Consider the following 57,671-nt stretch of genomic DNA (forward strand, 5'->3'; position numbering starts at 1 on the left):
TTCGGCATGATGTTCTTGTGCGATCAACAAATACATTGCGGGCACGACAAAAAGGGTAAAGAGCGTGCCGATGGAGATGCCGGTTGCGATGACAAGACCAATGTTATAACGGCTCAGTGCGCCTGCGCCGCTTGCAGTAATGAGCGGGATGACGCCCAATACCATGGCAGCCGTTGTCATCAAAATAGGGCGCAAGCGAACCCGGGCGGCAATCTCCACAGCTTCACGCTTGCTTTTTCCTTCTTTTTGCAGGTCATTGGCAAACTGTACAATGAGGATACCGTGCTTACTGATAAGGCCAATCAATGTAACCAGACCTACTTCGGAATAAATATTCAGCGTTGCACCGCCAATGCCGAGGCTCACAAAAATCATCGCGCCGCAAATGGACATAGGGACACTGATGAGCACGATGAGCGGATCACGAAAACTTTCAAAAAGCGCGGCAAGTGACAGGAAAATGATAATCAGCGCAAAAAAGAAAGTGACAATTAACGCAGAGCCTTCCTGGATGAATTGACGCGATTGTGATGCGTAATCTGTGCTGTATCCTTCTGGTAATACCTCCTCTGCAATTTTCTGGAAGGCGCCCAATGCATCTCCCATGGTGACGCCTGGAAAAGCAACAGCAGAAATGGTAGTTGAATTAAGCTGCTGAAAGTGGTTGATGGCTTCCGGCACGATAACTTTTTTCAGGCTGGCAATTGTTGACAGAGGAACGGATGAACCATTCGCTGCGGTAACGTAATAGTTGAGCAGGTTATTGGGATTGAGTCGGTCTTTGCGGACCATCTGTGGAATGACTTGGTATGAGCGTCCCGCATAATTAAAATAATTAATATAACCCTCACTTAGCGCCGCGCCCAGTACATCACCTATATCTTGCATATTTAAACCGAGCTCGGACGCCTTGTCGCGGTCGAGAATAATATTAGTTTGCACTTGGTCAATTTTAAGATCAGGATCAATATAGGCGAAGATGCCGGTTGCATAAGCTTTATCAAGTACGTTCTGTAATACTTCATTCAATTTGTAAAAATCATCGGTCGTTGTGATGACAAACTGGATAGGCAAACCGCTGCCGCCGCCCGGAAGAGAGGGAAGCTGAAATGCAGCCGTTTTTGCGCCGGCGATTTTATCAAGCTGCTGCTGAATGATGGGTTGCAGCTGGTTGGATGTGCGTGTGCGTTCGTCCCACGGTTTTAATACCATTCCCACGATGCTGGTATTTAAACCATTTGCACCATCAATTTGAAAGATATGCGCGGTTTCAGGATATTGTTTAAAAATGTTATAGATCTGGTTGGAATAAAGCTGGGTTTGTTTTAGGGAGGCGTTTGCGGCGGCTGTGGCCTGTGCGATGATAATGCCCTGGTCTTCCTGCGGTGCCAATTCCGAATCGGAGCTGATGAAGAGAAAATAATTGCTCGCGAGAATAATAGCGGCAAACAGAATCGTCACTGGCAGAAAGCTCAATGAATGACGTAGTATGCTTTCGTAGCCATGTTCCACTTTTTCAAAGGTCTGATCGATCAGCAAAATAAATCCTTTCTTGCCCTCGTGCGACATTTTTAAAAATTTCGAACACATCATCGGCGAGAGTGTTAACGCAATCACTGCTGACACGGTGACTGCGCCTGCCAGGGTGAAAGCGAATTCAGTAAACAAGGCGCCGGTTAATCCGCCCATAAATCCAATGGGCGCGTAGACAGCAATTAATACGACAGTGATGGCAATAATAGGATTGGCAAGTTCTCTTGCGCCAATAATCGCCGCCTGAAGCGGCGGTTTGCCTTCCTCCATGTGACGTTGCACATTTTCAACAACAATAATCGCGTCATCGACCACAAGGCCGATCGCCAGTACCAGCGCGAGCAGACTTAACAAGTTGATGGAATAACCCAGAATCAGCATGATAAAAAAAGCGCCGATAATGGAAAGAGGAATGGCGATGAGGGGAATAGTGACGGAGCGTATGGAACCTAAAAACAGAAAGATGACAACGGTTACGATTAAAAAGGCTTCCATTAAGGATTTGATGACTTCCTTGATGGAGCTATTTACGTATTCACTGGCATCATAAACAATGCTCGCATTTAACCCTTGCGGTAACTGCTCTTGAATGCGGGGAAATATCTGTTTGATGTTATCAATGACTGTTAGCAAATTGGCGGCGGGCGCAACCTTGATGCCTACGTATACCGCGTCGCGTCCATCAAAACCAACGGCGGTATTATAATTCTGTGCACCCAAATCGACTTGGGCGACGTCTTGAAGACGGATGATGGCGCCATTCTGGAATTTCAGTACCATCTTTTTGAATTGTTCGACGTTCGTTAATCCTGTGTTCGCTGTGAGGTTTTGGATAAACATCTGACCATCTGTACGGCCAACGGCAGAAATAAAATCATTTTGGGCAAGCGCATTGGAGACATCCGCGGCGGAGATGCCATAGGCGGCCAGTTTTATGGGATCGAGCCAGGCGCGCAGCGCGAATTGACGGTTTCCCAGGATTTCAGCCAGTTGTACGCCGTTGACTGCCTGCAGTTTGGGCTGGACTACGCGGATCAAATAATCTGTGATTTTGTTATTGGTGAGTTCATCGCTATAGAATCCAATGTACATGGAATCAATCGTTTCACCCACCGCAACGGTGATGACCGGCAGCTGAGAGCTGGCCGGCAGCTGGTTCAGAACGGCGTTGACTTTGGTGCTAATGTCCGAAAGTGCTTTTAACGGATCATAATTTAATAGCAAATTGACGTTAATGGTGCTTGTGCCCGGCGTGCTGCTGGATGTCATGTAGTCAATGCCGCTTGCTTGTGCGATGGAATTTTCTAGCGGCGTGGTAATAAAGCCGGCTACTACATCAGGGTCTGCACCGGTATAAGTTGTTGTGACAGTCACAACGGCATTTTCTGTAAACGGATATTGCATGACAGGGAGCAAGGCGATAGAACGCAAGCCCATTGCCAGAATAAACAGGCTAATAACTGTGGCAAGTACAGGGCGTTTGATGAACAAGTCAGTAAATTTCATGCTTACTCTCTCTTACTGCCATTGCATGCGCGGAGTTAATCCGCAAGATGCGGCTATTCCAAGTTCTGCTGTGCGTAACCCAATCAGCTGGGCCATGAACAGGTTATCCATCGTGTTCATTGGATACTTTGGGCGACGGATTATTCGCAGGCTGCACACTGTTGTTGATAGCAATATAGCTGCCGTTTTTAAGTTTAAGCTGTCCGCTGGTTACAATAATATCGCCTTCCTTGATGCCCTTTAAAACCATGATCTGGTCGCCGCGGGATTCGCCAGTTGTGACAAACACTTGGTTTGCCGTCAGAACGGTTTTTCCGTCTTTATCCTTTTTTTCTTTTACCACATAGACGATATCGCCATAGGGATTAAAGCTGATCGCGGTTTGCGGAACGGTCAGATACGGTTTGGATTTGTCAGTAATGATTTCAACATTGCTAAACATGCCGGGCGCCAATTCCATTTTGGGATTGGCAATGGTGGCTTCGACTTCGACGTTGCGTGTATCGGTCTGGACAAGAGGATTAATGGTTGTAATTTTTCCGGTAAACGTCTTTTTGGGAAAGGCATCGACCGTGATATTTACTTTCTGCCCGACTTTAAGGCGGGCGAGCGCCTGTTGTGGCAGATAAAAATCAGCATAAATGGGATCAAGGCGTTGCAAGGTGACGACCGTATCGCCCGGATTGAGATACTGTCCTGGGTTAACTTTGGAAATACCGAGACGGCCGCCAAAGGGCGCTTTGATTGTTAACTGTTCGACAATAGCAGCCTGTTGAGCCACTTGCGCGCGCAAGCTTTTGAGGTTTTGCAGATCGGTGTCCAGCTGCTGTTTGCTGACGGCTTTTACCTTGTACTGTTTTTTATCACGTTCGTAGGTGATACGGGCGAGTTCGGCATTCGCTTCCAACGCATGAAGTTGTGCGATATTGGGATCCGCATTCTGCTGCACCAGCAGGGTTCCTTCGGTCACTGTTGCGCCGGGCGTAAAATAGATGGTTTGTATCATGCCGCCCAACTGGGCTGTGACATTGACGCCCAGTGTTGCGCGCATGCTACCTACCGCTTTTAACTTAGGTTCCCAGTTAGAATAGGCTACTTTTGCCGTTGAAACGGTGATGACTGGATTTTCCATGCTGGCAAAAAAACGCTTCATCAGCAGCGACATGACGCCTTTATAAAGAAAAATGCCGCCGAATAGAACGCCGAGGACTATTAGCATGATTAACATCGGTTTTTTCATTCTGCTGTCTAATCTAACCTTCATAAATTATCCTCATGTATCTCCGCTTAGGGGCATATCAATGAAGCCTGCGTGGGATTGACAGTGTCATGACATGCCGCTATCGGACGGTTCCACCAGCCGCCGCCTAGTGATTGGAACAGGGCGACTGTATCACTATAACGTGCTGCCTGCGCTTGGATGCGCGCTATAACGGTTTGCTGATATTGCTGCTGGGCAGTGAGTAGATTGAGGTAACTGACACCACCCAATCGATACTGATCTTGCGATAATTTCAAACTCTTGTAAGCGGCCATTTCAGCCTGCCGTTGTGCACGCAAGGTGCGCGCGTCGGTTTCGAGTGCCCGCAGCGAGTCAGCAACATTTTGAAATGCTTGTAGTACGGTCTGGCGATATTGCGCCGCTGCCTGATCATAGGCGGCAATCGCGGCTCGGCGTTGAGCGAGCAGGGCGCCGCCCTGAAAAAGCGGTTGCGTTAATTGACTTGCGATACTCCATTCCTTGCTCGCAGATTTAAACAGGGCGGAAGGTACGGTTGCTGTCCAGCCATAGCTGCCAGTCAAGGTAAACTGTGGAAATAAGTTTGCCGTTGCAACGCCAATCTGGGCACTTGCGGCGTGTAATAGTGCTTCGGAAGCCCGCACATCAGGGCGCTGCCGTACAAGAGCAGAAGGCAGACTGATGGGTAACTCCACAGGCAGTACCAATTTATCCAGATCAAACTTGGGCAGTTCCTGATTAGGAAATTCACCGATTAGCACGGAAAGCGCGTGTTTTGACTGCGATAAACTTTTTTCAAGTGGCGGCAATGTTGCGCGTGTTTGATCAAGCAGCGTTTGCTGCGTCAGTACATTGGATTCGGCAATTGCGCCTAAACGGAATTGATTGTTAATGATGGTGAGCTGGTTTTCCTGTTCTTTAATTAATTGACGCGTCGCTTTGATTTGTCCTTCCAGTGAAGCAATGGTAATGGCAGTGGTAGCGATATTGGAGGTCAGTGTCAGATAGGCAGCAATTAATTGGAATTGCTGATAATCAACCTGTGCCTGCAGGCTTTCTATTTCCCGGCGTGCCCCACCAAAGATATCCAGCGTATAGGAAACATTTACAGCTGCATTAAATAAATTAAAAACGTTCGAACCACCACTTGATCCGCCAGTAGGCCCCGTGCTGCTGGAGAGACCGGTAGCTCGCTGGCGTTGCCCGGCGAGCTGCGCATTAAAAGCAGGGTAAAGTGATGTGCCTATTTGTGCATTGAGGAGTTCCTGCGCCTGACGTAAAGCCGCTTGGGCTGCTGCCAGGTTAGGACTGTTAGTTAAACCGGTATGGATGAGTGCATCCAGTGCGGGCGAGCGAAATAGCGTCCACCATTCAGCCTGGATATCCTTGTTGGTGACATAATGTTGTGCTTTTCCGCTATTACCTGGCGTACGCACGCTGGCGGTTTTAGCCGGTAACGGGAATTCATTGTAAGAATGGACGGGAGGCGCATGAGGGGAATGGAAATTAGGGCCGACCATGCAGCCTGTCAGAGCATAGCTGGATAAAACAACAACGATTGAATATCGTAACGCCATCCAACGCGAATGCATTCAGCAATCCTGCTTCGTTATGTCCCTGCTTTGAGAGCGCTCAGTTATTTGGAACGCTCGAAAATATCAGGTTATCTTACTATAAAACCTGGTTTCAGAACATCTTCACATCAATCTTAATAGATCATTTACCAGTGCTTGAATGAGCACGAACAGGATCAGCGTAAACCCCATGTAATACAAAAAAATAATAATGCGTTCCGGTACTGTGCGTTGAATGAGAAACTCCACAGTCTGGATAACTAAATGACCGCCATCCAGTCCGGGGATGGGGAGGATATTAATGATACCAATCGTGATGCTTAAAAAAGCCAGAAATCCGAGAAATGAAAGCAAGCCATAATTTAAGGCAGTGCCGGCGGTTTCAAAAATCGTAATGGGCCCGCCAAGACTTTGTAGTGATAATTTCCCTGTGACCATTTTTCCAAATAACAGCAAGTTGAAATACGTAAAATCGATAATCTGTTGACCTGCGGCGCCCAAGGCTTGAATGGGTCCGTATTGAATTTTATGCATCATGTTTTCAGGCCAGGTAAAGTCAGGTCCAATGCCAAGATAACCGTATTTTTGAAAGAGCAGGTTTCGCTTATAACCGATGTTTACCGGAAAGGTTATTTGTTTGCCTTGCCTTTCCACTGTAAAGCGAATTGTTTCACCAGGATGATTGAGGGTGGCATTCAAGACCTGAGACCAGTCATTCACTTTCTTTTTATCGAGGGCAATAATGAGATCGCCCGTTTTTAAAGGCGATGCCGCAGCAGGAGAAGCTTCGGCAATCACACCGATGACCAGGGGAACGACAGGTTCGTAGGGCTTGATGCCAAGACTGTTCAGCGGGTCAGGCGATAATTCATCCATGTCCCAGGCGGTTAAATCCAGCAGGTGTGTTTGTGTTTTATTACTGGCTGGATCACGCGTTTCGACTTTTAGTTGATCCTGATTGCCAGCATGCGCAAGAATACGAAATAAAACGCTTGTCCAGTTGGATGTTTTTCTGTCATCAACGCGAATAATTTCCTGTTTCATTTTAAGCCCGCCGTTTGCCGCGATCGAGCCCGGCGCTACTTCGCCAATGATTGGACGGATATTGACAAAACCGATCATGAAAATGAGCCAATATAAAATGAAAGCGCAGAAAATATTGGCGGCGGGACCTGCTAGCACAATCAGAAATTTTTTGTAAAATGGCTGGCGATTAAAGGCAAGATGGACTTCTTCTGGGGCAACGTCGCCTTCACGCTCATCCAGCATCTTGACGTATCCGCCAAGCGGGATAAGTGCGAGCACATATTCTGTGCCTTTTTTGTCATACCAGCGCGCCAGTGATTTACCAAAACCGATCGAGAAGCGTAGTACTTTGACCTTTAATAAACGGGCTGTAATAAAATGCGCCGCTTCGTGGGTTCCAATGACAAAAAAAATGGTTAACAAGATCCCCAGAATGGAAAGTAATACTTGGAGCATAGGCGATTCCTGATGTTAGCTTTAGCATCACTGGTTGAGAGCATTTACCTGTGTTATCTCTGCAGGATGACAAATTAAGTGATGCCACTACTCAGACACCAAATCCGCAACAAAAGCGGGTGATATCATCCAGCAAGTTATCCGTCATTCGTCTTGTTAGGCTTAATACCCATACCCTTTAAACGATGCGTAATTTTATCTTCCATGGCAACATCTTTAATGGGGCCAACTTTGACACGATAAAATTTGCCGCTGGCGGAGGGGCTGGAAATTTTGACAGGTGCTTCCAGCAGGGCAATCAGGCGCTGCTTCAGTTTTTCTGCGCGCGATTTATTTCTAAATGCGCCTACTTGTAAGTACACTGATTGGGCGGATTTATTTTCGGGCAAAAGCGGGTCTTCTGTGAGAAGAAAATCGCGTTTATTATTCTCAGCAAACTGCTTTTTGTGTTTCGCCTGACGGGAAGCGACAAAGAATTGATCCCGCTCGTATGTGCGAGGATTAATGGCTTTTACTTTAACCAGTGCTGTGCCATGCCCGAGCATACCCAGTTTCTTGGCTGCAACATAAGAAAGATCAATCAAGCGGTTGCCTTCAAAAGGGCCGCGATCATTGACTTTGACAATGATTTTGCGCTTGTTTTTTAAATTGGTGACTTCAACATAAGTAGGAAGCGGCAAGGTTTTATGCGCGGCCGTCATGCCTAACATGTCGTACGGTTCACCGCTTGACGTGCGCCGGTCGTGGAACAGCGTTCCATACCAGGAAGCAGTGCCGACCGCTTCATAGTTTTTGCTGGATTTCAGTGTATAGTAGCGTTTACCAAAAACGCGGTAGGAAGTCATATTGCCGTATTTGGCTCGGGGTTCGGGTTTAGGTACGGCGTTAGGGATCTTGGTTTCATCCACATAAAAATTAGGCGGCCCGTCTTTCTTGCCTACGTGACTGCAGCTGCTCAGCAACAGCATCAAAAAAAGAACCAATAAGGCACCACGGGGGTGCCTGCTCATTGTTGACATCCTGGTCAATTTATCCATTATTCAGTCGTTCCCTCAAGTCAGAAATATAAATACTTAATTGATAAACAGCCATTGCGTACAAGTCGCTCGAATTATAGCGTTTAATCACGCCAAAATTGTGCAATCCCAGCCAATATTCTTTACTGTAACGGTTTTGCAACTCAATAATTTTCAGCTTCTGATTTTCCGGTACGATTTTGGTTTTCGGTATAATGCCATATTTAGCGAGATCTGCTGCAAGTAGCGGTTCTTTGATTTTATTATTGCGCGATAGATAATTATATCGATCGCCAATGGTAGCTGCCTGGATGGCGACGGGTTCATTGAGCTTCCAGCCATGTTTGCTATAGTAATTGGCAATGCTGCCAATGACATCGACTTCATCATTCATAAGATCGGTTTTGCCACTGCCGGAAAAGTTAACCGCATAATGGCGATAGCTGCTTGGCATAAATTGCGGTTGGCCAATGGCGCCAGCATAAGACCCCATGACCTTCAGTGGATCCAGTTTTTGCTCGCGAGCGAGCAATAAAAATTGCTCTAGCTCTCTGCGAAAGAAAGGTGCGCGGGAGGAATCACTAAACGCTAGATTGGTCAGCGAATCGATCACGCGATAATCACCCGTGCGTTGACCATATTTTGTTTCAATGCCAATGGTGGCAACGATAATACTAGCTGGTACTTTATACACCGCTTCTGCTTTGCGTAGTACAGTTTCATATTTATTCCAGAATTGTACACCATGTTGAATGCGCCATTCATTCACGAAGAGCATTTGATAAGTATACCAGGGCTTTTTTTCCAGCGGTTTTTTCACGTGAGTGACAACGATAGGGCGCAATTTGACTTTGCTGAAAAGTTCAACCAACTGCTCCTTGTTGAAACGATTTTTTTTCACCATGGTTTTAATGAATTCTTGGACATCCTTGCGTTCTACAAAATGCATATCGGCATAAACAGCTGGGCTTAAAAAGACGAGCGCGAACCCAAGCAGAATGGATGAGATAGACGTGACTATCCGGGTACAGAAGGCGTGTGAGCCTAAAAATCGCAGCATATTTTATCCTTAAGTAGTCACTAATTTTCTATGCGTTTGTATAGACATCAGCATACCGAAACTTATCATCATCGTCACCATGGATGATCCGCCATAACTAACCAGCGGCAAGGGAATGCCTACCACGGGCAGGATGCCGGTCACCATTCCCATGTTTATGAAAAAAGAAACAAAAAAAGTAAACGTAATACTGCCGGCCAAGAGACGCGTAAAGGTATCCTGCGCATTGATTGTAATATATAATCCGCGCAATACAACCAGCATATAAAGTACAATTAGAATCATATTACCTACAAAGCCGAACTCTTCTCCGCAAACGGCAAAAATAAAATCAGTCGAATGTTCGGGCAAAAAGTGCAAGTTCGACTGAGTACCATTTAACCAGCCTTTTCCAAACCATCCGCCTGAGCCAATGGCGATCTTAGATTGAATAATGTGGTAGCCTGCGCCTAAGGGATCCCGTTCTGGATTCAGAAACGTCAGCACACGCTGGCGTTGATAATCATGTAGTACATACCAGGCAAAGGGAACACAAACGATGAGTAGGGTGAGTGCTGAAGTAATGATTCGCCAGCTTAAACCGGCAAGAAATAAGACACTGCTGCCCGCAATGGCAAGCAAGATAGCAGTGCCCAGGTCGGGTTGTTTGGCAGTGAGAAAAGCGGGAATGAAAATGATAGGAATGGCAACGAGAACCGATCGGGTCGTTAGGGGAAGGTGGATACGGTGATAATACCACGCCAGTAAAAGCGGAATGGCAAGCTTCATTAATTCAGCCGGTTGAAAGTGTACAATCCCCAAGTCCAGCCAGCGCTGCGCGCCTTTGCCTATGCGGCCAATAACCAGCACCGTAATGAGCAGAGTAAGACCCAGCAGATAAAGCCATGGCGCTAATCGCTGTAAGGTGGCAGGCGAAATTTGCGCGACCACAAACATGATAAAGAAAGCTAGCATTAATCGTGCGATTTGCAATTCAATGGCGCGCGGATTTTGACTGCTGGCGCTAAAGAGGATGAAAAGTCCCGCAGCGGCGAGCAGCAGCAGGAAAGTGAGCAGCGTGATATCGATATGGATATATTGCCAGAATGTACGATAACGCGTGTCATGCTGGGGTTTTTTCAATTTTATTCGGAGAATGTCGAGTAACATTTTGTTGAGTTCCTAGGTAATAATCGAAAATAGCCCGCGCGGTTTCGGCTGCAACGTGACTGTGTTCGGTAATAATCGCGAGTGCAATTTTCGGTTTATCTGCTGGTGCAAATGCAATAAAAAGATTATGGTCGCGGAGCTTTTCAGGTAAATTTTCCTGTTTATCTTGCTCGTCCGGATTTCGGCGTCGCGAAACCTGCGCTGTCCCTGTTTTGGCTGCGATGGTATAAGTATAATTATGTGGCCCAAAGGCGCGATAGGCTGTGCCCCCGGGAGAAGCCACCACATCCTGCATGGCTTTAATCACGATGTCCCAATAAACGTCATCTTGTAATGTCACGGGATCGAGCGAGATGGGTTGCTGCGACACATAGGCTTTGCCGGGAAGCTGCTCGCCCAGTAAGAGGAAGGGCATGAAGCGCTGTCCCCGATTGGCGAGGGTGGCTGTGGCGGCAGCAAGTTGTAATGGCGTAGCCTGCATAAAGCCCTGGCCAATGGCTGAAATAATAGTGTCACCGTCATACCAGCGTTCACCTTTCATTCTTCGCTTCCATTCAGGGGAGGCGACAATACCCGGCAGTTCGTCATCCAGGTCAATGCCCGTGAGTGTGCCAAAACCAAACTGGTTTAATATGGCGCCCATGCGACGAATGCCCATTTTGTTGGCCAACTCATAAAAATAAATATCACAAGAAGTGATAATCGCCTTACTCAGATTGACTGTACCATGACCGCCGCGGCGGTGGTCATGGAAGCGGTGTGAGCTATTGGGCAATTGGAACCAGCCCGGATCCCAAATAGTATCCGTTGGCGTCACAACGCCGGTATCCAGCCCCTGCAAGGCATAAAAAGGTTTAATGGTAGAAGCAAACGGATAAAGACCGCGCAGGGCCCGGTTGTAAAGCGGGCGGTCTTCGGATCCCTGTAAAGCCTGATAATCTTTCTGGCTAATGCCAAGTACAAAGAGGTTAGGGTCATAACCGGGCTCACTTACCATGGCAAGAATTTGCCCCGTAGCAGGCTGAATGGCAACGACGGCACCGTTATGTCCGGAAAGTGCTTTTTCAGCAGCAAACTGCAGCCCGCTGTCGAGCGTGAGATAAATATTTTTACCCGGTGTTCCCTTGATTTCTTTTATCACCCGGATGGGTTTGCCATTCGCGTCATTTTCTACTTCTTCATAACCCACCTTGCCGTGCAGTTCTTCTTCGTAATACTTTTCAATGCCCAGTTTGCCAATATAATGGCTGGCGCTGTAATTTGTTTGGTCAATTTCGCTGAGTTCCTGGGCGTTTATGCGTCCTACATAGCCAAGTACATGGCTGAAGCTTTTACCGTAGGGATAATAGCGCATCAGGCGGGCCTTAATGAGGACACCGGGAAAGCGAAACTGATTTTCTGCAAAACGTGCCACTTCTTCCTCTGTTAAACGCAGTTTTAGCGGTATTTCATCAAAGCGCCGGTGCTGTCTCAGCTGCCTGCGGAATTGACTGATGTCATTGTCCGACAGAACAATTATTTTCTTGAGTGCCGCGATGGTTTTATTTAGCTCGGTGACTTGTACAGGAATGATATCCAAGCTGAACACGGGAATATTTTCAGTTAGGAGAACCCCATTACGGTCATAAATCAGCCCACGCGTCGGTTCGATGGGAACAAGATCCAGCCAGTTTTTGGTCGACAGGGTGCTATAAACATTGTGCTTGGTGATCTGCAAATAGGCGAGCCGTAGCACCAGCAGGGAGATTAAAAAACAGATAATGGCGAGAGCAAGCATGGTGCGCTTTGCAGTCAGCTGAATTTCCTGCTGATGGTTCTTGATGGGGATCCGTTTATACATGGTCAAGCCGTAAACTCAAATGGCGATATATTAACGTTAGTTCCATCTAAAAGTAACTATTTGCTCACTTCATCATGCCATGATTCTGCAAAAAAAGCTCGCGGAGGGATTAGTTGAATCGATATCCCACATCCAGCAACAGTGGAACGGTAATGCCTGAATTATGCGCAGACAGGCGAGCATTAGAGTAGTGCACGGCATGGACCCCGATGGACAGGCGTTCAGAAGCCCCGAAGAAAGCACCGATTCCTGCCCTGTCCTGAAAAGCGAAGTGAATGCCCAGATTGCGGTCGTCCAGCCGCGTGTGATTGAGATAAGACAGACCAATGCTGAGTTCAAGATAGGGCAAAACGGGCCCGCGCTTTTTAAAAGTATAGCGAACTACAGGTGCGATGGAATAAATATTCAGTGTGGTGTAGTAGGGTGTATTCGTTACCCAAAAGTGAGAAAAACCACCATCAAAATAAACGTTGAATTGCCGCCATTTAAAACGTTGCGGATCATAATTCAGCATGAGTTGATAGCCATGCAGCGAAGGAGGTTCCTTGGTGATAAGCGTGTAAGAAAAATTGGCGCCATAATAAGGTGCTGCCAAGGAAAGCGCTGGAAGCAGCGAGAGTAGCACTATGATGAAATAGAATTTTCGTCCTGTCATGTTGCTTGGTATTTTCCCTAATACCTATTTTTTGATACTAGCATGTAATTAATTGAGACAAAAGCATTAATAAGAACGGCTTGTCATTGATTTCAATTCCGTTGGTGAATACAATCTGTCGTTTCAAAAGCGCAATTAAAATTTATAACTAACGAGGATGTACTCATGAAAAAGGTATTTACTTTTGTCTCCCTGCTATCGCTTTCTTCGCTAACATTCATTCCTTCTGTAAGTCTGGCAGATCCGGTGGGTTTACGGGTAGAAATTAACTGTCCAACGAGGAATGAGTTAGCTAATTTTGGTGATTATGTGGCAGGGAATGGCTATGAAGTAATTCAAGATCGATTTAATACAATTTATTTTAAATCTTCTTCGCTGCCGACGCTTATGCCGGCAAAATTAGATACTTATCGTAGCGAATCCACTGAATACGATAGCACGAGCGGACGCGTTACCTGTTACTACAACAGTCTCGCTCAAGACCCGCGTTTTTCCGTGGCCTACACTCTTACAAATGGACGAGGCGGTTCAGTAATTTCACAGTCTGAGAGCAATATCGCGATCAGCCTGCCCTTTGGTTTGCGGGGATAAATCAGGAAATAATTGTTCCTGAGATTATGCCAGTTTCGCGAGGGTGTTTGTTTAATTGAGTCATCTCTGTCTACGCGGAGATGACAGGGTTTTGTAAATGTCCTCGCTGGCAAATGTTCTACGCTGATGTTTAACGCTTAAAGCCGGGAAAAAATGAGGGTGATGAGCATATCTATCTGGTTTTCATTTAATGCTGGAATATAACGTAGCGATTCACCGCCTGCCTCAAAGAACGTTTCCTTGCCGCGTATGGCGATTTCTTCCAGTGTCTCCAGACAGTCGATAGCAAAGCCAGGACAAATTACATCCACATGTTTGATGCCACGTTCGGGGAGTTCACCAAACAAAGTCTGGGTAGAAGGCTTGAGCCATTTGTCATAACCAAATTGGGACTGATAGCACAACGTCCACTCGTCTTTGGCTAACCCTACCGCTTCGGCGAGCAGATGCGCTGTTAATTCACACTGTCGCTGATAAGGATCTCCTGCTTTGACAAAACGTTCGGGAATACCATGAAAAGAAATAAGCAAGTGCTGTGGGCGGCCCTGTTTTTTCCAGGCAGTTTGCACGCTGGAAGCGAGTGCACATATGTATTCATGATTATCAGCATAATGATAAATCATTTGTAAATCGGGCAAGGCAGACCACTTTTTTAATCCGGCAATAACACGGTCAAAGGTGGAGGCGGTCGTGGTATTGGAATATTGTGGGAAAAGCGGCAGCACAATAATTTTATCTACATTTTTTTGCCGTAATTTTTTCAAACCCTGGCCAATGGAAGGATGTCCGTAATTCATGCCAATTTCCACTTCGATCTCGCCAGGCAGCGAACGTAGTTTGGTTTGCAGGCTGGATGCGACATATTGCATGGTGGCACGCATGGGAGAACCGTTTTCCTGCCATATTCGCTGATAAAGCCGGGCTGACCGGCGTGGCCGTAATGTCAGGACCAGTCCGTAGAGAATAGGCAGCCAGATCAGTCGTGGCAATTGTACAATACGTCTGTCGGATAAAAATTCTCTCAAGTAGCGCCGTACCGCGCGGGGGGTGGGGGCGTCAGGTGTACCTGTATTGGTAATTAAAACACCGGTCTTAGGCATAGATTATGTATGGATCATGAAATAGGGAGAGCAATTTTACTATATTTTCCGCTTAAACCCTAATGCCTCAAGCCGGGTTTCAAGGCTGGGATGCGTTGAAAAGAGGTCACTGGCCGAGGTGACGGATTTGATGCCCGCTTCAAAAGGATCGAAAATATACGCTTCTCGCCTTACATTTTCATGAGGGGTGCGCTGATAGGCTGCCCGGTACTGATCACGGTTTTGGATGTGGTCTTCCTGGATCTTGATAAGCGCGGAGGCAAGCGGTTGGTTAGTTCGCATCAGTTCTACACAACCCGCGTCTGCCATCAGCTCACGGGTACGACTAAGATACAGCAGAAGCAATACGCTAATGAGCGGCAGGGTATAGCGTAAAAGGATGATGATGGTTGCCAACGAATTTTTAGAACGGCTTCCGTTACGGCGGCCGCTAAAAATTGCGTTATAAAACAGTATATCCAATACCATAATTGTCAGGTTGGCAAGAAGGGATGCGGTTAAAGTCAGCTTGATATCAAGATGCCTGACATGACTTAATTCATGCGCCATCACTGCCTGCAATTCATCGCGATTTAATTTTTCCATGAGGCCGCGCGTGATTGCTACCATGGCTGATTTTTCGCTATAGCCGCTTGCGAACGCATTCATGTAATCTGCATCAATGATGAAAACCTTCGGCATATAACGTAGCCCGGATGCAATTTTCATCTCTTCTACTACATTATAAAGCTGGCGCTCCCGTGTATTTTGAGCGGTCTCTGGCGTAATTTCGTGGTAATCCGTGCCCAGTAACATGAGTCGGTCATATAAAGTATAGCTGACCAATAATGAAATCGCTGCGATACCCAGCATGATTAATGTTGCAATAGGAAAAAGCCTGAAAGTCACCAATGCCGTAAAAAGTGCTGGAATGGTAGCGTGGGGATAGGCGGAAGCATACAGATACATATCAACTAACAGCCCAATTCCACAATATATCAAGAAGAAAAGACTAATAATGATATAGGTGCGACGGTTATTTTGACGCAGTGCCTTTCGCCAATCGGCGGTGGACACTGCGTAATGATCAAGCTGGTTTGGCATGGGCTAAATTAGAGTTGCACAGTATAGGATTCTTGTTCAGCGACTTTTTGTGCAGTGAGTTGCCAGTAGGGAAAATCCTTATCCAGCTTGCTGCGAAAAGACGCAACGACAACCGAAGCAGGAAAGGATTTTTTATTGGCGTTATAAATTTCGATACTGTCATTATAGGATTGCTTTGCGTAAGCAAGTTTGTTTTCGGTGCTAACAATTTCTTCTTGAAGCTGCAGGCAATTCTGGTTGGCTTTTAAATCCGGATATTGCTCAAACACGACATTGAGGTGCGTCGCTATTTCAGAAATCTGGTTTTCTGCGGCGAATCGCTCTTTCTCATCGCCCCTGGCTTTGGCCTGCTGTGCCTGGTTTCGCAAAGCGACTACATCTTTCAAAGTAGTTTTTTCGTAATCCATATATTTTTTGACAACATTGATCAGGGACTCAAACACTTTGAACCGTCTGTCCAGCTGAACATCAATTTGTTTTTGGTTATTCTGTATTGTTTCAATCTGGGCAATGAGACGGTTATAAGTCAAAATCACATAGCCAATAATCAGCGCCAGAATAATTAATATGATAAGGGTCGCCATGGTTTATTCATCCTTACTAAAATGAAATAATACACACCTGCTGGCAGTATTATAACATTGAAGTCTTTGCTGTGGACAGGTGCTATGCAAGCGAAAAAGGAGCTCGCCATGTCTGATGTAACAATTAATTTAACCCCGACGTTATATCGTTATTTATGCCGGGTCTCTCTGCGGGAGCCGGCGGTCCTTAAGAAGTTGCGTGAAGAGACGCACAAGTTAAACGGTGCCCGAATGCAGATTTCGCCGGAACAGGGCCAATTCATGGCATTGCTGGTCGAGTTACTGGGAGCCAAAAAAACAATTGATATAGGTACATTTACCGGTTACAGCGCGCTGGTCGTGGCGCTTGCACTGCCGCCGGAAGGCAGGGTCATTACCTGTGACATTGACACACAGGCACCATCCTTGGCCAAATTATTTTGGGAAGAAGCAGGTGTTGCCCAAAAAATTGATCTGCGTATTGCTCCCGCATTGGAAACACTGCAAAAACTGCTGGATGAAGATCAGGCGGGTACTTTTGATTTCATTTTTATTGATGCGGATAAGACAAATTATCTGCATTATTATGAAAAATCCCTGACATTGCTTCGCACGGGCGGTCTTGTTGCAATTGATAATGTGCTATGGGACGGCAAGGTGGCTGATCCTGCAGTTGATGATAAGAACACGCTTGCCATCCGCGCGTGCAATGAAAAATTAGCAAGCGATGCACGTGTAACGTTGAGCATGATTCCCATTGGCGATGGGTTGACGCTCGCAAGAAAACGTTAGTTATCTTGAAAACAGTTTTGCTATGAGCTCAATCGACTAAAAAATTATCAAAATTGGGATGGTATAGGCGTATTCGAAAGCTAGATTTTTGCTACCCGATACTGATCAAACAAATGTTCCACCCATAATCGACTTAAATGATCCAGTAAGCGGTTCTGCATCTGGCGCGCATCAATGTGATCAATATCAATGATTTCAAGAGGCTGGTCCTGCCATGAACAGGCGAAGACAGCTTTAGTCCGCAGGCCTGTTTCCGGATCAATCTGCCATTGCAGACATTGGGCGCAAACTCCTTTCAACATGCATTGCATGTTGCCATAGACAGAAGCAAATACGGGGGGATTTTTAACAAGATAATCCTTAAGACGCGTTTTACGTGCCGCTTGAAACTGGCGTAACAGATACGTATCTCCGACAACAAAAACACGGTCTACATCTGTCAGCAGAATCGCGGGCGGCTGGCCGGTCAATTGGCCTTCTGTATAAGCGATCAGTGTATGGATCATGTCTTCGCCGGTTACTGAATAGTCGCGCATGCGATGCGTGTTGATACATTCACCTTTTCTTACCTGCCATATGATAACATCGGCGGCACGCTCTAATTGTTTTTGACAATAAACCTCTTCTTTATTATTAAATAATCCTGCATAAATGACACGGTTGCCGGCAGCTTGCAGGGACGGGCCATAGCTGCGCAGAAAGGCGAAGCTGGATTGGTTGCCAATAATCAGAATGGTTTCACCCTGCGCAGGAATTTTTGCGCGCACGCCAGTGGGTCCCATCAAGGAAACCGGTTCCCCTTTTTTCAAAATAGCGCATAACTTTGCGGTTGCACTGTTTTCCGTGACAATGAAATTTAAAATGCCCTGTGCTTCATGATGTTCTGCTGCGACCAGGGCGAGCGGTTCCATCTGAAATAAAGTATGGTCCACATGTGGCGCGTAAGTTTCAAAGTTTTGTAAACGGTAAAACTGCCCGGGCTTGAAATGCTTGGCAGCGAGAGGAGCCTGAATGCTGAGTTCAATGACATTGTCTGTTTTGCGGGTAATTTCGGTTACTCGCGCCCGGAACAAATAATTTATACGCTCGGCGAATTGCTGATATTCATTTTCATCGCCTAGTTGACCCAATTGGTTGTGCAATAGCGTCAGTATTTTTGTGTAAGTCCGCGTGCCGGACGCAATGGCTTTAACAACGTTGCCATGGAAAACCGGATGCGTATCGCCAATCAGGCTTACGCGGCGGTTTTCTTTTTGATAGGAAGTAAAAGGACCGAATTGCGGATCTTTACAATGTTCTACACCATGCGCGACAGTCAGCTTGCCATCTTCATCTTCATAATGCTGGTATTGCAGATTGAGCCGGTTAAAAGTGCCGCGGTGCTCGAATTCATAAGCCGTGTTAGGTTGCGTGCCGGTCGCAACCAAAATGGAGCGGGCAGGCAAACGAACAGTTTCTTCTGTGGTGATCCACTCATTTGCTTCCTTGCGCAGGCGTTTCTGGCAGATGAGCGCAACCGCATGACCAAACTCATCTAGGTCGACACTGGCTGGTTCCAACCCTTCCGCATAATAAACGCCTTCTTGCAGGGCTTTGACGAGTTCTTCATGATTATTGATATAAGCAGGGGATTCCTGCATGGAGCGGCGATAAGCGATGGTGACGCCTCCCCATGCATGTAACAACTTGATAAAATTGGGCTGCTCACCTTTCGCCGCTGCACGCTCACGTTCCTGGCGAACGGCTAGACCATGACGCAGGTATTCAGCAAGGATCGCTCGTGATGCAGCGTCAAGTGGGCGATTGACATAGTCTTCACCGTATTTGTTTACCAGTATTTCATGACGTCTAAGAATTTTCTCAACCTGGGTGAGGTAGTAAGCTTGTAATTCTGTCGCCGTGTCTACACCGGTTAGGCCGCCGCCGATTACGACGGCGGGGAGGCGAATTTGCAAGTTAGTCAGGCTGCTCGACTTGGCGGCATTGCCAAGCTGTAATGCCATCAGGAAGTCGTTGGCTTGGCGCATGCCCGGTGCGAGACTGCCAGGCACTGAAAGCGCTTTTGGCAAACCAGCCCCAACGGCAACGACAAAATGATCAAAGCCCATTTCCCATGCATCTTCCACTGTCACGGTGCCGCCAAATCGTACACCGCCAAAAACCTGGAAATGCGGTCTGCGCATTAGGCTCAGGTAAATCAGCTTTAAAAAGTTTTTGTCCCAGCGTACGGTGATGCCGTATTCCGCCACACCGCCGAATCCCGCCATGAGGCGCTCATCCAGTGACTCCTTAAGATCGTCAAAGCGGTAAATAGGTTGATTTATTAATGCTTCAGGTAGCGGCTCAATTTTGAGGCCATCAAAGCCAACGACGGCAAAACCTTCCAGTAATAAATGATGAGCAAGTGTAAAGCCGGCAGGCCCCATGCCGGCGATCATGATTTTGAGTCCGTTATAGGGTTTCATGAGCCATTGGTGTTGCCGCAAAGGATTCCAGCGCGTCAATAAATCATAAATTTCCACACCCCAGGGCAAGTCGAGCACATCCGTCAGGACGCGCGTTTCAATTTGCGGAATATTAACGGGATCCTGTTTCTGATAGATGCAAGCTTTCATGCAATCATTGCAAATACGATGGCCGGTTGCAGGGCACATCGGATTATCCACCATGACCATGGCGAGCGCAGCAAGTGTTAATCCCTCTTTTTTAAGCTGATGCATTTCGGAGATTTTTTCTTCTAGCGGGCAGCCGGTGAGCGTGACATTCAGCGGGTTTTTTTTGAATCCTTGGGCAGGATCACCTTTTTTAACAGGGAATCCTTTGGAACAAAAATCACCTTCATGGTCATGGCAATAAATACAGTAATTGATTTCATCCTGAACGCTGCGCGCATCCATGCGAGGGTCTGTCAGTTTGAATCCATCTCGGTGTCGCCACTGGTCTTTGGGTGCGGCAACACGGTTGAGTGGGTCATCCTCAAGCATGACGGTATGCACCAGTTGTTGGTGATCAATGCGCACCGGCAGCCGGAAGCTGGTCCAGGTAGAAGTGCGCTGCTGCCCTTCCGGTGTGGTGAGTGCTCTAGCGCACCACTGCACAAGCTTTTCAATTTCTGGCTGCCAGGTTTCCGAGTCTGCCAGGTAATGTGTACCCAGCAGAGCGATGGCCAACTCTTTATCATCGGATTGCAGCGGTGCCCGCGCGAGTTCAGTGCTTAGCCAAGCATCGAGTTCAGCAAACGCAGGAAGCGCCTGTACTCGTGAAAGTTCTTTTTTGGCGCGACGTAGCACAAAGTATTTTTTAAAAGCCGAAATAGGGTTATGTGAAGTGGTTTTGGCCTGACTAATTGCAACCGCTTCTTCAATATCAAACAGGGAAGCGAGAAAATTCTCTAGCACTGTGGCGCAACTAATTAATAATTCACTGATTTCGATAGCAGAAAGCGTGCTGGTGCGATTGCGGTAAGCTAGCAGTTTGTCGTGCAAATCCGGAGAATGATGGTTTAAATGTGTCAAAAAAGCCTGATCCAGGCGGACCAACCCGTCCGGGTGAAATAATTCCGAGAAAGTGAAGCCATTTAGACGCAGTTCTGAGGATGCCATGCTTTACTATTTTATGCGATTTTGGCGAAGAGGTGTGAATTATAGGAGAATTTTGTTTTTTTTGAAACCGCTAAGTGGGTTATTCATAGTAAAGCACGCAACAAATGCCGCTTGTCCGAGGATTGAATGCTTTGTTTTTACCATGAACCCAGATCCCGCGGACAAGCCGCGGGACAACGGTGGAAATAAGAAGGTGGTAGAGAATTACCCCTGTAACTTCTTTTTCAACAGGTCATTTAACTGCTGCGGGTTCAGTTTGCCTCCCGAAAGCTTCATGGCTTGGCCAACGAAAAAGCCGAATAATTTTTCCTTGCCCCCACGGTAAGCTGCCACCTGTTCAGGATTAGCTTGGATAATTTCATCAATGAGTTTTTCAATCGCTGCAGTGTCAGTGACTTGTTTTAAGCCGCGCTTTTCAATAATCGCGTCGACTTCCCCTTCGCTATTCCACAGGGCTTCAAAAATGGTTTTGGCGATTTTGCCGGAGATCGTGTTATCGGCAATGCGGGAAATTAATTTACCCAATTGCGCGGAAGTAATAGGGCTTTCCTGGATGTCCAGGCTCGCTTTGTTTAAGGCACCCAATAACTCGCTAATGACCCAGTTGGCAGCAAGCTTGGGTTGATCACCCGATTCCTTCACTACATTTTCATAGTAGTCGGCCATATCCTTGCTGCTGACCAAGATGCTGGCGTCATAAGCGCTAAGACCATACTGGCTCATGAAACGTTCGCGTTTCTGCTGAGGAAGTTCGGGGAGTTCAAGCCGGACTTTTTCAATGAGTTCGTCACTGATGACAAGCGGCAGCAAATCCGGGTCAGGGAAATAACGATAGTCATTGGCTTCTTCCTTGCTGCGCATGGAGCGGGTTTCATTTTTATTCGGGTCGTATAACCGCGTCTCCTGGACAATGGTGCCGCCATTTTCAATGACGTTAATCTGTCTTTCGATTTCATAATTAATGGCGCGTTCAACAAAACGGAATGAATTAATATTCTTTAATTCGGTACGTGTGCCGAATTTTTCCTGGCCTTTGGGACGAACAGAAACGTTGGCATCACAGCGGAAAGAACCTTCCTGCATGTTGCCGTCGCAAATACCTAAATAACGCACCAGTGTGTGTACCGCTTTAAGATAGGCAACCGCTTCTTTTGCTGATCGCATGTCCGGTTCAGAAACAATTTCCAGTAAGGGAGTGCCGGCACGGTTTAAATCAATGCCAGTGAGTCCGTGAAAATCCTCGTGCAATGATTTGCCTGCATCTTCTTCAAGATGCGCGCGAGTAATGCGAATACGTTTGGTGCCTTCTTCGAGCTGTATATCGAGATAGCCTTGCTGTACAACAGGCAGTTCGTATTGGCTGATTTGATAGCCTTTAGGTAAATCGGGATAAAAATAATTTTTACGCGCAAATACCGATTTACGCGCCACTTCTGCATTGGCACCCAGTGCAAATTTGATGGCCATGATCACGGCTTCCTGGTTGAGCACAGGCAGCACACCTGGCATGCCAAGATCAATCGCGCAGGCTTGTGTATTGGGTTCAGCGCCAAACTGGGTCGATGCGCCTGAAAAAATTTTGCTGCGTGTCGCAAGCTGTGCGTGAATCTCAAGTCCAATAACGGTTTCCCATTCCATCTTAAAACCCCTCCGGAATTTGTTGGTGCCAATCTGTAACAGTTTGATACGCATGCGCAATGTTGAGCAGCTTCGCCTCGCCAAACAGATTGCCGATTAATTGCATGCCAATAGGCAACCCGTTAACGAAACCAGCAGGCACAGAAATGCCCGGCAGGCCGGCCAAGTTAACAGCAATGGTATAAATGTCCGAAAGATACATGCTGACGGGATCGCTGACTTTTTCACCTAGTTTAAAAGCAGGGGTAGGCGAGGTGGGGGATAGAATTACATCGACATTTTTAAACGCTTCCACAAAGTCATTGCGAATTAGACGCCTTGCTTTTTGAGCTTTTAGATAATAGGCATCATAGTAACCGGCAGACAAGGCATAAGTGCCGATCATGATACGGCGTTTGACTTCGCTCCCAAAGCCTTCACTGCGTGTCCGTTTGTAAAGATCCTGTAAATCAGCCGGGTTTTTACACCGGTAACCGTAACGTACACCGTCGTAGCGCGCGAGGTTGGAGGAGCATTCTGCGGGTGCAATGACATAATAAGCGGGAACAGAGAGTGATGTATTTGGCAGGCTGATTTCTTGCACAATTGCGCCCAGCTTTTCATATTCTTTGATAGCGGCTTCAATGACCTTTGCTACTTCATTGCTGAGGCCGTTGCTGAAATATTCCTTGGGTAATCCGATGCGGATGCCTTTAATGGGATTGTTCAAGGTAGTAGTGTAATCAGGTACGGGTTCATTAATGCTGGTTGAATCACGCTCATCAAACCCTGCCATGGCGGTAAGCAACATGGCCACGTCTTCTACTGTTTTTGCGAATGGGCCGCCTTGGTCAAGGCTGGAAGCAAATGCAATCATCCCGTAACGCGATATACGTCCATAGGTAGGTTTAAGACCGGTAATATTGCACAATGCGGCAGGCTGGCGTATCGATCCGCCGGTATCTGTTCCGGTTGCGCCGGGTACAAGGCATGCGGCAACAGCGGCAGCGGAACCACCCGATGAGCCGCCGGGTACATATTCCAGGTTCCAGGGGTTCCTGACAGGACCGTAATAACTGTTTTCGTTGGATGAGCCCATGGCGAATTCATCCATGTTGGTTTTGCCCAGCATGACCGTGCCAGCTGCTTTTAGATTCCTCACAACGGTTGCGTCATAAGGCGCGAGAAAATTATCCAGCATTTTGGAGCCGCAGCTAGTTTTAACGCCATCGGTGCAAAAGATATCTTTGTGCGCAAAAGGAATGCCCGTGAGCGGACCTGCTTGCCCCTGCTTGCGTTTTTCATCAGCCATTTTGGCGGTTTGCAACGCAGCATCTTCTGTAACGGTAATAAAGCTGTTCAGCTTTTGATCGTACTGTTTGATTCGTTCGAGAAACAGTTGGGTGAGCTCCAGGCTTGAGATTTTTTTGGTGCTCAATTCCCTGGATAATTCTGCAATAGTTTTGCGATGCATGATAATTACGCCTCTTCAATCACTTTAGGTACCAGATAAAGTCCTGCCTCAACCAGTGGCGCAATGCGCTGGTATTTATCGCGCAGATTGGGCTCGTTAATTTCATCAGTCCGCAGGCGTTGGGAGACATCAAGCGGATGGGCGAGTGGTTCAACGTGGGTAGTATCGGTTTTGTTCAGCTGCTCGATAAAATCGAGAATGTTGGATAACTGAGGGGTGTAAAGTGCGATATCCTGTTCAGATAAATTCAATCGCGCGAGATGCGCTATTTTTTTAATCTCTTCGGGTGTAAGCGACATAGGATGACTCCAGTTGATCAAATTTGATCTTTTCCATGCTTAAATCTAGTTATATTGTCTTGTCCCTGGGGTATGAAACCCCGAGTTAAAAGCCCCACAGCCTGCTGCGAGGAATTTTAAATGAAAGAAGCCGGGCATTATAATGCATGCTGATAAAGAATAGAAACGAACATTTATCTATAACATCCATTTTCTCATTGCCGTATTGGATTTAAATTGATTAGAATGCAGAAAGAATAATATTTGAAACGATTTCAGAAGGACGTGTGCCATGTTAAAGAAGCTGCGCGGGATGTTCTCGAATGATCTGTCCATTGACTTGGGGACAGCCAACACGCTTATCTATGTTCGCGGCAAGGGGATTATCTTAAATGAGCCCTCCGTGGTCGCTATTCGACAGGGATCCGATTCGGTTGGGCAAAAGCATGTGGTAGCAGTGGGCAGTGAGGCTAAGCTAATGCTAGGTCGCACCCCTGGTAACATCAGTGCTATTCGTCCCATGAAGGATGGTGTGATTGCTGATTTTTATGTTACAGAGAAGATGTTACAGCACTTTATTCATAAAGTGCATGAGAATCGCTTTTTGCGTCCCAGTCCGCGCGTGCTGGTCTGCGTGCCTTGTGGTTCTACCCAAGTAGAACGTCGTGCCATCAGGGAATCTGCAATCAGCGCAGGTGCTCGTGAAGTATTCCTGCTGGAAGAACCCATGGCTGCTGCGATGGGTGCGGGTATGCCGGTTGAGGAAGCGCGCGGTTCCATGGTGGTGGATATTGGCGGCGGTACCACTGAAGTTGCTATCATTTCGCTTAACGGCATTGTTTATGCTGCATCAGTTCGCATCGGCGGCGATCGTTTTGATGAATCCATCGTGAGTTATGTGCGCCGTAACTATGGCATTTTAATTGGTGAATCTACTGCTGAACGCATCAAACATGAAATTGGTCTTGCTTATCCTGCCAATCAGATGCTCCAGATGGAAGTGCGTGGCCGTAATCTGGCTGAAGGCATACCGCGCAGTTTCACTATTACCAGCAATGAAATACTGGAAGCGTTACAAGAACCGCTGTCCGGCATTTTAGGCGCTGTCCGTGCTGCTCTGGAACAGGCGCCGCCTGAACTTGCAGCAGATATTGCTGAGCGTGGTATGGTGTTAACCGGGGGCGGCGCATGCTTGCGTAATATTGATCGACTGTTCATGGAAGAAACAGGATTGCCTGTCATCATCGCTGATGAGCCCCTTACCTGTGTTGCTCGCGGCGGCGGTAGGGCATTGGAGATGATAGAGACATCAGGCATTGATTTTCTGTTAAAGGAATGACGGGGGTAGACTTATCCGTTCTATATTTACCCATAAATCCCAATCAGGATTACGTGCGCTTGTCCTGATTGTGCTTGCTGTCGCCTTGATGGTAGCTGACAAGCGGTCAGCGAGTTTTGTTCCTATTCGTGAAGCACTGTCATTGCCGCTTGCGCCTTTTCATTATTTGGTGAGTTGGCCAACGAAGATTATTGATCAATTAAAAGTCATTCTGAGTACCCAGGAACGTCTGGTAAATGAAAATCTTCAGCTAAAAAAAGACCAGCTTCTGCTTCGCTCGCAGTTGCAACGGCTTATCACAATTGAAACAGAAAATTTTTATCTCAAATCGTTATTGCGCTCATCTCGGCAAGTAAAGGGTAAACTTTTGATTGCCGAGTTGTTGGCGGTTGATGCGGACCCTTTTGTAAATCAGGTGATACTAGACAAAGGTTCCCGTGACGGCGTCTATGTCGGCCAGCCTGTGCTGGATGCTAATGGTGTGATGGGCCAGGTGATGCGGGTTGGGCCTATTACAAGCCGGGTTTTATTAATTAACGATCCCCGCAGTGGAATTGCCGTTCAAAATGCACGAAATGGTATCCGTGCTATTGCCGGTGGCGACAGTTATTCTGATAAAATACGCCTCATGTACATACCCAAAACAGCGGACATCAAGGAAGGGGATGTTTTCATTACTTCAGGGCTAGGGGATCATTATCCTGTGGGTTATCCAGTAGGGAAGGTAGTGACGGTGGTCAAAGACCCGACCCATCAATTTGCCACTGTCTACTTGCAACCCAGCGCCCAACTGAAAAGTAGTCGCCAGGTTTTATTAGTTTGGTATCAGCGAAATGCATAGTGTATTTGCTATTTTTATTACATTGGTTATTGCGCTTATTTTAGCGATGCTGCCTATGCCGGACTGGACAGTCTGGTTACGTCCAGCTTGGGTATTGATGGTGTTGATTTATTGGGCAATGACAGTTCCGTATCGGGTGAGCGTAGGCGTAGCCTGGTTTACGGGTATTGTTGTGGACTTGTTAAATGGAACCTTATTAGGCGAGCATGCGCTCGCATTCACCATTGTGATATATTTTGTATCGCGCATGTACATTCGATTGCGCATGTATCCATTGCTGCAGCAAGGGTTTTTTATTTTAATTTTTGTCTTACTGTACCAGTTTATTCTATATTGTATTCAGGGATTCATTGGGGCATTGCCAAAAAGCCACCTCTACTGGCTTTCGCTGATTACAAGCATGCTACTTTGGCCTTGGCTTTATGTGCTGATGCGCGATTTCCGCCGGTGGTTTAAAGTTGCCTAAAGATTCAGCAGCAGACCGTGGAGTAAGAGTTAATATAATGAGAGGTACGCTGTGAAGGCGTTTTTAATTTCGAGTGCCAAGAAAATAGCGTATGTGCTTGCAGTCTGCATCATCTTAGCCGCAATTCTGGTGAGTTTGGCTCGTTTGTATAACCCTTCCCTAAATGAACGGCGTCCGGAATTTGAAAAATGGGCCAGCGAATTATTACAAAATCCGGTGACTATTGAAAAAGTTGCATTTGCCTGGCAGGGCTATCAGCCTGTTGTAAGCCTTAATAAGGTGACTGTTCTTAATAAGGAAACACGAGAACCCATTCTGCAAATACGTAACGTCAATGTCTTTATTTCCATTCCCAGAAGTTTATGGCAGCGCAAGTTTGTACCAGCCACCATCATGGTGGCAGGCTCTGAAGTGAATGTAGTGGAAACCGCAACAGGTGAATATGCGATACAAGGATTTCCCGCGCTGGGCGGGTTTAATAATCAACCTTTTCAGCGCGAGGCTCGGTTTGCTGATGTTATTGCCTGGCTATCCACACAGCCGCGGTTGATACTGCGTGACATAGACGTGCGTTATACCGGCTTTACCGGTCAAAAACGGTTCGTGACTTTATATAATCTCAGTCTTGAAAACAAAAATGCACAGCATATTGTGTTGGGCAAAGCGATCCTGCATCAGGAAATTCCAACGGAAATGAGTGTCGTGTTGAAGTGGTTCGGTAATAGTACGGACCTTTCAAAAATAAGGGCGAGAATCTATCTGTATATTTCAGGCCTATCGCTTTCACAATGGCTGAGTGGTTATACATGGCAAAATTGGCAAGTTCAGCAGGGTATAGGAAGCGCAAAAATTTGGGCGACTTGGAACCAAGGCACCTTACAAAAAATTCAGACAACTTTCCAGTTGTATGACTTAATACTATATTCACTTACCGATAAATCAAAACATTTGATCAAACGCATAAGCGGAAATGTAGGATGGAAGCGCGACGGCCAAGATCATATTTTTGCAGGTAATGATATTTTGATTGATCTGCCTGGCCATTTTTGGCCGGTGACAAGCTTTTATGTAGCTATGACACCTGATGCCAGCGGAACACTATTACCCACTATCGCCAACTTGGGTTATGTCGATCTCTATGATATTCAGGCGTTTCTTTATTCTTCCCCGCCATTGCTATCGGATGAAACGCGCAAGCTGTTGTCCGATTTGCAATTGAAGGGTTCTTTGCTGAATGCAGCCATTACCTTTTCAGGTTCACTGGCAGACTTGCAGCATATCTCGCTCAATGCCAATTTTAGCCAACTGAGTTTTTTGCCATTGCAACAGACGCCGGGCGTGCATAATCTTTCTGGTAATATCAAATGGGACGGCACGCAAGGCGATCTGTCCTTAAGCAGTCATCGCGTCATTATTAAATACGATACGCTTTTTGCTAATCCTATTAATGTGGATCAATTGACAGGGAATATAACCTGGCAGCCAATCATCGATCAGAAGCCGCAGCCAACCCCGGATGTGCAACAAAGTCAAAAGCCAGACGAAACCGCGAACGCAGAAGCAGATCGTTCAGCGGGATGGATGCTGCGTGTTCAAGGCTTACAAATACTAAATAGCGACGCTGCTGCAAATGTAAACGGGAGTATTTCGTTACCTGCTAATAATGGCACCTGGTTAGCTGACCTGAGTGCGAATTTTACTGTGCAAAAAGTGAGAAATATTTCGCGCTATTTACCTTTGCGGACGTTTAATCCTGCCTTAGTAAAGTGGCTACAGTCAGCCTTTTTATCGGGTGAAGTGCAATCGGGTAACGCTGTCCTGAAAGGTCCTTTAAATGCTTTTCCATTTCCAAATGGTGAAGGCACATTTTTGATTTCTGGCGATGTAAAAAATATTGATCTTTTTTATGCGGCTGGTTGGCCGCAGCTTAACCGCGCCAACGGTAAACTTACTTTTTCTGGCAGTGGTATGCAGGTTGATATCGCTCAGGCAAAGATTTTCGATATTCCTGTGAAAAATGTAACAGGCGAAATTCAAAATCTGGCTGATCCCCAACTAAAAATTCAAAGCAGTGAAATTACGACTGATTTTGCACAAGGTTTAAAATTTATTAATGCCAGTCCTTTAAAAGAAACGATTGGCAGGATGTTCACCGGTATGTCTGCGAGCGGACCGGTTACATTGAAATTAGGTTTGGCGATTCCTTTGGTGGATCCAGCAAAAGCGCAGGTACAGGGAAAGGTAGTCATGAAAAATGCCCAACTTGAGCTGGTGCCTTGGCGTTTGAAGCTGGATAAACTTAACGGGCAATTCAGCTTTACGGAAAACACCACCGAGGCTGAAAACATTGAAGGCTTGCTATTTAACAAACCCATCAGAATTGATTTGAAAACCATACAAAAATCAGCAAATGATTCTGTGGTGCGTGCAAGCTTGTCGGGCGATCTCTACGTTTCAGATCTGGAATCCTGGTTAAAAATTCCTTTTTCCAAAGTAGCTGAGGGCAATGCCTCTGTAAAAACAGATATTGATTTTGCTGCTAATGAGCCCATTGAAATTCATTTACGTACAAATTTAGTAGGCATTACACTCGATCTTCCCGATCAATATGGAAAAAAGGCCCAGCAAGAAAGAAATTTAGCGGCCGATATAGAAGTGCGTGAAAACCAGCCTTTACGTATTCAGCTAAGCTATGGCGATTTATTGGGCGCTGCCCTGATTTTAAATCGCCAGCAGGAAACGTTCGATTTAACTGCAGCCAATCTGCAGTTGGGTACGGGCACGCCCGATTGGCCGCCGGGTCCAGGGCTTTATATCACGGGCAATTTTGATCAGCTTGACTGGGATAAAATCAAAGGTTATATGGGACAGAACGGCGGCGTAAATATTGCCAATTTAGTACTGCGGAAGATTGATATACGCGCGAAGACACTGGATCTGTTAGGGCAAAGGTTAACACAGGTTCAATTGCAGGTAACACCTTCGCAGAATAATTGGATAATTGATATTTCCAGTCCTGAAGTGGCAGGAGAAATTGTCGCTCCCGTGAATTTGACACCACAGGGTTCCATTAGTGCACAATTTCAGAAGCTAAATTTACAGGCAGCAACAGGTACGCAAACAAGACCTGCAATCGATGTAAAATCCCTGCCATCCATTTCCTTTACGGCAAATAATGTTAGTTATAATGCGATTCCCTTTGGCCAAGTCGCTTTTAAAACGGCACCGAGCGGAAGTGGCATGAGCATTAGAACATTACGCATTACTTCTTCTCGGATGGACTTGCAGGCCTCGGGTGCTTGGACACAATCAAACACGACTAGTCTGCAAGGTGTCATTAAGTCATCCAATGTGAGTAATTTATTAAATAGCCTTGGCTTTGATGTGCATAATTTTGTTTCAAGTAATGGCCGCTTGGATTTCAGCTTAAGCTGGCACGATGCGCCGTTTGCACCTTCAGTGGCTAGCCTCTCGGGCAATGCGTCGCTGGATATGGGGAAGGGACGCATTGTGGAAGTAAGCCAGACAAGTGGCGCGAAAATGGATCTGGGCCGCATGTTGAGCATATTTAGTCTGCAGACGATTCCTCGACGCTTGATGTTTGATTTTAGTGATGTATTCCAGAAAGGTTACAGCTTCGATTATGTGCGTGGTGATTTTAGATTTGACAATGGCAATGCGTTTACAAACAATTTACGCTTTGAAGGACCTATTGCTGCGGTGGGTATACATGGCCGCATCGGTTTAAAAAATAAGGATTATGATTTCACTTTGAGTGTAACGCCTCATGTAACGTCGAGTATTCCGGTAGCAGCGACTTTGATCACTGGCAATCCAGTCGTAGGGCTTGCTGCCATGGCAGTCAACACGGTCATCAGTTCGGGTGTTTCCAAGGCGACTAGTTACTACTATGCTGTGACAGGTTCCTGGGACAACCCCTCATGGAAATCCATTAGCGTACCCGCTAGGGATTGAGCATAGGATCCTCTTTTTAACTGTTTGCGAATGCTCTTCCCATTGTTTTTTGGGAATAGAAAAACAGGATCGCTTTTTTAAAGGCTAAGGACTATATCGCAGATAATTAGATTCATATCTTCTATATTCATCCTGGGTGCTCTCATAAAAACTAGCCATCTCGGTTTCAAGGTTCTCCAGGTACTTCCCTTCACGAATATTGTTTTCATTCTGGACCATTACCTGCAGTATATTGTAAGCCACACGTGTCCTTACGGCCGGGTCCGCTTTGCCTATTAGAAAAAATTTGTCAGGCGCATTCATGAAGTATTTCATTGCGAGATAGTCAAAGTGCTGGTCTGTCATGCCTAATTGTCGAAAAATTTCGAATAAAACATTGCAGTCAGGTTGATGTGTATGATGAAGATGCGTAAGTGAATTTAGGATAATGATATCTTTAGACAAGCAATTTGAATCCATTATCGATGCAATGATTATTTTAGCACTATCAGGATGGCATAATTTCTTGAATCCCAACTGTAACAATAAGCAATTTATAAATCGCTGATCAATGGAGGATATTTGTTTTTTTATCTTATTTGCAATGATAGTGATAATTTCCGGAAAGTTATATTGGCTGATAATAATTTGTCTAGCCAGATCTGAATAAAAAGCAAAATCTTTTTGAGCGGATGAAGTAAAGAAAAATGATTTAACTTTCTCAAGGCCTTGGTGATTATGTTCATTTATTTCTTTTAGCAACCGTCTGAAGTCGTTAAATATATTTTGCCTAAAAGACGCATTGCTTAAACGAAAATCCCAGAATGCCTTAGTTAGATAAAGTGTAGTTTTGGAAGATTGCGCAAGTACTTCCAGGTCATTCGGTTTCAGATGATTCAGGATCATGAAATTCAGTTCTAGGGGTAATAAGGCAAAAGCAATATTTAAGTTGGTATTATCTTCAGCCGTTTTAACGGCCGTACTCACAGAATGAACTTTTTCAACGGTAACAGATGAATTTGGCGGGCTATCCTGTGTTTCCATTTCATCATCCAGTTGCATTTCAATATTCAATAAGCTGGTGTCAGAAAATAAAGATTCGAACGTCTCGGACAAAGAATTTCTTAACATAATATTATCCACGAATAAAATTTGCACAAATAATATACTATCCAAATTAAATCAGGCTTAATGCAGAAAAAATAGAAGCGAATTAATCTCTAACTGTATGATAAAATAATAAAAAATAAATAAACTTCTTTATCAAGGCGTCGAGGCTATAGGCTGAATATAATTAATATAAAACTACTGGCAAGTAAGGTATTCCGCTAAAATAACTTCGAATGGATCATGAAACTAAAGGATAAGGCCATGAGTATGATTGAAGAGCTCAAACAGGAAGAAAAAGTTCCCGTTGTGATGGCAGATCAAAATGGTCTTATTATTTATGTTAACCGCAAATTCCAGGAAATTTTTAAATGGTCGCCTGACGAAATAATTGGCGAGCCCTTAACAACGATCATTCCTCCCTATTTGCATGATGCGCATAACCTGGGTTTTTCGCGATTTCTAGCCACGGAAAAAACCGTCATTCTGAATCGGCCGCTCACCTTGCAAGCCATTGATAAAAATGGCGTCATCTTTTTGGCCGAACATTGCATTCAGTCTGAAAAAATCAATGGCTCATGGGTCTTTGCGGCAACGATACGTCCACTTGAAGATACACCCAACAAGCCAGGCAAGAAACAGTCTGCTGACGTAAGCGAGGAAGTTCCCAATGAAAAGAGATAAGGCGTCCCTGATTCTTACGCAGCTACGCAATACATTAAGTAAGATGGAGTTATCATTGGGAGCCATTGATGATGCCATTATTTGGGTTGATAACAGGAGTATCATTGAATGGTGTAACGAAAAATTTGGTTCACTCATTGGCCGATTGCCCATCGAAATACTGGGAAAACATATTAATGAAGTCATGCAGCTAAAGAAACAAGGCAGGCCAATTTCACTGGATGATGTTTTGATAAAACATTTAGAAAATGAAAGTAAATCAAGATCGCATCTCTATGAATTCGAAAAAAATAATGAAACTATTTTACTTGAGGTTTACTCAAGACCTTTTCGGGAGATGCATGAAGAAATCACTATTGTAGCAGTGTTGCGCGACGTAACAGAAAGACAAAACGCACAACAACGAATTGAATTTTTGGCATCCATTCCCGAGAACAACTCGGCGCCTATTTTTTCAATAAATAAACAGAATGAAGTTATTTATTCCAATAAAGCGGCTGAATCATTATTTGCTTGTTGGAAAGCAGAGATCGGTCAGGAGCTGCCCACCAGTTTTATTTCTCTGATTGATTCAGCTATAAAAAACCAAAAAGAATATCTTATAGAAGAATCCTGCCTTAAAACACAATATTTATTCAGCATTACGCCCGGGGCGACTGAAAACGTTAATATCTACGGCACAAATATCACGGCACGCATTGAAGCAGAGAGGGAGCTTGTATACCTGTCAAACCATGACATGCTAACTAATTTGTATAACAGGCCGGCCTTTGAAGCGGCATTAAAGCGAGAAATTGTAAAATCATACCGAGATAATACATCTTTTGCGATATTATTGCTGGATTTGGATAATTTTAAAACTGTTAATGATACATTTGGTCATCATATTGGCGATCAATTATTAGTGACGGTCGCCAAACAGTTAAAAGAAAATGTTCGTAAGGAAGACATTGTTGCGCGCTTTGGCGGTGATGAATTTATTATTCTGCTCTCAGGTATCAAGGATATTAAAGAAGTGGCTGCCTTTGCTCAGCATTTAATTGATCGTTTTAATAAGCCATTCAAGCTGGAAAATTATTATTTTAACGCGACCATCAGTATTGGTATTGCGGTTGCGCCTTTTTCTGGAAAAGACGAAGCAACCTTGCTTAAAAACGCTGACATTGCTTTGTATACTGTGAAAGAGGTGGGCCGAAATAATTATCAATTTTTTTCAGACGAGATTGATTATGCGTTCAGGCAGCGGGCTGAATTGGAAACCGGCATGCCGGCCGCAATAGAAAAAAATGAATTTTATCTGGTTTATCAGCCTCAATACAAGCTACCAAACAGGGAAGTGGTTGGAGTGGAAGTTCTGTTAAGGTGGCAGCATCCCAAGCTGGGATTGATTATGCCAGATGAGTTTATCCCGCTTGCGGAAAAAAGTGGGTTTATTGTGCCTATTGGCGAATGGGTGTTGAAACACGCTTGTGCGCAATATGTTAAGTGGCTTACAGCAGGATTAATTCCTAAGAATTTGAAATTTGCGGTCAATCTCTCCCCAAAACATCTTGCTAATGAACAGTTTCTATCATCGCTTCAAAATATCTTAAAAGAGACTGGCATGCCACCGCAAAATTTAGAGCTGGAATTAACGGAAACGGCAGTCATGACTAGCGCCATTAATCTGGACCCGATTTTGGAACAATTGCGGAGTCTGGGTGTCACGATTTCAATTGATGATTTTGGTGCAGGCTATTCATCGCTAACTCGACTAAAGGATTTGCCTATCAGCACATTGAAAATTGATAAATCTTTTATAAAAAATTTATCCAAAAATCCAGACGATGCCGTGATTGTCAAATCCATTATTGCCTTGGGCGATAGTTTAGGATTGAACGTCATTCCTGAAGGTGTAGAAACGGAAGAGCAGCTTAACCTGCTGATTCAATACCATTGCTCAATTGTGCAAGGTTTTTATTTTGGGCAGCGTCCATTAAATGCGGATGAGATGTCGACTCTGTTAAAGGAAAGTTTTCCGAGGGCTAACGAAAAGATCTGATATTTTCAGACGGCACACTTTTGTGCCTTCCAGGCAGTCTCCTATCTATAATAGTTATTCTAAAATCTTTTTTTGAAATTTAAGCGGGTCTTAAGGCATGTACAAGTCCCTGCTTATCACGTTATTTTTTATCAATTATATATTATCAATGCTATCTATTGTTCGCATTGACGTTATTTAATATTTATTTAATTTAATTAATTTATTATACAAGCCAACCAATGGTAATCAATTTAAAATTTTGAACTATGTCACAAATAAGAGCAAAGAAAGTATGAAAAGCTTAGATATAGAAGTTTAGATCGTGTAAAAAATAAGCAATTTGCTCTTAATTATATGTAAGAGGTTCGTATGCAAAATAAAATACCTATGAGTCAACTCCAGAAAATAAATATTTTAAAACAAATCAAAGCGATTGATTTGCAACTTAGAAAACTTGAAAATTACTCCCTACCAGCTGAGTTACATTTGGATACAGTCTATAGCTACGAAGAAATTATTACTTTTCTTCATGCTGTTAAAGAACGCTCTAAAGAAAACCAAGAACTATTCGAAAAAGTTGGGAATTATCTTGATACTTTTTTCCCAGCAGCTCAGGCTCATCAAAACAAGAAGTGGATGATATAGAATTAAATTTAATCAATCTTAAAAGGCGTTGTTTAGATTGGGATCAATCATTGAGAAGCCATCTTCAACCAAGTGTTTTATCAGCCATTTATCAATTGATACATATGATGTATTTAAAATATACCCAATTCGAAAAAGAATTCTATGATCACTTTAATAACATTGAGTATATTGAAAAAACGCAAAATGAAGTAAGCACGCGGGTTCGTAACATCAAGCAATTAACTTTGTTACTTTCACAATTAAACTTAATTTCTGAAAGTGATGCAGCTTATATCGAAAAACAACTTGGTATTATACAGGCAAATAACAACGAGATAGTTGATTTTCTTTCTAATTTATCTCAAGCCACTCATGAACATAAAGTACTACCTATTTTATTCTGTTTTAATCTAATTAAAGAGCGTTTGAAGCAGCTCATCGGCGAGAAAAGTGAAAAACATCTTAATTGGCAGGAAGAAGTAGCAACCAATGCCAATAATGCCCTTGTTGACTCTAAAAAAGAATCTATCCTTTATTCAGGTCCTCAGCTGCAGAATGACGTATATAAGGAAATTTATGCATTTTATGCTAAAAACACGGATCCAAGACCTTTTGGTCAAGTTTGTAAATTTTTTAATAGCCACCAACAAACTGTAATGGTTTCATCTATCAATAAAATGGTTTCAGGGTATTATCTTTCCGTATTTGTTACCAAAAATGGTCATATCTACTACTATGGACCAAGGGATTTACTGAACGTTAATACAGAGGAATGTTTTGGTTTATGGGAATTAGAATCACCATTTAGATCATCTATGGAAATAAAAAAAATAATTATCCAGGATAAGAAACATTCCTCGATGGGAGCTCTATTTCTTGGTAACAATGGTGTGTTATATGCTGTAGGGTCTCTACCCGATTTTATTATTCCTGCTGATGACACGAAAGTATTTAATGAAATTAAGCCTATTAAATTGAAAGGGATAGAAGAAACACGCTATAAGGATTTTCACGCGAGCGAGCACATGATGTGCGTCGTAACAAAAACAGGAAAGGTTTATATGTCAATCGATCAAGTTTACAAATATTGCATGCTGAGATCGAATACAGAAATCCTATCAAATGATATTGATATTAATGCTGAGTTTATTCAACTTAATAAAAAAATGGAAACCAATGACCGCCTTGAAATTAAGGGGTTAAAGTTACTCAAATATCAAATAAACCACAAAGAAAACACACTCGAGCTTGGCATTTGTTCTCTAATTGGTTATCAGGAACATTCCATATCACTCCCAATAGAATCGACTGAAATCAATGAACTTTTCACTCCATGGTATACGGATCTCTATAATCCTATTATTACTAACAAACAAGGGCAAAGTTGGATTTATTTTTGTGGTTTATGCCCATCAAATGACTACACTCTGAAAATGTTTTTGTTATCGTCTTCATCTTTAACAGAATGGAGCACTATTGACTTCTCTTATCCAATCAAACATGCCTATTTTTCAAATAAGGTGGGCTACTCTTCCACATATTTTATAACCCAACAAGGAGAGGTATATTCCAGGGCTAAAGAAGATCCATTCAAAATGCTAGGGCACCCTTATTTAGCTAAGGATAAAGGCATGGCTTCACTTGAAAGTAATGGTTTTTATCAAATTGAGATGCTGAACAATGTTGCTAAATTTGAAAACAGCATAACTACTGCATTCTTCTTAACGAAAGATGGCCGTGTGTTTTGGTTAGGAGTTGATCCGAAAAAATGTACAACAGACAGCATGATCAATTTAACAGCAACAGCAACTCAACTATCAAGGCCTCAATTGATTGACTTCACTAAGAGTCAGTTAGCTAAAGACGAAACGTTAGAACCAGGATCTTCGCCTAAGATGTAGGCTATGTTGAATAAATAAAGGATAATTATGAACACGAAAAGAAGGTGAACTCCTCAAAATTTTCTGGCGAAAAATAAAAGGGAGTACTCTATGTGGCTAAGATAGCCTGTCGTGTTCGCAACTGGAAGAGGTATAAAGATGCATTAGCAAGTAGAGGAAGTTAGCGATCAAAATCACTATTAATTTGTAAAAGTTCCGACTTGATCTGACAGTTACCCGTTTTTCAGTTACGGTTTTACTGTCAGTTCAAGTTGAGATTATCAACTTTTTCCTTCCAGATTCTTTTACCATCAATCAATGTCGCCATCGGAGTTCGGCCACAACACATTTTACCCTGATGTGTGCGTTCATTGTTGTAATAACCGAGCCAATCATCCAGATCTTTTTGCAACTCGTCAATAGTTGTGTAAACTTTCTTTCGGAAAGCAACCTGATAAAACTCATTCAGAATCGTCCTATGAAAGCGTTCACAGATGCCATTGGTCTGGGGTGATTGAGCTTTCGTTTTGGTGTGCTCAATATCATTGAGCGCCAAATACAACTCGTAATCGTGTTGCTCTACCTTGCCGCAAAACTCAGTGCCACGATCCGTTAATACGCGCAGCAAGCCCAAGCCTTGTTCTTCAAAGAATGGCAACACACGATCATTTAACAGGTCAGCAGATGTAATCGGTGTTTTTGTGGTATATAGCTTGCAATGAGCCACTTTGGAGTAGGTATCAACAAATGTTTGCTGATAAATGCGCCCAACACCCTTGAGATTGCCAACATAAAAGGTATCTTGTGAACCAAGATAGCCAGGATGTGCTGTTTCAATTTCACCGCAGGCCATATCATCGTCTTTTTTGCGTTCTAGCGCGGCCAGTTGTGCTTCAGTTAGAATTAAGTTCTCCTCGGCAGATTTCTTTTCCAGTGCGGTTAGACGCTGTTTAAATGATGCCAAATCATGCCTTAGCCAGATGCAACGAACACCGCTAGGAGAAACAAAAACACCTCTTTTCCTAAGCTCATTACTGACTCTTAATTGACCATGCGCGGGGTACTCAATGGCATAGTCCAATACAGCATTCTCTGTAGCTTCATCGGTGCGGTTCTTGATGTTTGGCTGCCGTCTGCTCTTGTCGAACAAGGTCTCAATGCCTCCTTGCTCAACTGCTGATTTATAACGATAAAACGTATCTCTGGAGAAGCCCATTACCTTGCAGGCTCTTGATACATTCCCTAGCTCTTCTGCCAAATTTAACAGACCGACCTTGTTTTTAATGATTTTTTGCGTACACTCGTACATAAGGTTACCTCTTTAATGTTTTGATTTTTACTCGACATAACTATCAAAACGGGTAACCTTACTTTTTTCAAGTAGCAAGTGTCAGATTAGATCGGAACTAATGCAGCTATTCCATGCTAGCGATTTCTTAACTTCGGTATCCACTTTATTTTCTTCATCAGCAATAAAATGTTCTCTTATTCTATTATTATTGAAGAGCGTAAGAGCACCATAGCTTGTTGTAACAACTTGCTCATTCTTTTTAGAAAAGAAGTCTTCCCATTTAGTAATTTTATTAATTATCTTAGCTATCTCCTGTTCCTCAGCAATGCACATGTCCATGATTTTTTTATTTTTGATGGCATATTTAATATTCATTAGAGGGAATTTTGCGTATTCATGGTTTATCAGTGGAGATAAAGCATTTTGAAACATAAAATAACTTGCAAGACACAGGGTGAAACTCATCATCAATTCAACGTCATTTTCCACTGCTAAAACAGGAGCCAGTAATGTTAGTAATGGTTGTAAACGATCTACAGCGACTCTTCTATTAAAACCTTGGTAACTACCTGTTACAGTAAGTGGAACTAGGACAGTTAAAATAGACATAAAAAATAGTAAATGGATGGCAACCTTGATACCATTATCAATAAAGTTGCTGTGATGATCAACCCATTTAAATATGTTCTTTAAATTCTTAAGATTTGTCATAGATTGCTGAGGGTTTATCGCATACATAAAGTTAGGCTGATTCAGCTCCTTTATTATGGCATTTCTAATATCTTGAATGGATTCAAACTTACTTTTATATTCTTTAATTGTATTTCTAAATATCTCAGCATCTTCAAACCGTTTTCTTCTTTTTAGGATAGATTCAGCTTCTATCATCTGTTTTAAATTAACAAGGATTAACTGCAAGAGCGCTTTATTTGGGATTAGATCAGAAATTGAAAGAGGTAATTGATTTATCGGATCATGGCTATTCATCATTAGCCATCTTATAATAGCATATGCCTCAAAATTGTTTCCCGCTGGTGTTAGAACTGGTCTAGTAGGAACAGATCGACCTATGGCGCATTGCGGAATTTGAGTATTTAATAATTTTTTTGATAAATTAGTGCGGCACAAAGCCTCAGCCAAAGGTTTATTATGAATAAGCAAGGAACAAAGATTTCTGTTTAATTGCAAATCCCTTATATGCACTAATTCCCGATTAGTTTGAGGGAAATAGATTTCTTCATAGATATCAGAAGCCTCCATAACATCTTCCAGTAGATAGGTATGGCCTGCATTAGAGACAAGCAAGTGTGATTCCAATTTTACAATTTGGGATTGATCGATCTTGACAATACCATTAACTTCAGTGACCTTAATAATTTGATCTTTTATGATTCGTTCCATAAAATCACGAACTTCTTTGGCACTTAAAAAATGGATTGGAGTTAATTTCATGACCTCTCCCCTGAGTGGTTCTTGTTTAAAATAAATGCACATTATTTAAGCAAAAAATTATTAACAATTTATTAAATTTATTAATAAAATCATTTTTCGACTCTAAGGTCATCTGACATATCTGGCGGATTAGTCGGTCATCAAGTAAACATTGCACTACAAAGCGCTGAAGACAGAAAGTGAAAGTTCGTGCATTTTCTCTTCTCTAACTTCACGCAATCTTCTACCCACCGTCTTAAAAAAGAGCGTTCTAATGTTATGTTATACCTACAGCAAATAGATTATTATATCTCTATGATTTTAAACGTAAATTACTGCTATGATGCTTGTTCCAACTGTTTTTGCAGGGCGGTATAGTTTGCTATAATTTAATAAACGACACGCTAATGCTAAGCCAATGAATGACCGTCAATTAGATGAACGTCAGCTTATAGAATCTCTTGAGAGAACTGCTTACACAACAGGCGCTGGGGCAAATTGTTTTTTTCAAGGCTTTATTCATACGCTTTGTGTTCAACCACCTGAAGTGATAGAGAACATGTCTAAATTTCCAGGACCTCATAAATTAATTGAGGTTTTTAATCGAGAAGCGCCTGAAATTGAAGTTAAGAGCATGAAAGACTTGCTTGTGATAGCTAATGCAATGCATCCTTTGGAGCGTGAAATAATATTCGGCCACCTAATGAGGATGACATTAAATGAACTTGATTTGAAAAGTCCGACTCCAGAATCAACGCCTTTAAAACTAGAAAAAGAATCCATCATTTTCCCTCCTCATGCGATAGCGTTTTCACATGCATTTGGATTTTCATATGATGAATATACACATATAGATGAAGCTAAGGATATGCCAGCTCATTTAAAAAATGATATCGTTGGAAACAAATTTTATCGAGTAAGGTATCCTCTCGAAGGAAGTGTAGGCACTATCAGTTTAAGGCTTAAGAGTTGTCATTTTGAAGTTGGTGGTTTAACACCAGATCAAGTTGAAAATCATCAAAAAAAAATAAAACCAGAAATGCTTAAATCTAACGAAAATAGACCAGAAATGCCAGGTGCTCGTTATTATGAAGAACCATCTCCTGACAGCGATTGTGCTATTAAAAATGCAAAGGTAAGTTTTTCTGAAGCTATTTCTCAAACAATAGCCGCATTACGAGAACGTCCAGGGCAACACTTACATTTACTTTTGAAAGAAACGCCATCGCCAAGACGACTAAGGTTTTAATTATTTTAATGGCACTGATATTCGGCATAAATTAGGATTATGTGCTACTAAACTACAGGCATCGAATGTGTCCCAGTGATCAAAAATGGTATACGCACATTATCTTTTCGATGTGATAAAAGAACACAGGCAGGCACGGGGTGGAATAGTGGTGACAGTGTCGACACTATTTACTACTAAGTGGTGCTAAACTTCCGAGGTTCTTATTTGTAGGCTTAATGAGATTAACTTATTGAAATATAACTAATATTCCAGTATGAACTATTGTGGAATAATAAGTCATAGTTGACTTAAAGATAGGCGATGTATATACTTTATGTATATACTTGGTTTAAGGTACATCGCTATGAAATTTGCAAAAATATTTAAATCGGGCAATTCTCAAGCCTTACGCTTACCAAAAGAATTTCAATTTCATACTAAGGAAGTCGAAATTTTCAGACGTGGTAATGACGTTATTTTACGGGAAAAACCTGAAAATTTAAGACATGCATTCGAATTATTATCTGGCATGCCCAAGGATTTCTTTTCAGATGAGCGAGAAGATACTTTACCACAGGAAAGAGAATTTTTTTAATGCGCTTAAGATATTTATTGGACACTAATATTTGTATTTATATAGCTAAGCAAAAGCCTGCAACAGTTATGAAGAAATTTGAAGAGCTAGAAGTCGGACAAGTAGCAATGTCTGTTATTACCTATGGTGAACTTTTATATGGCGCTAATAAAAGTCAATCACCCGATGCTGCACATTCTAAACTAGTTGAACTAACCACGTTAATCCCTGCTTTAGAATTAAATAATGAAGTAGCTGAACATTATGGTGATATCAGAAGAAATTTAGAAAAATTTGGTAAACCAATTGGCAATAATGATCTTTGGATTGCATCGCATGCACGCGCATTAGATGTCATACTGGTTACAAATAATTTAAGGGAATTCGATAGAGTGCCAAAGTTAAGGATAGAGAATTGGGTTTAACGAATTAATATAAAATCTTTGAATCTAACTTATTTTATTTGAAACATCATATAAAGAGCTAATCAATTTCATATAGAGGTAATTCATTATTGGAAGCAGCCCTTGATGGCGAAATGGATGCCCATATTGCCGATTGCAAGGATGATGGGCAGCCTAATCGCCGCAATGCAAGACAAAGAAAACCGCAAGACAGGTACTGGTCAGATAACCGATAAATTGTTACCCGTTAGGTTGTCTAACAAACCCCCGTTTTCCTAACAGCAGCGACAGTTGCACAGGCGATGCATTATCTGTCTAATTTGGTGTTAAAGATACTATAACAAATTCAATGTGAAGTATCTTTATTAGGTTAACGGATTAATGTACAATCCTTGCTCAATTCTTAAAGATATATCTACTTACCTAAAGGAAAGGCTATGTTTTCAAGTTCTAAGATTGAAGAATTGAATCAGTTTCTAAAAACACAAGTGAGTAAAAAAATTTGTCCTGGGTTTGATCGACACTCTGTCTTTTTAACTCATCAAGGTGATGTTTACACGCGTGGTTTAAATAATAATGGTCAACTTGGATTAGGTGATACTGAAACACGATATAGACATCGTGGTCACCTCATGCCGATTCGCGTGCCAGGATTAGAAAATATAATTGATATTGAAACAGGTACGCATCATACTTTGTGTTTAAATAACGAAGGGCATGTTTATGCATTTGGTAATAATACAAGCGGGCAACTGGGTTTAGGCGATAATAAAGTGTAAAAGTTCCGACTTGATCTGACAGTTACCCGTTTTTCAGTTACGGTTTTACTGTCAGTTCAAGTTGAGATTATCAACTTTTTCCTTCCAGATTCTTTTACCATCAATCAATGTCGCCATCGGAGTTCGGCCACAACACATTTTACCCTGATGTGTGCGTTCATTGTTGTAATAACCGAGCCAATCATCCAGATCTTTTTGCAACTCGTCAATAGTTGTGTAAACTTTCTTTCGGAAAGCAACCTGATAAAACTCATTCAGAATCGTCCTATGAAAGCGTTCACAGATGCCATTGGTCTGGGGTGATTGAGCTTTCGTTTTGGTGTGCTCAATATCATTGAGCGCCAAATACAACTCGTAATCGTGTTGCTCTACCTTGCCGCAAAACTCAGTGCCACGATCCGTTAATACGCGCAGCAAGCCCAAGCCTTGTTCTTCAAAGAATGGCAACACACGATCATTTAACAGGTCAGCAGATGTAATCGGTGTTTTTGTGGTATATAGCTTGCAATGAGCCACTTTGGAGTAGGTATCAACAAATGTTTGCTGATAAATGCGCCCAACACCCTTGAGATTGCCAACATAAAAGGTATCTTGTGAACCAAGATAGCCAGGATGTGCTGTTTCAATTTCACCGCAGGCCATATCATCGTCTTTTTTGCGTTCTAGCGCGGCCAGTTGTGCTTCAGTTAGAATTAAGTTCTCCTCGGCAGATTTCTTTTCCAGTGCGGTTAGACGCTGTTTAAATGATGCCAAATCATGCCTTAGCCAGATGCAACGAACACCGCTAGGAGAAACAAAAACACCTCTTTTCCTAAGCTCATTACTGACTCTTAATTGACCATGCGCGGGGTACTCAATGGCATAGTCCAATACAGCATTCTCTGTAGCTTCATCGGTGCGGTTCTTGATGTTTGGCTGCCGTCTGCTCTTGTCGAACAAGGTCTCAATGCCTCCTTGCTCAACTGCTGATTTATAACGATAAAACGTATCTCTGGAGAAGCCCATTACCTTGCAGGCTCTTGATACATTCCCTAGCTCTTCTGCCAAATTTAACAGACCGACCTTGTTTTTAATGATTTTTTGCGTACACTCGTACATAAGGTTACCTCTTTAATGTTTTGATTTTTACTCGACATAACTATCAAAACGGGTAACCTTACTTTTTTCAAGTAGCAAGTGTCAGATTAGATCGGAACTAATGCAAATAAAGATAAAACATCACCTTGTTTGATCGAGTCTTTAAAAGATTGTGTCATCATTTCGATGAAAACTAACGCTTGTGTCTCCTATTTTCTTGATACGGAAGGAAACGTTTATTCATGTGGGGGATTCAATAATAGTGCTTCTCTAGGTTTGGGAAAAGATCAGCCTAACAAACTTACCTTACCAAAAAAAATTCCAAATTTGCCCGCTATAAAAGAAATCATTCCTTGCGGCGATCATGTTTTTTTCTTGACACACGCTGGTGAAGTATATGGCTGCGGCAATAATCATGAAGGACAACTTGGTGTGGAGGATGATAAAAGCAGATATGAAGCTACAAAATTAAATCTTTCATCTGTTAAACAAATTGATGGACTTTGGGACTCTTCATTTTTTCTAACCAAAGATGGAGAGGTATTTATTTGCGGTAAATTAGCCAAAGAAAAATTATTAATTGGCAAAACAGATGCTAAACCTTATTCTCTAATAAAGTTAAACATTGATCCTATTGTTAAATTACAAGTCGGTAGTCAACTCATTTTTATTTCAGAAAATAATGATGCTTTCATTTATTTTATGAGACAAGAATTTTGCTATTTGGAATCAACAGAAAGTCGCGGAGAAATGGCTGATTTTTTAGACTATAGATTGACAATTCCAGATGAAATACAAAAAACCTTGAGCTATGTTTATTTTCATGCGCCTTTATTTAAAGCTGAAAAGGATTCAATTCTTGAAAAAGAGTGCCATATAAGAGTTGATAATATGGATGGTGATTGGTGCTTAAAAAATTCATTAATTTTTAAACATGGAATCGATCCTGATTCTGCCTCGCACTTTGCACCGTACATCAAAACTGTTAGTCAACAAACAGATAAAAATAAAATTTCTGGAACTGTTCCTTCTCTTAAATTCTTAAGTGCATTATCTTTTATAAATCAACATAAAAAGATACCGAAATTTTCAGAAGTTCAAGAAAACATAACAGAAGATATGAATATCTCTGATGGTTTTAAAAGATTGGAAATTAAAAAGTAGGATAGTTATGAAAATCGGTTATGTCCGAGTTAGCGCTACTGATCAGTACTTAAGAATGCAAGAATATGCATTGAAAAGTGCTGGCTGCGAAGAAATTTATACTGATGTAGCGAGTGGAGCGAAGTTACAACCTCCTGGATTAGATAAAGCACTTAATTATCTTCGTGAAGGCGACATGCTTATAGTGTGGAAATTAGATAGACTCAGATCTATACAACATTTGATTCAAACTATTACCATGTTTCAAGAAAAAAAATTTATTTTAAAAGCTTACAAGAATCAATTGACACAACTACTAGCAGTGGCAAGTTGATCTTCCATATTTTCAGTACATTAGCAGAATTTGAACGTGATCTTATTCGTGAAAGAACCGAAGCTAGGCTTAAGGCAGCAAGAGCACGTGGACGTATGGGTGGTCGTCCACCAAATGGAATCAGCCTATGCATAATTGGGCGTTGATAGCATCCCAGCTCCAGATTTATTTTGACGGTCGCTTAAATTTAGAGCTGAGATGATTTCGGACTGACACAGTTTGATGAACGCTTTTATGGCCGGTAATAAGAATTACCGGCCTTGTAACCTAAATTGCATTAGTTCCGATCTAATCTGACACTTGCTACTTGAAAAAAGTAAGGTTACCCGTTTTGATAGTTATGTCGAGTAAAAATCAAAACATTAAAGAGGTAACCTTATGTACGAGTGTACGCAAAAAATCATTAAAAACAAGGTCGGTCTGTTAAATTTGGCAGAAGAGCTAGGGAATGTATCAAGAGCCTGCAAGGTAATGGGCTTCTCCAGAGATACGTTTTATCGTTATAAATCAGCAGTTGAGCAAGGAGGCATTGAGACCTTGTTCGACAAGAGCAGACGGCAGCCAAACATCAAGAACCGCACCGATGAAGCTACAGAGAATGCTGTATTGGACTATGCCATTGAGTACCCCGCGCATGGTCAATTAAGAGTCAGTAATGAGCTTAGGAAAAGAGGTGTTTTTGTTTCTCCTAGCGGTGTTCGTTGCATCTGGCTAAGGCATGATTTGGCATCATTTAAACAGCGTCTAACCGCACTGGAAAAGAAATCTGCCGAGGAGAACTTAATTCTAACTGAAGCACAACTGGCCGCGCTAGAACGCAAAAAAGACGATGATATGGCCTGCGGTGAAATTGAAACAGCACATCCTGGCTATCTTGGTTCACAAGATACCTTTTATGTTGGCAATCTCAAGGGTGTTGGGCGCATTTATCAGCAAACATTTGTTGATACCTACTCCAAAGTGGCTCATTGCAAGCTATATACCACAAAAACACCGATTACATCTGCTGACCTGTTAAATGATCGTGTGTTGCCATTCTTTGAAGAACAAGGCTTGGGCTTGCTGCGCGTATTAACGGATCGTGGCACTGAGTTTTGCGGCAAGGTAGAGCAACACGATTACGAGTTGTATTTGGCGCTCAATGATATTGAGCACACCAAAACGAAAGCTCAATCACCCCAGACCAATGGCATCTGTGAACGCTTTCATAGGACGATTCTGAATGAGTTTTATCAGGTTGCTTTCCGAAAGAAAGTTTACACAACTATTGACGAGTTGCAAAAAGATCTGGATGATTGGCTCGGTTATTACAACAATGAACGCACACATCAGGGTAAAATGTGTTGTGGCCGAACTCCGATGGCGACATTGATTGATGGTAAAAGAATCTGGAAGGAAAAAGTTGATAATCTCAACTTGAACTGACAGTAAAACCGTAACTGAAAAACGGGTAACTGTCAGATCAAGTCGGAACTTTTACAATTAATTAAATCTGCAGTATTTCATGGTGCACTCCAGCCTTCATGAACTTCTCTTTCTGCTTTTCAATTGGAGTATAGGCTTTTTGCTATCACCTTAAACCTTGCTTATCTGGCGCGTGACGCTGAGCCTTCCTGGCTTTGACGCGGGCGATGGCATCATGAATATAGGTTTTCTTTTTTGCCAGACTGTTTTTATGCAGCAGGGTTTTCTTCTCTGCGTTTTCCATAGCAAGCCGTTCTTGCCTTTCACGAAATCGTTGCCGCGCTCGGCTCTTTTTTTCTAGTTCTATTTGCGCTGCATCCGGCTGAATCAGTATATCGATGCAGTCCACTGGGCAGGGCGGGACGCACAATTCGCAGCCAGTGCATTCTGCTGAAATGATAGTGTGCATTTGCTTGGCACTGCCTAGAATGGCATCAACAGGGCATGCCTGAATGCATTTGGTGCAACCTATACACTCCGCTTCGCGAATGACAGCGAGCATAGGCGGTTTTGCTTTATGTTCCATTTCCGAAACATAGGGCTCAGGATCCTGATTCATTAATCTGCCTAGTTCTCTGAGTGTATGGACCCCGCCGGGTGGACACAGATTGATGGGCGCTGCTTCAAACACCATCGCTTCGGCATAAGGCATACAACCGCCATATCCGCAAAGGCCACATTGCGTTTGCGGCAGCAGAGCATCAATCTGTTCAGGTGTGACTTTATTCATTTGACCTTCATACCTGATTCAGCACCAGGATCAGGACTCACGACCCATAAATCCTTGCCGCCCGGACCCGCTGCGAGCACCATGCCTTCCGATATGCCAAACCGCATTTTGCGTGGCTGCAAGTTGGCGACGACGACAACATGGCGACCGATCAATTCTTCTGGTTGATAAGCTGATTTAATACCTGCAAATATTTGCCGTGTTTCATCAGGCCCTAGGGACACTTTAAGCCGTAGCAGTTTATCAGCGCCTTCGACGGATTCTGCTTCTAGAATCTTTGCGATACGCAAATCCACCTTGCTAAAATCCTCTATGCTGATGAGTTCCATTTTTTCTTCTTTCTCTTTGGCGGACATAGGTGTTTCCAGTGCGGTGATCTTTTTTTCCATATCCTGTTGTGAAGACATTTTCATCGCCTCTATTTGTTTGGGATCTATACGTTGAATTAAGGGTTTAAAATCACAAATGGCATGACCTAGTAAGGGAGTATCCTTATCATGCCATTGTAGCGGAGGAATATTCAAAAAGCTTTCTACTTGTTTCGCCGTATGTGGCAGAACAGGTTTTAAATAAATCATCAAGACTCGGAACAGATTAATACCCATCGAGCAAACCGCTTGCACCTCAGTCTTCCGTGCAGGATCCTTGGCTAGCACCCAGGGCTTTTGTTCATCGATATATTGATTGGCACGATCAGCAAGCGCCATGATTTGCCGAATGGCCTGGCTGTATTCAAGCTGGTGATATCTTTCTGCAATCTCGCTGCCTGCTTGCGCGAATTGCTGATAGAGTTCCGGTTCAGCAAGCTGGTTTGCCAGTGTACCGGCGAAAATTTTATTGATAAAACTCGCGCACCGGCTCGCGATGTTAATGAATTTGCCTACCAGGTCTGAATTGACACGCTGCATGAAATCCTCGAAATTAATATCGAGATCTTCAATGCGATCACTCAGCTTCGCAGCAAAATAATAACGCAGATATTCAGGGTTTAAGTGGTCGAGGTAAGTTCTCGCCTTAAGGAACGTGCCACGCGATTTTGACATTTTCTGTCCGTTTACCGTTAGAAACCCATTCACAAAAATGGCGGTGGGCGTGCGGAAATTTGCTCCATGTAGTATGGCAGGCCAGAACAGCGCGTGAAAATAAATAATGTCCTTGCCGATGAAATGATAAAGCTCAACGGGGCTTTCGCTTTTCCAGTAAGTATCAAAATCAAGGTCTTTTCTGCGCTCACAAAGATTTTTAAAGCTGGCCATATAACCAATGGGCGCATCCAGCCAGACATAAAAATATTTATCTTTCTCGCCGGGGATGGTAAAACCAAAATAGGGCGCATCACGGGAAATGTCCCATTCTTTCAATCCATCTTTGAACCACTCATCCAGTTTATTTGAAACCTGCTCCTGTAAGTGACCACGGCGTGTCCAGTCTTTCAGGAAGTTTTCGTGGTTTTGTAGTTTAAAAAAGTAATGCTCAGATTCTTTTTCTATGGGCTTAGCACCTGTCAGTGTTGAATAAGGATTCTTCAAATCGGTAGGCAAATAAGTGGCGCCGCAAACTTCGCAGTTGTCGCCGTACTGATCCTTGCTGCCGCAATTGGGGCATTCGCCTTTGATATAGCGGTCAGGTAAAAACATATTTTTTTCCGGATCAAATAACTGCTTGATCGTTCTTTTGGTAATATTACCCGCATCCAGATGGCGCTTGAAAATCAATTCAACAAGCTCCCTGTTTTCTGGCGAGTGGGTTGAATAATAGTTATCGAATTCAACATAAAAATCCGTGAAATCACGTAATTGCTCGCGGTGCATTTCCTCAATAAGCGCTGTGGGAGTGATGCCCATTTTTTCTGCCTGAATCATGATAGGCGTCCCATGGCTGTCACTGCCGCATATATAAACGCAGTCTGCGCCCAGCATTTTCTGCAGGCGAACCCAGATATCCGCCTGAATATAGCCTACCAGATGGCCAAGATGGGGCGTGCCATTGGCATAAATAAGCGCGCTTGTTACTAGCATTTGACGTTTTGCAGCCATAGGGTTTTTGTTCCTTTATCTACTCATTTTTCCCCATATTGGGGCAGGATGTTTAGGGAGCATGCCTGTTTTTACAGCAAGGATGACTATTGTTTTCCCGAAAGAGGCGGTCAGCGTGCCATCATGCTCCCGATGGTTCAGTATTTCTCAAAAAGTGATAAAGTATAGCAAATTCAAAATCCCGTGGAGAGTATTGTGTTGCAAAAAGAGATTGAAGCGAGGCTCGCCCGTTATCAGGATCCTTATCTGGGTAAAGACCTGGTATCAGCTAAAGCGATCAAACGTATCACGGTCAATGGGGGCGGTGTTGAAATAGAGATCAGTCTGGGCTATCCCTTTGAGGGAAGAAAGGCTCGGATGATAGCCGAGATAGAAACCCTGCTCGCACCCCTTGTTGAGGGCAAGACACTCGCTGTCCGTCTTTCCTCCCAGATTGATGCGCATAACGGCAGACAGGGCGTTTCGGGGCTTGCCAATGTCAAAAACATTATTGCTGTCGGGTCAGGCAAGGGCGGGGTAGGTAAATCAACCATCGCGGTTAATCTGGCTCTGGCGCTTGCTCATGAAGGCGCGCGCGTGGGAATACTGGATGCCGATATTTATGGTCCCAGCCAGCCAGCCATGCTGGGGTCTAGCGGTGAACGGCCGGTGTTAAAAGAAAAATCACTTTTGCCGATTATACGTTACGGACTCCAATCCATGTCTATTGGCTATTTAATAGACGAGGATGCACCCATGGTCTGGCGCGGACCCATGATTGGCAAGGCTATGCAGCAGTTGCTGCATGATACAGCCTGGGACGCACTGGATTATCTGATCGTGGATTTGCCGCCAGGGACGGGCGATATTCAGCTGACACTCTGTCAGAAGATGCCCGTGAGCGGCGCGGTCATTGTGACCACACCACAGGATCTTGCGCTGCTGGATGTGCGGCGCGCATGTGAAATGTTTAATAAGCTAAATGTTCCCATTATCGGTGTCATTGAAAATATGAGCCACTATCATTGCCCGCATTGTGGACATGATGAACCTGTTTTTGGTCAGGGTGGCGGCGCCAAGCTGGCGGAACAGTATCAATTGGCCTTGCTAGGCAGCATTCCACTGGATATTCGCCTGCGCGAAATGACAGACAGCGGAAACCCACCCGTGACGCAGGAACCCGAAGGCCAGCATACCGGAACATTTTGCGAAATAGCGAGAAAAGTCGCAGCGATTCTCGCGCTGCAGGCCCGGGATTATTCGGCCCGGTTTCCCAAAGTCGTCGTTCAGCATACATCGCCTGGACAAGTGAAAACAGAGGAGTAACCATGAGTATCAAGTCAGACAAATGGATTCGGCGCATGGCAGAAGAGCGGGGTATGATTGCCCCTTTTGAACCGCGCCAAGTGCGGCATAGCGAGAGTGGAAAGATTGTATCACACGGTACTTCCAGTTATGGTTATGACATTCGCTGCTCCCGAGAATTTAAAATTTTTACCAATATCAATTCTGCCATTGTGGACCCCAAAAATTTTGCTGCGGAGAGTTTTGTAGATATTTCCTCAGATGTTTGCATTATTCCTCCCAATTCCTTTGCGCTGGCGCGCAGTATTGAGTATTTCCGCATACCCCGCAATGTGCTGGTGATTTGTCTGGGCAAGTCCACTTATGCGCGTTGCGGCATCATTGTGAATGTCACGCCGCTTGAACCTGAATGGGAAGGGCATATCACGCTGGAATTTTCCAACACTACGCCGCTGCCTGCCAAAATTTATGCAAACGAAGGCGTTGCGCAACTTCTCTTTCTTGAATCAGATGAAGAGTGTGAAACTTCATATAAGGATCGCGGCGGTAAATACCAAGGTCAGACAGGCGTGACTTTGCCAATTACTTAATGTAGTTGGCTAACGCCAAGCTATTCCGTCTCGTCTTCCATTTCTTCGTGAGAAACTACTTCGATGGGGATGTGACGGTTGCTATTAACTTTTTCACGCAGCTCTTTTCCCGGCTTGAAATGGACTGCGTATTTAGGATTCGTAATCAGTTTTTCGCCAGTTTTAGGATTATGCGCGCGGCGCGGAGGACGAAAATGGAGATTGAAACTGCCAAATCCGCGTATTTCAATTCTTCCCCCGTTGCTCAGGATTTCGCTCATGTGTTCGATGATGTGATTGACAGCGAGAGCAATGTCTTTTTCGGGAAGGTGAGGAAAGTGCTTGCTGAGTTCGCCGATGAGTTGTGATTTAATCAGCATATCCGTTCAGCGTTGCTGCCTCCATGATTAATAGCCTATTCTTGCAATATAACTCAATGGCTTAGCATGTCAAGTGGGCGGCTGCCAAGTTAAGTTGTTAGGTAGCAAGAATGACTTTATGGGTCACAATATGTACAATTTGAGGGTGATTTTATTAGGGTTAGCCACCCTAAATCTGTTTCCCGAACTCGTACCGGGTCTCAGACGTTAATGAATCGGCTGTTTCGACGGGAGAACTTTCCGGCTCTTTCAAATGGTTAAAAAGCACATGGCAACGCCGCAATGCAGCGACTGGTCGCAAATCTTCTCTGAGATCATGAATCTGGTTTTCAAGCAGCTTATTGTCTCTGGTTTTATTGGCCAGCTCAGCTCGCAGCTGAACATTTTCGGTTTCTTTTTGGCGTAGCGTTTCACGGGTTTGCGTTAACAGTTCATTGGTTTGGGTCAGTACCTGAGCTGTTTCCTGAAGCCGCTTATCGAGCTCCATCATTTTTCTTCGCTGGCCATCCAGTTCATTCAGAATATAGGGTAATGACGCTTTGGGCAGTAAATTCTGTTCGTTCCAGTCCTGATCGGGCGGAGAAAAGGACTGGATGGGAGGAGCAATTTCAGGCGAGGGGTAGTATGGGCTGAGTATAACTGAATTAGAATTGTCTTCTTCTTTAGGGGGAGCTGAGGGAGGTGGGAAAAACAGAAAATCAGCATACGGAAGTTGGGGAGGCTGGGCTGGGCTTTCTGGTTTTTCCAGCGGGGGGTACAAGGGTTCGACCAGGCTGGATTTCTGCACAGCCATTTCAGGTTGATGATGGTTTATCCAATTAAGAAACGAAGCCGCTTTTTGGGCGATAGGCCATTTGGCATTTTTTATATTCGTTAAAATTCCTACAATAGCCGTCTTTGTTGTGTCAAGGGCGAGTGCATGCTGAATTTCACGGCTGCTTTCAGGCGTTGAACTCAATAACGCAAGAACAGTCCAACAACCAGCTCGCGTGGATAGGTGTTTGGCAGATTCAGCAATCTCTCGCAGCTTTTTTTCCGCTGCTTTTTTACTTTGTTCCTGCATTTGCTTTTGCGCTGGTAATGAAGGGGATCCGTCACGTAACACTAAGCGAATCACTTCATCAATGAATTCTGATTCCTTGAGCGGCAGCTTTCCTGAGAGCGCCTTCTTTGCAAAGAAAAAATCATATTCTTTTGACAGAAAGAGCAGGAAATCTTCATAGAATGCATTTTCTTTTTGGCTGACAAAAAAAGCTGCCTCAATCGCAGCTTCTTGAGAAGCCGCTGGAGACATCTTCAGGCAATGGATCAGTCCATCAATGGCTTTTTTAGTTTCCGGTGTGTTTGTCGTTTTTAGGGCTCTATAATAAAAGTTGGCTGCGCTTTCAAAATCTGAAGGATGGCGGTTGTTCAGCGATTGCGCTGCTTTTTCAATAAGCGCAGGACCAAACTCCAGCAGGGAGGCATTTTCCAGGTCTTGGGCAGAATGGGTATCAATCTTTGAAAGCTGGAAATAACGGCTTGAAATGAGGTTAAGCAAGGCTGGATTCTTTGTGTTTTGTTTTGCGTATTCTAAAGTTGTCCTACAAATTTCGTAGCGCTTTTCAAGTAAAAAAATCTCACTATACTTGACCGCCATGCAAATTCGTTTTATCTCGTCTTGTTCCTTGCTCATTTGATGATCGTATAGGCAGCTTAGCAATTTTTCTTTGAAGTCAAGCAGGAAATGAGCAAGCGCAGCATCTTTTGTCTGAACGCCAACTTGTTTGTAGAGTTGAAGATAACACTGGACATAATAATCGCAGGCCTTGTCATGATCCGCTGCTACACCTTTGCCCTGGAGATAACACTGTGCCAGCGCAAAGCTAATTTCCGGGTACACATCAGCGTATTTGCTAAGGTTTATCAGTGCGCCAAATCCTTTGGCGACATCCCGACTTGAGCTGTATAGATCGAGCAGCGCTTTGGCAATTTGCGCGCGTTTAAGTGGATTGTTAATGGTATTTTTTAATTTCGAAACAAGCATGAGTGCATCTTCGTTATCTTTTCGCAGTGTTGACGCATCAGATTCAATTTCAAATAATGCATGGGTGATGACATTGCGATGGCACCATGTTTTATCATTTTTATATTTGCCAGAGAGATTAAGCGCTAGAATGGTTGAAATGAGCGGGCCATTCATGGGCAGGGCGCGTATGCATTTCATTCCCATGTCATGATCAATGAATGATTTAAAAGGTTCAGGATTTTTTTGAATGGCTTTATTCAGAGCCGGCGCAAGGTCATGCAGCTTCTGATAACGACCGGGATTTGCAGCAATATCATCCCGAAGTTTTGAAACAAACAGGATGAGGTGTGATTCCTCTATGCTTACAAAACTGACTTGATTAAGGAGCAGTGAGCAAATTGCATCGTTATTATTTTTGACAGCGATCTGATAAGGTGAAAAACCCATATTATCTAAGTGAAAGAAAAAGGCTTGACGTAACCACGCCGGTAATATATTCGCTTCTTTGAGTTTATCCAGAAGAAGTCTAACGAGAGGTAAGTCACCAATTTCTACGGCTTGATGTAGCGCTGTTTTTTTAGCTTCCTTTGACCACCCAGAAGCTGTGATGACATTCAGTATGACAGTCGCTGCCTGATCTTCCAGTAAATGCAGGACGTTTTCTATTTGCTTTCTTATTTTCTCATCATCTTTTTTCATCTGAAAGAGAAGCAGATTAAATAGCGTCCAGCCGTTTCTGCTTTTACTGGAAAGCAAGTCTTTAGGACGGGTCGTTTGTTCTAGATAAAGTTCCCAATTTCCTTTGTGATAACAGGTTGAATATAAGACTGTCCAACTGTCATTATCCTGCCATTGCAGCATTTCATCCAGGTTTGCATCTGCTAAATGGCTCAGCAAGATACGGGTACAGGCTTGGTTAAAATTGCTGGCAAGAAGATGAAAGACGGTCGGCTCATCAGTGCTTCTTTTTCCTTTTGGTGTGGTTTTAATTTTTTTTGCAAGAAAAGCGATTAAGTCGGCAGTTTGCATCCGAGAAAGAATATATTGAATGATGCTACTTTCTTTACAAGATAAAAGCGCGTATTCAGCGACTGTCAAAGGAGGTGATTCAACGACTGGTCCATATATTGAATCTGACAGCGATAACACGGCTTTACAGGGTTCGTTCAGCAGTGAGGGAGTGTCTTCAACAAGCAACTGAAGCGTCATGAGATCTTTTTGCGCAAGATTATGCAGAAATGAGTCAATGGCATGAATGCGACGGTCTATTGGAGATAGCATCATAAAACTTTCCTCAGCTGTTGAGCGGGAATTTTAATCTGAGCAGCTAGCAGTATTAATTTTTATTATTTATTAAACGGTAGTAATACAGCATCCGCCATTGTATATTAAATGTTAAATTGGCTCAAGGCTGGTTACTGATGAGCGCATTCGTGACCGTTTTATCAAGCAGGTAGATGGGTTTTCGGGGGTGTCGTTTTCGCAGCTGTTCATATTCATCCAGGCTAATGACGACAAAAACACGCTGGTGACTGTGCCATCGTTGCCAGAAAATTTCATCGTTAATCATCCATGCATGTGTATTCTGATGCTGCATGCCATAGCTCAGTTCATTACGCCAATTCAGAATGTTTACGCGTCTTTGGAGGTAAAAAGGCAGGTCCTGATAGTATTGGTTATAAGTGATGACTTCATCCTGCGGTTTTAAAATGGGTATTAAGCGATTTGCCAGTGGTTGTATTGAGCGCGTATCAATGGCAGGCATGCCTGCCATCACCATAAGAAAGAATAGCCAGGTCGTGACAAAGGTAGCGATGATTGCCTTGCGAATGTCGCGGAAAGCATAGAAGCAGCTGAAAAGAGTTCCTGTTACTAATACCGCTGCAGCAGTGCAAAAATAAATGACAGCTTGTGTTGAATCAGGCAAAACAGCCCGTGTAGTGAACAGATAAAACACGCCAGCGATAATAATCGCCAGTACAACCAAACCAAGATAACCGATGCGTATACCTGTTTGATATTTTTGCGCCAAGCCCTGCGCTAAATAGCGCGCGGTCAGTAGCGCAAGCGGCGGCAAGACAGGCAGGATGTAAGGAATCAGTTTGGATTTGGAAAAAGAGAAAAAGGCAAATATCAAAGCAGCCCACAAGAGTAAAAAAAGTTCCGTCTGATGGCTGCGGCGCGTATGCCAGTTGGAAGGAAGGCTTTTAGCAATTGCTTGGGGCAAAAAGACAATCCACGGGAAAAATCCAAGTATCAGGTTGGGAATGAAAAACCAGACCGGCTGGTAGTGCCCGATTTCTTTCATGGTATAGCGCAAGAAATGTTGTTCAATAAAATAGAAATAAAAAAATTCAGGATTGCGCAAACCCACTACCACATGCCATGGTACAGTGATGAGCAGAAAAATTAGTAAGCAGGAAGGTAAATAAAGACGCTTGAGAAGCCGCCATTCACCCATGAGCACGATCCACGCGCCTATGATCATGACGGGAAAGACAATGCCGATTAAGCCTTTTGTGAGCACAGCGAGCGCTGCGGCTGCGGCCGCGCCCCAAAGATAAATGCGGCGTTTTATGCCAGCGGGTTCCTGGACGCCGAGTAAAAATGCATAGAGGGTTGCTGCCAAAAAAACGGTAACCGGTAAATCCAGGCTGACCATGCGGGTCATGACAAAATACAATGCGCTGGTACCCAAAATGAGCGCTGCCAGCAGACCGGTTGTTCTGTCGTAGAGTTTGCGGCCAGTGAAATACGTGAACAGGCAGCCTAACAAGGCTAGCAGGGCATTAATACTGCGCACAGACCAGAGATTAAGGCCGCCGATTTTGATGGCGGCTGCGCCCAGCCAGTAGAAGAGGACGGGTTTTTCAAAATATTTAATACTGTTTAAATAAGGCGTGACATAATCGCCAGACATCGCCATTTCACGGGCAATTTCAGCATAACGGCCTTCATCCGGCACAAAAAGTGGCCGGCTGCCGAGCAGAATGAAAAAAAGGCCGCCCAAGATGACGAGAAGAAAGCAGATATCTAGCCACCAGGAGGCGTACTGGTTAGGCAGCTGGTGTCGCTGCATAATGGTTCCCGACAGGTCATTTTTTAAGAAACGCAGAATTTATCACATCGATGGGAGGAGGACGAGCGTTTTTAAGGTGGAAGGGGGGGGCCAAGTTCGGTTGCTTGCGGCCGAATTTTATAAAAAGCAGTCTGTTCAGAAGACAATTTACGTTATAATACCAAGGGTTTGTTTGCGGACACTGGATTATCATGAAAAAGTCATTATTGGTTTTTATCTTTTTAACTTTTCTTCCGGCTGCATCAGCCTGGGCAGTAAAAGTCGCAAGCCTCTATCAGGCTGAAATACCGGTGGCTTCACAATCCCAGGATGAGCGGGCACAGGCGATGAAGGAAGGGCTCGTTCAAGTCCTGATCAAAGTGAGCGGCAATGCTGATATTGAAAAAAATGCCATCATCAAGTCCAGCCTGCAGAGAGCGGATTACTATGTGCAGGAATATAGTTATGCTTTGCCGTCTTCAACTTCTTCACAGTACCTGTTACAGGTCCACTTCAATACCAAAGACATCAACCAACTGTTAAAGAGAGCAGGTCTTGCCCATTGGAAAGAGAGCAGGCCATTAACATTGGTATGGTTGGCGGTGACGGATCCGCAGCACTCAGCGATGATTATCGATTATGAAACACCCGGCGATGTATTGGAAGACATGAAACAGCAAGGTAAAAAATATGGTCTACCTCTGATTTTTCCGATGATGGACATGTCAGACGTGAACCGGGTGACGCCTGCGGATGTGAGCGCAATGGACGTGTCTACACTTAAAGAAGCGGGTAAACGCTA

At 43.7% G+C, this 57,671-nt stretch carries 44 protein-coding genes and 1 pseudogene (2 of these 45 cut by a window edge); 20 read left to right on the forward strand and 25 right to left on the reverse strand.

Features of this window, described 5'->3' with window-relative positions; translation table 11 throughout:
• The 9 genes from AQUSIP_RS04055 to AQUSIP_RS04095 all read right to left on the reverse strand — a co-directional run.
• Nucleotides 1-3,039 carry the 5' portion of an efflux RND transporter permease subunit gene (locus AQUSIP_RS04055; protein WP_114834506.1) on the reverse strand. Its footprint begins 39 nt before the window's first position, so the window shows 3,039 of its 3,078 coding nt (coding positions 1-3,039); its start codon is at nt 3,037-3,039; its stop codon lies beyond the left edge, outside the window.
• Between the two features lie 103 nt (nt 3,040-3,142).
• Nucleotides 3,143-4,303: an efflux RND transporter periplasmic adaptor subunit gene (locus AQUSIP_RS04060; RefSeq protein ID WP_232058631.1), complete on the reverse strand. Its 1,161-nt coding sequence runs from the start codon at nt 4,301-4,303 to the stop codon at nt 3,143-3,145.
• Between the two features lie 23 nt (nt 4,304-4,326).
• Complete coding sequence (locus tag AQUSIP_RS04065) at nt 4,327-5,871, reverse strand: efflux transporter outer membrane subunit (protein WP_114834507.1); 1,545 nt, start codon at nt 5,869-5,871, stop codon at nt 4,327-4,329.
• 105 nt (nt 5,872-5,976) lie between these two features.
• Nucleotides 5,977-7,335 (reverse strand): RIP metalloprotease RseP, encoded by a 1,359-nt coding sequence (gene rseP / locus AQUSIP_RS04070; RefSeq protein ID WP_114834508.1) that lies wholly within the window; start codon nt 7,333-7,335, stop codon nt 5,977-5,979.
• 137 nt (nt 7,336-7,472) lie between these two features.
• On the reverse strand, nt 7,473-8,345 hold the full coding sequence (locus AQUSIP_RS04075) for a septal ring lytic transglycosylase RlpA family protein (protein WP_197737823.1): 873 nt from the start codon (nt 8,343-8,345) through the stop codon (nt 7,473-7,475).
• 19 nt (nt 8,346-8,364) lie between these two features.
• The gene (gene mltB, locus AQUSIP_RS04080) at nt 8,365-9,411 is read right to left on the reverse strand and encodes a lytic murein transglycosylase B (protein ID WP_114834509.1); all 1,047 of its coding nucleotides are present in this window, start codon (nt 9,409-9,411) and stop codon (nt 8,365-8,367) included.
• A 9-nt stretch (nt 9,412-9,420) separates the two neighbouring features.
• Entirely contained in the window at nt 9,421-10,560 is a 1,140-nt protein-coding gene (rodA, locus tag AQUSIP_RS04085) for a rod shape-determining protein RodA (RefSeq protein WP_114834510.1), read from the reverse strand.
• Nucleotides 10,514-12,400, reverse strand: coding sequence for a penicillin-binding protein 2 (gene mrdA, locus AQUSIP_RS04090; RefSeq protein WP_114834511.1), 1,887 nt, complete (start codon nt 12,398-12,400; stop codon nt 10,514-10,516). The genes rodA and mrdA overlap by 47 nt, the downstream gene beginning before the upstream one ends.
• Before the next feature lie 109 nt (nt 12,401-12,509).
• Entirely contained in the window at nt 12,510-13,055 is a 546-nt protein-coding gene (locus AQUSIP_RS04095) for an acyloxyacyl hydrolase (RefSeq protein WP_114834512.1), read from the reverse strand.
• Nucleotides 13,056-13,220: 165 nt separating this feature from the next.
• Between AQUSIP_RS04095 and AQUSIP_RS04100 the strand changes: the two genes are divergently transcribed.
• Nucleotides 13,221-13,646, forward strand: a complete 426-nt coding sequence (locus AQUSIP_RS04100) for a hypothetical protein (RefSeq protein ID WP_114834513.1) — start codon at nt 13,221-13,223, stop codon at nt 13,644-13,646.
• Between the two features lie 137 nt (nt 13,647-13,783).
• On the opposite strand, the gene hemH is transcribed toward AQUSIP_RS04100, so the two are convergent.
• Genes hemH through AQUSIP_RS04115 form a run of 3 tightly spaced genes read right to left on the reverse strand, consistent with a single transcriptional unit; the run spans nt 13,784 to nt 16,413 of the window.
• Complete coding sequence (gene hemH, locus AQUSIP_RS04105; protein ID WP_114834514.1) at nt 13,784-14,746, reverse strand: ferrochelatase; 963 nt, start codon at nt 14,744-14,746, stop codon at nt 13,784-13,786.
• Nucleotides 14,747-14,785: 39 nt separating this feature from the next.
• Nucleotides 14,786-15,829 carry a zinc metalloprotease HtpX gene (gene htpX, locus AQUSIP_RS04110; RefSeq protein ID WP_114834515.1) on the reverse strand — a complete coding sequence of 348 codons (1,044 nt, stop codon included), beginning with the start codon at nt 15,827-15,829 and terminating at the stop codon, nt 14,786-14,788.
• 8 nt (nt 15,830-15,837) lie between these two features.
• The gene (locus AQUSIP_RS04115; RefSeq protein ID WP_114834516.1) at nt 15,838-16,413 is read right to left on the reverse strand and encodes a LemA family protein; all 576 of its coding nucleotides are present in this window, start codon (nt 16,411-16,413) and stop codon (nt 15,838-15,840) included.
• A 108-nt stretch (nt 16,414-16,521) separates the two neighbouring features.
• On the opposite strand from AQUSIP_RS04115, the gene AQUSIP_RS04120 reads away from it, so the two are divergent.
• A complete protein-coding gene (locus AQUSIP_RS04120) occupies nt 16,522-17,184 on the forward strand; it encodes a class I SAM-dependent methyltransferase (protein ID WP_114834517.1) in 663 nt (220 codons plus the stop codon).
• Between the two features lie 80 nt (nt 17,185-17,264).
• Here the strand turns inward: AQUSIP_RS04120 and AQUSIP_RS04125 are convergent, their stop codons facing one another.
• The 4 genes from AQUSIP_RS04125 to gatC form a co-directional block, all read right to left on the reverse strand.
• Nucleotides 17,265-20,786: an FAD-dependent oxidoreductase gene (locus tag AQUSIP_RS04125; protein ID WP_114834518.1), complete on the reverse strand. Its 3,522-nt coding sequence runs from the start codon at nt 20,784-20,786 to the stop codon at nt 17,265-17,267.
• 204 nt (nt 20,787-20,990) lie between these two features.
• Nucleotides 20,991-22,424, reverse strand: coding sequence for an Asp-tRNA(Asn)/Glu-tRNA(Gln) amidotransferase subunit GatB (gene gatB, locus AQUSIP_RS04130; RefSeq protein ID WP_232058632.1), 1,434 nt, complete (start codon nt 22,422-22,424; stop codon nt 20,991-20,993).
• Between the two features lies 1 nt (nt 22,425).
• Nucleotides 22,426-23,877, reverse strand: coding sequence for an Asp-tRNA(Asn)/Glu-tRNA(Gln) amidotransferase subunit GatA (gene gatA / locus AQUSIP_RS04135; RefSeq protein ID WP_114834520.1), 1,452 nt, complete (start codon nt 23,875-23,877; stop codon nt 22,426-22,428).
• A gap of 5 nt (nt 23,878-23,882) precedes the next feature.
• The gene (gene gatC, locus AQUSIP_RS04140) at nt 23,883-24,176 is read right to left on the reverse strand and encodes an Asp-tRNA(Asn)/Glu-tRNA(Gln) amidotransferase subunit GatC (RefSeq protein ID WP_114834521.1); all 294 of its coding nucleotides are present in this window, start codon (nt 24,174-24,176) and stop codon (nt 23,883-23,885) included.
• Between the two features lie 271 nt (nt 24,177-24,447).
• Here gatC and AQUSIP_RS04145 point away from each other — a divergent pair, with 271 nt between their 5' ends.
• Genes AQUSIP_RS04145 through AQUSIP_RS04160 form a run of 4 tightly spaced genes read left to right on the forward strand, consistent with a single transcriptional unit; the run spans nt 24,448 to nt 30,776 of the window.
• The gene (locus AQUSIP_RS04145; protein ID WP_114834522.1) at nt 24,448-25,494 is read left to right on the forward strand and encodes a rod shape-determining protein; all 1,047 of its coding nucleotides are present in this window, start codon (nt 24,448-24,450) and stop codon (nt 25,492-25,494) included.
• A gap of 22 nt (nt 25,495-25,516) precedes the next feature.
• The gene (gene mreC, locus AQUSIP_RS04150; RefSeq protein WP_267896359.1) at nt 25,517-26,335 is read left to right on the forward strand and encodes a rod shape-determining protein MreC; all 819 of its coding nucleotides are present in this window, start codon (nt 25,517-25,519) and stop codon (nt 26,333-26,335) included.
• Nucleotides 26,328-26,801 (forward strand): rod shape-determining protein MreD, encoded by a 474-nt coding sequence (gene mreD / locus AQUSIP_RS04155; protein ID WP_114834524.1) that lies wholly within the window; start codon nt 26,328-26,330, stop codon nt 26,799-26,801. Before mreC ends, mreD begins: the two co-directional genes overlap by 8 nt.
• Nucleotides 26,802-26,852: 51 nt before the next feature.
• Nucleotides 26,853-30,776 carry a YhdP family protein gene (locus AQUSIP_RS04160; RefSeq protein WP_114834525.1) on the forward strand — a complete coding sequence of 1,308 codons (3,924 nt, stop codon included), beginning with the start codon at nt 26,853-26,855 and terminating at the stop codon, nt 30,774-30,776.
• An 84-nt stretch (nt 30,777-30,860) separates the two neighbouring features.
• Here AQUSIP_RS04160 and AQUSIP_RS04165 read toward each other — a convergent pair whose 3' ends face one another.
• Nucleotides 30,861-31,886, reverse strand: coding sequence for an F-box protein (locus AQUSIP_RS04165; RefSeq protein WP_114834526.1), 1,026 nt, complete (start codon nt 31,884-31,886; stop codon nt 30,861-30,863).
• Nucleotides 31,887-32,126: 240 nt separating this feature from the next.
• Here AQUSIP_RS04165 and AQUSIP_RS04170 point away from each other — a divergent pair, with 240 nt between their 5' ends.
• The 4 genes from AQUSIP_RS04170 (at nt 32,127) to AQUSIP_RS04185 (ending at nt 37,097) form a co-directional block, all read left to right on the forward strand.
• Nucleotides 32,127-32,546, forward strand: coding sequence for a PAS domain S-box protein (locus tag AQUSIP_RS04170; RefSeq protein WP_114834527.1), 420 nt, complete (start codon nt 32,127-32,129; stop codon nt 32,544-32,546).
• The gene (locus tag AQUSIP_RS04175) at nt 32,533-34,587 is read left to right on the forward strand and encodes a sensor domain-containing protein (protein WP_114834528.1); all 2,055 of its coding nucleotides are present in this window, start codon (nt 32,533-32,535) and stop codon (nt 34,585-34,587) included. The genes AQUSIP_RS04170 and AQUSIP_RS04175 overlap by 14 nt, the downstream gene beginning before the upstream one ends.
• Nucleotides 34,588-34,938: 351 nt before the next feature.
• The gene (locus AQUSIP_RS04180) at nt 34,939-35,214 is read left to right on the forward strand and encodes a hypothetical protein (RefSeq protein WP_114834529.1); all 276 of its coding nucleotides are present in this window, start codon (nt 34,939-34,941) and stop codon (nt 35,212-35,214) included.
• Entirely contained in the window at nt 35,202-37,097 is a 1,896-nt protein-coding gene (locus AQUSIP_RS04185; protein ID WP_147277489.1) for a hypothetical protein, read from the forward strand. The genes AQUSIP_RS04180 and AQUSIP_RS04185 overlap by 13 nt, the downstream gene beginning before the upstream one ends.
• Before the next feature lie 241 nt (nt 37,098-37,338).
• On the opposite strand, the gene AQUSIP_RS04190 is transcribed toward AQUSIP_RS04185, so the two are convergent.
• Nucleotides 37,339-38,385, reverse strand: a complete 1,047-nt coding sequence (locus AQUSIP_RS04190; RefSeq protein WP_114835537.1) for an IS481 family transposase — start codon at nt 38,383-38,385, stop codon at nt 37,339-37,341.
• Between the two features lie 81 nt (nt 38,386-38,466).
• Nucleotides 38,467-39,819 (reverse strand): U-box domain-containing protein, encoded by a 1,353-nt coding sequence (locus tag AQUSIP_RS04195; RefSeq protein WP_170131897.1) that lies wholly within the window; start codon nt 39,817-39,819, stop codon nt 38,467-38,469.
• A 397-nt stretch (nt 39,820-40,216) separates the two neighbouring features.
• Between AQUSIP_RS04195 and AQUSIP_RS04200 the strand changes: the two genes are divergently transcribed.
• The 4 genes from AQUSIP_RS04200 to AQUSIP_RS04215 all read left to right on the forward strand — a co-directional run bounded on the left by AQUSIP_RS04200 (nt 40,217) and on the right by AQUSIP_RS04215 (nt 42,786).
• Nucleotides 40,217-41,047 (forward strand): hypothetical protein, encoded by an 831-nt coding sequence (locus AQUSIP_RS04200; protein WP_114835517.1) that lies wholly within the window; start codon nt 40,217-40,219, stop codon nt 41,045-41,047.
• 346 nt (nt 41,048-41,393) lie between these two features.
• Complete coding sequence (locus AQUSIP_RS04205; RefSeq protein WP_114835516.1) at nt 41,394-41,624, forward strand: antitoxin; 231 nt, start codon at nt 41,394-41,396, stop codon at nt 41,622-41,624.
• The gene (vapC, locus tag AQUSIP_RS04210; protein ID WP_114835515.1) at nt 41,624-42,028 is read left to right on the forward strand and encodes a type II toxin-antitoxin system tRNA(fMet)-specific endonuclease VapC; all 405 of its coding nucleotides are present in this window, start codon (nt 41,624-41,626) and stop codon (nt 42,026-42,028) included. Before AQUSIP_RS04205 ends, vapC begins: the two co-directional genes overlap by 1 nt.
• Nucleotides 42,029-42,444: 416 nt before the next feature.
• A complete protein-coding gene (locus AQUSIP_RS04215; protein ID WP_114835514.1) occupies nt 42,445-42,786 on the forward strand; it encodes an RCC1 domain-containing protein in 342 nt (113 codons plus the stop codon).
• A gap of 51 nt (nt 42,787-42,837) precedes the next feature.
• Here AQUSIP_RS04215 and AQUSIP_RS04220 read toward each other — a convergent pair whose 3' ends face one another.
• Nucleotides 42,838-43,884: an IS481 family transposase gene (locus AQUSIP_RS04220; protein ID WP_114835537.1), complete on the reverse strand. Its 1,047-nt coding sequence runs from the start codon at nt 43,882-43,884 to the stop codon at nt 42,838-42,840.
• A 165-nt stretch (nt 43,885-44,049) separates the two neighbouring features.
• Between AQUSIP_RS04220 and AQUSIP_RS04225 the strand changes: the two genes are divergently transcribed.
• From AQUSIP_RS04225 to AQUSIP_RS04235, 3 genes and pseudogenes are all read left to right on the forward strand, one after another.
• The gene (locus tag AQUSIP_RS04225; RefSeq protein WP_114835533.1) at nt 44,050-45,027 is read left to right on the forward strand and encodes an RCC1 domain-containing protein; all 978 of its coding nucleotides are present in this window, start codon (nt 44,050-44,052) and stop codon (nt 45,025-45,027) included.
• A 55-nt stretch (nt 45,028-45,082) separates the two neighbouring features.
• Nucleotides 45,083-45,486: pseudogene (locus tag AQUSIP_RS04230) on the forward strand (recombinase family protein).
• Between the two features lie 232 nt (nt 45,487-45,718).
• On the forward strand, nt 45,719-46,765 hold the full coding sequence (locus AQUSIP_RS04235; protein WP_114835537.1) for an IS481 family transposase: 1,047 nt from the start codon (nt 45,719-45,721) through the stop codon (nt 46,763-46,765).
• A gap of 145 nt (nt 46,766-46,910) precedes the next feature.
• Here AQUSIP_RS04235 and AQUSIP_RS04240 read toward each other — a convergent pair whose 3' ends face one another.
• Both AQUSIP_RS04240 and metG read right to left on the reverse strand, forming a co-directional pair.
• Entirely contained in the window at nt 46,911-47,534 is a 624-nt protein-coding gene (locus AQUSIP_RS04240) for an RnfABCDGE type electron transport complex subunit B (protein WP_114835210.1), read from the reverse strand.
• On the reverse strand, nt 47,531-49,570 hold the full coding sequence (metG, locus tag AQUSIP_RS04245; RefSeq protein ID WP_114835209.1) for a methionine--tRNA ligase: 2,040 nt from the start codon (nt 49,568-49,570) through the stop codon (nt 47,531-47,533). Before metG ends, AQUSIP_RS04240 begins: the two co-directional genes overlap by 4 nt.
• A 195-nt stretch (nt 49,571-49,765) precedes the next feature.
• On the opposite strand from metG, the gene apbC reads away from it, so the two are divergent.
• Nucleotides 49,766-50,875: an iron-sulfur cluster carrier protein ApbC gene (gene apbC, locus AQUSIP_RS04250; protein ID WP_197737824.1), complete on the forward strand. Its 1,110-nt coding sequence runs from the start codon at nt 49,766-49,768 to the stop codon at nt 50,873-50,875.
• 2 nt (nt 50,876-50,877) lie between these two features.
• Nucleotides 50,878-51,444: a dCTP deaminase gene (gene dcd / locus AQUSIP_RS04255; RefSeq protein WP_114835208.1), complete on the forward strand. Its 567-nt coding sequence runs from the start codon at nt 50,878-50,880 to the stop codon at nt 51,442-51,444.
• 20 nt (nt 51,445-51,464) lie between these two features.
• On the opposite strand, the gene AQUSIP_RS04260 is transcribed toward dcd, so the two are convergent.
• From AQUSIP_RS04260 to AQUSIP_RS04270, 3 genes are all read right to left on the reverse strand, one after another.
• Complete coding sequence (locus AQUSIP_RS04260) at nt 51,465-51,800, reverse strand: integration host factor subunit beta (protein ID WP_114835213.1); 336 nt, start codon at nt 51,798-51,800, stop codon at nt 51,465-51,467.
• 172 nt (nt 51,801-51,972) lie between these two features.
• Nucleotides 51,973-55,095: an ankyrin repeat domain-containing protein gene (locus tag AQUSIP_RS04265; protein ID WP_114835207.1), complete on the reverse strand. Its 3,123-nt coding sequence runs from the start codon at nt 55,093-55,095 to the stop codon at nt 51,973-51,975.
• Nucleotides 55,096-55,216: 121 nt separating this feature from the next.
• On the reverse strand, nt 55,217-56,890 hold the full coding sequence (locus AQUSIP_RS04270) for a phospholipid carrier-dependent glycosyltransferase (protein ID WP_114835206.1): 1,674 nt from the start codon (nt 56,888-56,890) through the stop codon (nt 55,217-55,219).
• 191 nt (nt 56,891-57,081) lie between these two features.
• On the opposite strand from AQUSIP_RS04270, the gene AQUSIP_RS04275 reads away from it, so the two are divergent.
• On the forward strand, nt 57,082-57,671 hold the 5' portion of the coding sequence (locus tag AQUSIP_RS04275) for a DUF2066 domain-containing protein (RefSeq protein ID WP_114835205.1). The gene runs 454 nt beyond the window's last position; only the first 590 of its 1,044 coding nucleotides appear in the window; it begins with the start codon at nt 57,082-57,084; its stop codon lies beyond the right edge, outside the window.

The organism is Aquicella lusitana (assembly GCF_902459475.1).
Taxonomy (GTDB): domain Bacteria; phylum Pseudomonadota; class Gammaproteobacteria; order DSM-16500; family DSM-16500; genus Aquicella; species Aquicella lusitana.

What these genes read in the sequence shown, in the direction of transcription:
- mltB (WP_114834509.1), bottom strand. Translation starts at nt 9,411, where the DNA reads ATGCTGCGATTTTTAGGCTCACACGCCTTCTGTACCCGGATAGTCACG.
- hemH (WP_114834514.1), bottom strand. Translation starts at nt 14,746, where the DNA reads ATGCCTAAGACCGGTGTTTTAATTACCAATACAGGTACACCTGACGCC.
- AQUSIP_RS04200 (WP_114835517.1), top strand. Translation starts at nt 40,217, where the DNA reads ATGAATGACCGTCAATTAGATGAACGTCAGCTTATAGAATCTCTTGAG.
- AQUSIP_RS04170 (WP_114834527.1), top strand. Translation starts at nt 32,127, where the DNA reads ATGAGTATGATTGAAGAGCTCAAACAGGAAGAAAAAGTTCCCGTTGTG.
- AQUSIP_RS04060 (WP_232058631.1), bottom strand. Translation starts at nt 4,303, where the DNA reads ATGAAGGTTAGATTAGACAGCAGAATGAAAAAACCGATGTTAATCATG.
- rodA (WP_114834510.1), bottom strand. Translation starts at nt 10,560, where the DNA reads ATGTTACTCGACATTCTCCGAATAAAATTGAAAAAACCCCAGCATGAC.
- AQUSIP_RS04240 (WP_114835210.1), bottom strand. Translation starts at nt 47,534, where the DNA reads ATGAATAAAGTCACACCTGAACAGATTGATGCTCTGCTGCCGCAAACG.
- AQUSIP_RS04120 (WP_114834517.1), top strand. Translation starts at nt 16,522, where the DNA reads ATGTCTGATGTAACAATTAATTTAACCCCGACGTTATATCGTTATTTA.
- rseP (WP_114834508.1), bottom strand. Translation starts at nt 7,335, where the DNA reads ATGCTCCAAGTATTACTTTCCATTCTGGGGATCTTGTTAACCATTTTT.
- AQUSIP_RS04095 (WP_114834512.1), bottom strand. Translation starts at nt 13,055, where the DNA reads ATGACAGGACGAAAATTCTATTTCATCATAGTGCTACTCTCGCTGCTT.
- AQUSIP_RS04215 (WP_114835514.1), top strand. Translation starts at nt 42,445, where the DNA reads ATGTTTTCAAGTTCTAAGATTGAAGAATTGAATCAGTTTCTAAAAACA.
- AQUSIP_RS04175 (WP_114834528.1), top strand. Translation starts at nt 32,533, where the DNA reads ATGAAAAGAGATAAGGCGTCCCTGATTCTTACGCAGCTACGCAATACA.
- AQUSIP_RS04115 (WP_114834516.1), bottom strand. Translation starts at nt 16,413, where the DNA reads ATGGCGACCCTTATCATATTAATTATTCTGGCGCTGATTATTGGCTAT.
- AQUSIP_RS04265 (WP_114835207.1), bottom strand. Translation starts at nt 55,095, where the DNA reads ATGATGCTATCTCCAATAGACCGTCGCATTCATGCCATTGACTCATTT.
- mreD (WP_114834524.1), top strand. Translation starts at nt 26,328, where the DNA reads ATGCATAGTGTATTTGCTATTTTTATTACATTGGTTATTGCGCTTATT.
- AQUSIP_RS04125 (WP_114834518.1), bottom strand. Translation starts at nt 20,786, where the DNA reads ATGGCATCCTCAGAACTGCGTCTAAATGGCTTCACTTTCTCGGAATTA.
- htpX (WP_114834515.1), bottom strand. Translation starts at nt 15,829, where the DNA reads ATGCCAAACCAGCTTGATCATTACGCAGTGTCCACCGCCGATTGGCGA.
- AQUSIP_RS04195 (WP_170131897.1), bottom strand. Translation starts at nt 39,819, where the DNA reads ATGAAATTAACTCCAATCCATTTTTTAAGTGCCAAAGAAGTTCGTGAT.
- AQUSIP_RS04180 (WP_114834529.1), top strand. Translation starts at nt 34,939, where the DNA reads ATGCAAAATAAAATACCTATGAGTCAACTCCAGAAAATAAATATTTTA.
- AQUSIP_RS04065 (WP_114834507.1), bottom strand. Translation starts at nt 5,871, where the DNA reads ATGCATTCGCGTTGGATGGCGTTACGATATTCAATCGTTGTTGTTTTA.
- gatA (WP_114834520.1), bottom strand. Translation starts at nt 23,877, where the DNA reads ATGCATCGCAAAACTATTGCAGAATTATCCAGGGAATTGAGCACCAAA.
- gatB (WP_232058632.1), bottom strand. Translation starts at nt 22,424, where the DNA reads ATGGAATGGGAAACCGTTATTGGACTTGAGATTCACGCACAGCTTGCG.
- metG (WP_114835209.1), bottom strand. Translation starts at nt 49,570, where the DNA reads ATGGCTGCAAAACGTCAAATGCTAGTAACAAGCGCGCTTATTTATGCC.
- AQUSIP_RS04205 (WP_114835516.1), top strand. Translation starts at nt 41,394, where the DNA reads ATGAAATTTGCAAAAATATTTAAATCGGGCAATTCTCAAGCCTTACGC.
- dcd (WP_114835208.1), top strand. Translation starts at nt 50,878, where the DNA reads ATGAGTATCAAGTCAGACAAATGGATTCGGCGCATGGCAGAAGAGCGG.
- AQUSIP_RS04165 (WP_114834526.1), bottom strand. Translation starts at nt 31,886, where the DNA reads ATGTTAAGAAATTCTTTGTCCGAGACGTTCGAATCTTTATTTTCTGAC.
- AQUSIP_RS04075 (WP_197737823.1), bottom strand. Translation starts at nt 8,345, where the DNA reads ATGAGCAGGCACCCCCGTGGTGCCTTATTGGTTCTTTTTTTGATGCTG.
- AQUSIP_RS04235 (WP_114835537.1), top strand. Translation starts at nt 45,719, where the DNA reads ATGTACGAGTGTACGCAAAAAATCATTAAAAACAAGGTCGGTCTGTTA.
- mrdA (WP_114834511.1), bottom strand. Translation starts at nt 12,400, where the DNA reads ATGTATAAACGGATCCCCATCAAGAACCATCAGCAGGAAATTCAGCTG.
- AQUSIP_RS04190 (WP_114835537.1), bottom strand. Translation starts at nt 38,385, where the DNA reads ATGTACGAGTGTACGCAAAAAATCATTAAAAACAAGGTCGGTCTGTTA.
- AQUSIP_RS04225 (WP_114835533.1), top strand. Translation starts at nt 44,050, where the DNA reads ATGAAAACTAACGCTTGTGTCTCCTATTTTCTTGATACGGAAGGAAAC.
- AQUSIP_RS04145 (WP_114834522.1), top strand. Translation starts at nt 24,448, where the DNA reads ATGTTAAAGAAGCTGCGCGGGATGTTCTCGAATGATCTGTCCATTGAC.
- AQUSIP_RS04100 (WP_114834513.1), top strand. Translation starts at nt 13,221, where the DNA reads ATGAAAAAGGTATTTACTTTTGTCTCCCTGCTATCGCTTTCTTCGCTA.
- vapC (WP_114835515.1), top strand. Translation starts at nt 41,624, where the DNA reads ATGCGCTTAAGATATTTATTGGACACTAATATTTGTATTTATATAGCT.
- AQUSIP_RS04270 (WP_114835206.1), bottom strand. Translation starts at nt 56,890, where the DNA reads ATGCAGCGACACCAGCTGCCTAACCAGTACGCCTCCTGGTGGCTAGAT.
- gatC (WP_114834521.1), bottom strand. Translation starts at nt 24,176, where the DNA reads ATGTCGCTTACACCCGAAGAGATTAAAAAAATAGCGCATCTCGCGCGA.
- AQUSIP_RS04220 (WP_114835537.1), bottom strand. Translation starts at nt 43,884, where the DNA reads ATGTACGAGTGTACGCAAAAAATCATTAAAAACAAGGTCGGTCTGTTA.